The following is a 55,605-nucleotide window of genomic DNA, read 5'->3' on the forward strand; positions in this document are numbered from 1 at the left end:
AGTTTGCCTCCGGCTTCCTTCAGATTCTAGGTCACCCCAGACACCCTTGCCTTTGGCTAACGGCTACAACGACCTTCACCGTTCGGGACTTTAACCCTAAAGCATGCACCCATGCCAGGCACACTAAAAAAGGGCAGACGGATAGTGAGGTCACTAATCCATCGCCCTGCTTCTTCCAGCCACAATGCACTTGTTTAAGGCTTTATTATATAATTAACTTAATTATATTGAAGGCTTCTTACTTATAAATAAAAAGCGATAAAAAATTCTTACATTACAATATATGATCTAAATTTGACTCCAAGTAAGTTTGATAGTTCAGATTATAGTTCAGATAATGCATATCTCTCATGACGTAATTGTTCCTGAATAGAAAACTCATTTACTCCGTTTAAAAAGAGCAGTTGGGCCATCGTATGCCTTAGATCATGAACACGTACCTTCCTATCAATTCCAGCTTCATCGTAAATTAGTTGTAACATCGAAACCAATCTACTTCTATTCAAGGGTTTACCTTTATAAAAGAACACTTCCTTATCTTGTCCATTAGACCACTTCAACCACTCAGGGTGTTCAAAGTATTGTTCAAAAGCTTCTCTCAATTTATCTACTACTGAAACAACCCCTGCGGATGTTTTCTGACCACGGGTAATCTCTATGGTCTGGAACTCTAAGTTTACTTGAGACTTTTTCATCAAACACACCTCCTGTGAACGCAATCCACAAGTTAAAAACAATAGCATTAGCAGATAAAATTGTTTAAAGAATGGTTCTACCTTTATTGATGCTGATAATAACTTATCAGCATCTTTTTTGCTAAATGCACGATCTACTTTTTTTAGTTTATAATATGGATTCGGATAGTATGCTGTTGGATTAGATTTTATCAGTCCGACCATTTTTAAGAACTTAAAAAAGCATTTTAGCGCTTCAATGCTATTGTAAAGAGTAGCATGACTAACTCCATCTTCAATTAAGAACTCGAAGAAATTATCAATAAACTCTTCATTGATTGGATCATATATTGAATCTAATTCCCCATATTTAAACTTATCAAAGTTCAATTGTCTTACTGGGCCCAAAGACATCATGTATTCTCCAAACCTCTTAAGCACACTCTTATAGTTACCCTTAGTTGAATTAGCTACATGTGTGTGTTTGTACCATTGCTTAAAATAATGTGAATCCAATATGATATTGCTCTCTATAATAACCACCTCCATTTATATTAGTTTTGCAATTGGGTTCTTCTCCATATCTTCTTTGATCTGATCTCTACTTTGTTTTGCATATGGCTTCAATGATGTAACAGTGGAATGCCCCATAAGGTCCATCATGGCATACAGATTGATACCCGAGCGTATACCATAGATAGCGTAGCTATGCCTAAAGTTGTGCACGCTCAAATTTTCTGCTTCCTTATCACTAATAGACTCTGCCTTCTTTGCTAAACTTTTAACCATTCCTCTAACAGCGCGGTTAGTCATTGCAGTTTTTCCTCCATTTGTTGAAAAAACATATAAACCTTCATAATTAGCCTTAAGTTCTTTCCAATCTTCAGCAAGATGCCCATACATAAAATCAATATATTTCATTAATACATTTAAAGTATCACGTTGAATATATGCAGGAACAAGCTTTTCTTTCTTACGCTTTCTTCTCACAGTAATCATTTCTTCTTCCAAATCAATATCTGATAATTGGATACCAACAAGCTCACTTACTCTTAATGCGGACCCAAGAAATACACTTATGATCGTATAGTTTCGAAGCCCGAATGCTGTTTCTTTACTTAAAAGAAGTAATTCTTTTAATTGTTCTATTTTATAAAACCTCGGCAAGCCAACTTTATTCCAATCGACTTTCAAGGTACCGTCAAAGTCGTCCTTATTCATTAAGTAAAAATCCTGAACCACGGTTTTGATAAAGGTTCTTAAAAATGCTGCTTTTTTAGCACTTGTATTATTCGAAATTTCACTTATACCCAGGTAATCAAGCAATGTAGATGTTGGATATATTACTTCTGTTAAAGGTATATCGAGTGTTCCAAATCTTTTGCAAATATAATCACATAATAATTTTTCTTCATATTCATAGGTAACTTTTGAGGTATCGGCTAAGCTTTTAAATTTAGAGCTAGCTTTGAAGAATTGAAAGCTTTCCTCTACAGTTAATTTTGGAAGTGAATCTACTTGTTTTGATGCATCTGTGTCTCCAGTTATACCTAAAACATTTAATGCAGCCACTTGAATGTCTTCCATATTATGTGATTCTAATAGTTGCTGTATAACAACTTGAGCAGAACCCTGCTTAGAAACTTCTTGGTTATAAGTCATCTCTTCACCCGCCTATATAATCGAATTTTTCCCAACTCATTTCTGACAAATTTCCTTTCCAAATGAACATACTTAGCAACAGTGTCATCCGATATATGTCTTGTTAAGCTTTTTACAATTTGCGGTGGGCAATGCATTCCTACCTTGTCACAAATATATGTCTGTACAGATGCAGCCCTCCCCCATAATCCCAAGCAGCGATTAACTGATAAGAATCAAATCAGTTCAGGGATAAACGACTTAGGGTTATCACAAAAAATAAATTTTTTATCACAGGGTTTTCTCTGATAGAGAATTAACAAATCATATACTTTTGTTGGAATCGGCAGCACCGCATCCATACCTTTAGTATCCGTAATGGAGATAGACCTAGTACTTAAGTTAACATCCCCCCAACTTAAGCTAGCGACCTCACAACCTCGAAGTCCCATTAGAATCATTAATGAAAGAGCAAGTTTATCTCTTAGCGGATTACTAGAATATTGTTCAATAGCATTAATAAGTTCCTGTATTTCGTAATCTGATGGTAATCGTCTGTAGAAGTATTCATCAGCTTTAATATTTGTTAGGTTGTTCGTTACATCTCTCACTATTTTCTTTTTTCGAAATAATATCTGAAAAAACCCACGTACATACTGTAAGTTTCGCTTAGCCGTAATTTCCGTTAGTTCTTCTTCTTTAACTTGTTTAATAAGAAAAGATTTATAATGATCAAGTTCTTCACTAGTTACCATATTAAAAATAAAAGTGTTAATAGTCTGATTTTTATATTTAACTAATGAAGATATTGCCCAACTAATAAAGGCTCGCACAGGAGTGTAATAATTATTATAAAAACTCTGTGGTTTAATATTTCGTTCTTTCTTCAAAACACTTTCCACGACCCGAACAAGAGGATGGTCGAATTTGGTTTTATGATTTATTTTATCAACGTAATCATTAATTATTACTTTCTTAAAAGGCTTCAAAGAATTTAAGAAGCTTTGATAGTAAATAAGCTCAATTGAGTTTAATGGGGCAATAACCACTTTTATGACTTCAGGGTTTAAATAATCTTCTCTTTTAAACTCACTTAGCTTTTTTTTATTGAAACTCATCATTAGAGGTACAATCTTTTTAAACATTATAATCTTGGTTTTATAAACCCTAAGAGAGTCATGTAGTTTACTACGCATGTACTTTCTTATCGGTAGTGAATCGAATTGTTCATGTATCTCCTTGGTATAAAGCCAATCATTAATATTCCCTCTTGCGATAGGTTCATTATTAATATTGATCTCATACATTTTTTCAATCATGTCATCTATCCAATCTTTTCTATAATGGAAATGTGTCACATTTACATCATTTCCAAAGACCGGAATTTCTATTCTTAAATCGGAAGAGTTATTCCGAGAAATATCATTCTCATTCCAACCTTTCCGCCCTTTTCCGAAACGGCTCAAGTCGTTTTCTGTAAATAAATCGTCTATGGTTGTTGTGAAATCTTCATCAAAATCAAATGATAATTGTTCATCCTGATTAACAAACATGAAACCTCACTCCTTTTAAAGACAACAAAAAAGCACCGACAATATACCGGATATTTATCGCACTCTTTAAAAAAGTACAATATCCCAGTATATAGTCGGTGCTTCCGAACTATTAATTAGTTTATTTTGTTGTATGTTTTTTCTTCTGATCAATTTGAATCTTAAATTACTGTTAATATTAATCTATAACGATAAAACATATTTGTCAAATAGATTATCAGTTGTTTAGATTTTGTTTTGAGATGGTCATAAAAATAAACTTAAGTTTAAAACACCTATATAATCCTTATCTAATATGGTGGAATATCCAATAGTTTTCTAAATTTCTTCACCAGATGGACATAGATCTAAGCGTTCACTAACATAAAGAATTGATATCTTCTTTACCCTAAGCTATATGAGTTGAAAATTTTCACACTAAATCAAATAAACACTTGACAAAAGCAAACTTGCCAATTTAATAGTATGTAACATAAAGTAATATCCATGATTTTCACTTACTATTTTTTATCTGATTACCAAAAATAATATAAATCAAATGGGATTAACCCCACAGATTGAGCGAGGAAGAACCCGTCAATCCAAGCAATAAGACTTAAATTGGTCTTATTATCTTGGAAGCGGTGCGTCTTCCTTTCATTCTGTGGGGTTTTTCTTTTGGTTTAACAGGAGAGAACTATTATGAACATAACAGAAGAATTCACGACATGGGAATCATTTCCAGAAACATTGCAAGCAAAGCACATTTCCGCATACTTAGGGATATCTAGAAGAAGGGTATATGAGTTATTTCAAATCCATGTTAAGCACGGTGGTATTCCAAACTTTGAAATTGGAATTTCTATAAGAGTCGAATAAGCTGATTTAAAGCAGTGGATTAAACAACAGAAAGAGAAGAAAACTGAACAAAGGTAGACTAGGGTTAGTAACAACTAGAAAGGTCGGACAAGTAACCAGCCACTATTTGTTATTTTCGCTACCATAACTTTTCATAAAATTGATTCACCAAAATTCAACAGGAAGTTTTCCTAAAGAAAGGGATTTATAGAAGGGAAAGATACTGATTCAAGAAGAAAAAAGATTTATGCCATATTATTCATTATTTCCTATATAGGCATGCGTCCGAGTGAGGTTATATCCCTTCAAAAATCGAATTAAAGTGAAAAGAAAGGTTGTTTATAATGAAAGGATATTTCTATAGAAGAGATTGTGTATGTGGAAAGGAATCTAGGCGATGTACTTGCGGGGCTAAATATGCTTTTACCATTGATATTGGTACAGATCCAATGACTGGTAAGAGAAGGCAAAGACAAAGAAGTGGTTTTAGCACCCTTGCAGCAGCAGAAGCTGCCGCTAGGGAACTCCTTTATGAAGTAAAAAATGAAACATATATTGATGAAAGTAATAAATTGTTCAAGGACTTCGCACCAGAATGGCTATCTTTATATTGCGAAGAACGGGAAGTTAAGCCAGGCACTATACGTGTTAGACAACATGAAATTGAAAAGTTAATGCCCTATTTTGCTTATTTGAGAATTAAAAATATCAAATCAGACCAATATGAAGATGCAATAAAAGACCTAAAAAAACATTATGCTCCGAATACTGTAGATGGTATCCATCGCACCGGAAGAATGATTTTCAAGAAAGCTATTCAAAAGGAGTTAATAAAAAAAGACCCCACTCAGTTTGTTGTTTTACAAAAGAAAAAGAAGACCATCGAACAATTAAAGGAACAGGATATCCCAAAATACATGGAAAAAGAAGAACTCGCTTTATTCTTAAAAACAGCTGCTAAACAGGGGTTAGAGATGGACCTTCCTATTTTCCTCACACTTTCTTACACTGGGATGCGTGTAGGGGAACTGGTCGCACTACAATGGGACGATATTGACTTTGACAAACATACAATTCGAATTATAAAAACATACTACAACCCAAATAATAATACGGTTCAATTTACTTTAGGCACACCTAAAACAGTTACATCTGCACGAACGATTGCCGTTGAAGAGGATGTAATAAGTGCACTTGAAATCCTGAAATGTTCACAGGAAAAGGCCAAAAAGCGTTTAGGAGATCCTATGGCGATCAAAACTTTGTCTTTGCCAAACTAGAAAGACACCCTGGTTACCCTATCTTTACTAAAACAGTTGAAGACCGAATGGAGCGGTTATTAAAATTAGCAGGATTAAGTGACACCCTAACTCCGCATTCTTTGCGCCACACTCACACATCATTACTGGCAGAAGCAGAGGTTGTAATAGAGGATATTATGGAACGCTTGGGACACTCTGATGACGATACTACCAGACTTATATATCGTCATGTGACAAAGGAAATGAAGAAAAAGGCTTCTAACAAGTTTGGAAAACTCATGAGAAGTATAAGTTAAGCATGTTTAGCAGGATTCCATGAGTCTTTTCTCACTTAGTATATATTTTTGTTTTGCCATAACTAATATATATCAACATTCTAGATATTGTTTACATTTAACCCCCCTTTCATCATTAGGTGGGGTTATTTGATGCTTACATTATGTCAACGGTTCTGAGAAATGCGGATTAAGTTTTAATTGGAAGATTATTATAGAACATTTGGTATTGTATCGTATCGTTGTACTGTGCAATAAATCACTCTTTTATTAGTTGATCTTCTTTAACACTAGGGCGCTTATTGAATAGGATTGATTAAAAAAAAGCTACTTAACTGTTTTTTGATATGAATAACTCATTCCATACCTTCAATTTATAAAAGGACAAAAAATAAGCTCACCAAACCGATGAGCACTAAAATTCGTTCTAATATTAATCCATGTACCCCCACTTTTTATACACACTTGTTTTATAATAATGAAATGGGGATGTCAGTTGATTTTCTTTGTTATGAATACTAAATTGTGAAATGGCTTCAGATACCGTTTTTTTCCTAAAAGAAACATGGATACATTTTGCTGAACGATCCTTAATTCTGTCATGTAACGCTTTTGGCCATTTTGCTTCGTGTGATGTAGGATTAACAATATAATCGTATCCTGTGTAAGCAACAATAATAGGTAACTTATAATATTCGATAGCTTTTTCGATCTCAAAGTTCAACATGCCTCTGTCCCAATTGGTATCTTTTGATATGATTAAAAGCATGTTTTTTGAACTTCTCATTCGTTCTAAGAGCCGTGATTGTAAAGTTAGTTTCGAACTAGTATCCCTAACTTGATAAGTCTTCTTATGACTATCACTAAATTTTAAATCAAAGTTTTTTTCAGCATTCCATTTCTGCAACAACCCATAATACTTCATATCACCTTTGGTTGGATTAGTAGTAGCATTACCGTCGAATGCTACATAGGTACCATTTCTATACGCCATCAAATAACCTCCTTTAATTTATAAAAATTAATTTTATCTTTCTTTCCCTCGTGAATAATAATCGTCACTTTAGCTGGGTAGGTAAATTTTATACGACTAATCTTAAAGGACCATAATAATAATTCCAAGAGTTCTTGATCGGTTATATGATTATATTCCTTAAATCTAGTGATACCAGACCCCATCAGTGGGATAGTAACTGAATTGCCTGCATAAACAATATCTATTTCATTCCAAAAGTTTAGCAAGAAATTAATATAATCATTCATATGTAAGTATGCTCGGTTGTCATTGTCAAACTTTGATAATGCTGTTAATAGATAATCATTATCTTGAAAAATAGTACCTAGTCTATATCTATGCTTTTTTCCATGAGTTCTACTTTCATTTGTGTTTTTCATTTTCTCTTCTAAAGATCGATCTACTTCCATTCGAGCGTTTAACTCTTCAATATCAGACACATAATTATTTAGGTAAATTCCGTTAAGAGTGTTTTCTGAAATGACTTTGTTATCAACAATAGTGTCAAAATACTCGTTAAAAGCGATCACTTTAAAGCCCTGTTCTTCAAAAAGGTCACCTACTTTAATATTAACTTTGGAATTATCAACAGTAAGTTCTACGTTGATTAACTTGTTTGCTCTTACCCACATAAGTAAATATGTGCATATTAAAAATATTAATATTCCAACTCCCGCGTAAATTTTAGCCTTATCTGGAACATCTATTATTACAGAAAATAGAGAGAACAAAACACCAGCAACTGATAACACATAAATGAAGTCCTTTATGAGTATCCTGTCAAAAAGTTTAATTTTCACTTTCATGGAATCACCTCAATTTCTTTGTAGTATACTATCAACAATTTCTTGATAATTTGTTGATATCATTGTTTGCAGTGGTATTCCTCTTCTTACAGAAAGCATGGATGTAAATTCATCAATATCCATAAGAATCTTCCTGATTATTTTGAGTTCTTTTATTAGCTCTATTGTGTTGAGAGGATCACTGATTTCCTCTAATAGGTTTTTAAGCTTTGACTCTTCATTTGCCCAATAACCTGAATATGATACTCGCCCTGAAACATCATATATATCTGCCCCAACCTTTAATTTACTATTTATATTCTTATAGAACCCTCGATCATTTTCGGAAAGTACAATGAACAACATTTTGCTTGCATACTTTTTACTTCTCATTGTTTCAAGCACTTCATACATACAAGGTCTTGACTTAAGATACGAATCACTAATAATCATAACTACAAAGTCATGTTCCTCAATACTATCCATAAACATTCTAAAACTATCTCTATATAAAACATCTCGCTCGTCACGAGACATATAAACCCCATGTGGTGTTAGCAATTCTTGTAATTTTGAATCAACCATATCAGCAATTTCAATATCTTTGCTGCAGTAGGATAGAAATACTTTCGATTTATTTTCTTTAATGTCTACAGAATCCTGAGCATCAATAAGACACACTTCAAGATAGCTAATTAAATAGTTAATAAAAGGAGCTACCGTTTTTCTAGTAAATGCTTGATATTTCTCGCTGTAATTTCCAGTTGAATAGTAAAATACAGTACCATGAAATGTATTTGTATTTTCCATAAAATGGGATAGCAATTGATAAACAAAAGAAATAACTGGTTCTGCTCCAGGTGGCAAAGCTAAGGGTCTCCAGTTAGATTTCTCAGACAAACATTTCTCAATATCATAGACTTCTATTTTACACTTATTAACATAGTCTATTAGAATCGGATTATCGTCGATAAAATTAACCACATCAACAAGAAAGTTAAACTCTTCACTACTCTCCATTGACAAAATTTGTCCGGATATTCTTCGAAATTGTGATGATATCTTTCGCAATTCTTTTCTATTCATATATGACACCCTCCGCACTTAGGACAGTACACACCAATCTGATTGTCGACCTCTCTTACTTTCAATTTTAAGTCACAACAATTCACTGTAACCATGACATAACTATTTGAAGGTTCAAACAACTCTTTATTAGGATTTGCTTTAGGAACTTGCATTTTCATTTTACCGAATCTACCTCGGTTAATAGCCTTCATTGATGCATCTAGTGATTTCTGGAGGTAATCATATGCCCACTGTCTCGCAATTTCTCTACTTTTCTCAATCACCTCAGTGGTATAGAAAGTATTTAATTGATTGGGCAATCCGCAAATGGGACAAAACAAATGCATAAAATCCCCGTTTTGAAATTCCTCACCTGATATCATAAATCTATTTCTACAATATTCACATTCAAGTTCTATAAAACTATCTTTATCAAGAGGAATAGAAAGTTCAAATGAAATATTACTCATGGCATATCTCCGCCTTATTAATATATTAAATGCTTTTCAGATTCCAAATCCCACTACTAAATTTTACCACAAAGTTAAAAGGAATATTTCAAAATATCAGTTAATAAAATATCATTATTCTTGCTTTCACTAAAATACCGCCAATAAAAATATCCCAACAAGTATCCGTATAGAACCCTATACATCAACTCAGTGGGATTACTTTTTTATCTCTTTTTATATTGAGCCTTTACTGGAATTTCTTTCTACTCATACTCATTCAATATAATGTCAATTTCTAGTAATGTACTAACTTCAAATAAGAACCAAATTGTATAATATAAAGTTACAAAGAATGAAGCTCCACCAATTAACACTGAATTGCTGAACAAACTAGAGGAAAAGGGAAGGGCTACATGAATCATGAAATATAGAGAAAAAAATAACAGTATTCCAAAAACAATATTAATAAGTTAAAAGTACGCCATTTTGATAAATGTTCATTTAACTTTTTAAAATTTTCCTCTAAAATCTTTATTGCGCAATATGTCTCTACTACGCAATATAACAGTTATACGGAAGACCAGTAATATATATTTGTTTTTTGCTTAATATTATGGTAACCTTTTAGGCTAGAAGAGCAGCGGCTCCAATAGGATTAAAAAAATAACCCACACCAAATAGCCCGTCCCCTTGTAAGTTACAGAGGGGACGGGCTATTTATTATTACCAAACTTCTCTCTATAGACCTTCGAGATCCACTGTAACTTCCCCAGCTCCCCTTCCCCTATACCTCTAATAATTTTTCTTAAATTAATATAACGAATTTTTTAATTTACCTTTGGCAATAATGTAATTTTAGCAACAAAATAATTTTTAGAAAGTGAGGATGCGAATGAAAGGACATTTCTACAGAAGAGGCTGTAAATGCAAAAAGAAGAAATGCACCTGTGGATCAAAGTGGGCTTTCACCATTGATATTGGAATCAATCCAATCACCGGAAAGAGAAAGCAGAAGACAAAAAGTGGCTTTAATACGTAACAGGAAGCTGAAGCTGCTGCTGCCGCTCTAATTTATGAAGTAAATGAAGGAACTTATTTAGAGGAATCTGATAAAACCTTCAGCGAATTTACAAAAGAATGGCTTCCCATCTACAGCGATTCTAAAGATGTAAAGCCTGGAACCATTAGAGTCCGCCTTCATGAAATCGGAAAGTTGTTACCCCACTTTGCTCAATTAAAATTAAAAGACATCACACGAAAAATGTATCAGGATGCTCTAAATGACCTTAAAGATCAAGGTTTTTCTGACAGTACAAGGGAGGGCATCAACCGAACAGGCAGAATGATTTTTCGAAAGGCACTAGAACTGGAGCTAATTAAAAAGGATCCTATTAAGTTTTCTTATGTAAAAAAGGATAAGAAAACGATTGAACAACTGGAAGAGGAAGAAATTCCAAAGTATCTTGAAAAAGAAGAACTTGCCTTATTTTTAGAAACAGCAGTAACTAATGGACTTGAGCATGATGACTTGGTGTTTTTGATCCTCGCTTATACCGGAATAAGGGTTGGTGAGTTAGTTGCTCTCAAATGGAAAGATGTAGACTTCAAAAACCACACTATCAGTATTACCAAGACGTACTACAATCCAAATAATAATACTGTCGAATATCAATTACTCCCTCCGAAGACGCGCAAATCGAGGAGAAAAATTGTTGTCGATGAAGATGTCATTAATGCTTTGAAAGAACATAAGAAGCTTCAGAATAAAGTCATTGAGCAATTAGGAAATGATTACTATAACCAAGACTTTATCTTTGCAAAGATGGAGCGCCAGTTTGGTTATCCAATTGTAATCAAAAACGTTCGAGACCACATGAAAAGGCTCCTTAAAATGGCTGGTCTTAATGAAGAGTTAACACCACACTCCTTACGACACACTCATACATCACTCCTTGCCGAGGCAGGTGTATCGCTTGAACAAATCATGGACCGCCTTGGTCATACGGACGATCAAACAACGAAAAATGTGTACCTCCACGTCACGCAAGAAATGAAAAAAGAAGCTTCCCAAAAGTTCAGCGAACTAATGAGAAGCCTCCGTTAAAAACCTCAATGTTAGCAAAATGTTAGCATTTCACTCTCATCTCACTTAAAAACCCACTCATATCAAGGGTTTGGGGGCGATGTTACATCATGCCGCCCATCCTTCTGAAGATTATTTGTGCCTTTTGAGAGCTTTGTGTCATCTTTATGTATATTGTCAGCAAGGTAATTAAGTTTCATCTGTTCCGTGTAGTTTACCCTAGTTTTTTTATTTAGTTATTTTTATGTTATTTTTCAAAAAATAACTTCTTTGTCGTATAAGTTTTACTTTGAAAAATTACTGTTTTTTTAGAATCCCTTCCGATAATTTTTTATTTTTGTCTAGGAGATTAATTACTTCCCCAATTCCGATTAGTAAAAATCCAATAACAAATCCTGATATTGTATAAGTTAAAAATGTAGTCCAGGAATTCTTTATTATCGGATCTCCTAAACCGTTTCCTAAAGTACTATCCTCATATCCTACTACTTGTTCCAAGTTCAAAAATCCTAGTAATACCCCGCCAAAGATAGTTATTACTCCAATTATGAAAATCGTTTTTGCGATACTGTTCAAAATATCCCCCCTTTATTTTTTATTAATTATATCGGAACTTTCAAATATATGTAAAACCAATAAAATAAGCCCTTTCGTTAAGAAAGGGCCTCTAGTTTGCGAATTTTATTTTGGTGATTTAACGTAAGCAAAACACCTCCAAGGGTCATTAATCCCCCAGTACTATCTTCTCCAGTCCTTGCTCTTCAGTCCATTCACTAAACCCTTTAAAGAAGAAATCATACCCTCTCAAACCCTTCGTATGATTCCGACTGGGCTCGAACCAGCGACCTCTACCCTGTCAAGGTAGCTATCTTAGTATAAAAGAGGTTGGTGATATACTAAAAAAGCCTATTATAAAGGGTTTACCGAACTCTGTGTAGGATTGAATCTGACTAAAAACTATAGTTGTTGACGAGTTTGGTCAACAATTCGTCAACAATTTTAGCAAAAGCTAATTATTATTAAAACGGTACTCACTACAAATTGCTAAAAGAAAGTTAATATTAGAGTTCTATCTTAATATCTTAGCTAGGCCAAGGGCTAAATGCTCCCAAAGAATTTTTTCAATTTGTTCGCCTTTTGAAGAATCACATTCCACAATTAATATTACTTCAGATTGTTTTCCTTTTAACTTATATGTTTTTTTCTCAATTATAAAATATTGAATTAGCCTGATTGCTAAACCGATTAAAAATCCAAAAACTGCCCCAATTAACCCCCAATAGATGGGACCCCACTCTAATTCAAAACCTATACTAGCCAATACTACTGCAAAGGCCGTAGCTAGTGGCATTGCTATATCTATAACTGACTTTCCATCAGATCTATGCAAAGTATCAAAGATTTTACTTGCTTCAGGTCTGTTATCAAGGGGAATCGCAAAAATTTTATCCTTCTCTATCCCATTTTTCACAAGATTAGATATAGCAATTTCTAAATAGGAATGATCTTCAAATGTGCAGAATATTTGCATATTTTTCATTGTACTTTATTTCCTTTCAGAATCATAAAATTTTTTGATTGAAAGTTATTTTTTAAGTACCTTCTTTGTTCTTTCTCATAAAGTTTATTGTTTTCAACTGTATTAATGTAAGCGTCATAAATAACAAAACCATATATGGAAGGGAGCATCAATAACCATTCAGGTTTAAGGACTGAAGTTGCATTTTCTACTTCTCCTAGGAATAGAAGAGATATTGCTTCAAGAGCGTGTGAATAATAAAAGGTAGACACACTAAATACAATAATCACAAACGCGGTCACAATTCGATGGATATATAATTGCCCCAACCCCGGCATAGCTAGGGACCAAAAAGCTGCTAAAAAAGGAGATCTCTTATCTAAATAGTTTATTTCTAGTGCTCCTATACTAAACGTATTGATTTCATGATTTTCACTTTCTGCAAGTACATACACTTTATTCATATCAACAGTTGTTCGATAGGTATCCCATATGGTGAAGATATATACAGGGATATAGATAATAAGCCATCTGGTATTTAAAACTTCTGTTGCCATTTCAATTTTCCCTTGAAAAGAATAGACCATAGCTACGTTGACTTTAGCATTAATATTCACTATAAATTCCCAAAAAAGCAACAAAAAACCTCTGAGATATTTAGAAAGCAATAAATGGCCAAAACCAGGAAAAGCAACGGACCACCAAGCGATAATATACGGGTTCCTTAAATGAAATTGAGTAGTTCCTAGTGTGCTCACATAAGCCTTATACCTTCTAGCTGTATTATTATTCGTATAATTTTCCAAACATAACATCCTTTTGATAAAACAAATTAGTATTATGTTGTCCAACTATCCTTCTTTTAATTATTCTTATAATTTTAACTTGAGATACAATAGAATAATAGGTAATTTTCAATTATCAAAACAAATCAATAGCTCCCTCCCTAAAGGGAGGGGAGAGGTGAATATTAATAACCAAACTCTTTATAAATATTTTTGGCTGTACCCTCTGCAGAACTTCCTGAAAGGTCTACTACTTTACCCTTTTTAAGGTTAAGCCCATCAATTCCACCGCCACAGACATAAATATTTTCTTCTGCCTTAATATCCTCACGTTCAGCTGTGAATCTATACACCATATTACCACTATTTCGGATCATCGCTTTTTTAATTGCTGCACCATCAATAAATTCATTCACAATAAATACATTCTTAGGCATGTATTCATCCTCCTCCAAACCAACGTTTTTTGTTTTTTCTTTCACATAAGAATATTCATTATGAGCTGTCACCCATCGAACCGTACCAGCACTATTTGCTACTTTGTACATTTCGTATCCATCCACATCATACTTGCCATAGATAGTCTTAAAGCCATTTGACTCATTCCTAATGTAATGAGCTACTTTTTGACTCTCATTATCTAAATTAACTGGCTCTCCGTAGATTGCTAATCCTTCAGACGCGTACTTATCATGGATGACTAGCTCTTTATTTTCAAAGTCATTGCTAATTTTGATTACTTCCGGATCATCTGATGTGTCCCCTTGATAGGAAATACCAAAGAAACTTAAAATACATTTCGCATTAATGCGGGCCATCATCTTTCTATATTGTTTTTTGTTGCTTCCGAAAATGTTCTCAAAATCTTCATGATTGGTCATGAATCCATTTTCCGTTAATATGGCTGTCATGCTTGTCTCTCTATTAACATGCAACTCAGTCCATGTACCTGGAACTCCTGCATGCGTTCCATCTCCATGGGTGTCAACGCCAGCACCCCGACAATACTCCCCAAAGCGTTTCGCAAGCTTCTTTGCATCTCCAGCCGTGTACCAATAGAAAGCACATGCACCTTGAGCATCAGGAATACCAGCGTTATAGTGAAAAGACCAGTAAAGATCCACTCCCCTCCTATTTGCTTCATTGGTGCGACTTAATAAATCTCGGTCCCTCTCCCATGGTTCTTGTGGTAACCAAACTCGAACTCCATGAGCTTCTAGGATTTCTTTTACCATAAGTGCTGTCTCCGCATTTGCATCATGTTCCTCGTACACTTTTCCATCTACAACGACACCTTTTCCACCCCCATTTTCCCATGTATCACGTCCATGTCCGATATCCAGAGCTACATAAGGCTGAGAGAAGAACCGTAAACTCAAATCTAATAGGAACCCACTACCACTATATGTTGGTGTCATATCTTACTCACCACCCTTTCCTTTGTTCGTATAACCATCTTTCTTCTGCACCAATTCAAATAGGCCTGTGGCTGATAATCCTGCACCAGCTCCAGACCATAAACGTAATGCTAATCCCATATCCGTAAATGGGTATGCTACTGTTCCTAACGCTACTCCCATGACTACCGCAATCAATGGCATATAGTTCTTTGGAAGAACCGTTACCCTTTTGACAGCTTGTAATAATCCCGTTACAAACGGGGCTATGACCGAAGCAAAAATCAATACTTGCTGCATCATTTCATTCTCTATATTCATGTGGTTACCTCCTCTAATTCGTGGCCAAATAAGGCAATAATAAAGCGATAGCTGATAAAGCTACCGCAACCCAGGCTGGCATATTCCGTTTCCAATTATCCTTGTCTTTGACAATCCGTTCTACATCATCATTATCTGCTTTTCGCTTAACTTCCTTCTCCATCTTTTCTATTGCTTGTTGGTTATAAGCAGAGCGATTTGCTGCTTTATTAGCTGTGTCATATGTTTCATCTACTTTTTGTTTGATATCTAAAAGGTTGTCGAGCTTTTCATTTTGTCTCCCAAGAGACACCTTTACATCCATGAGTACTGTCATGAATTTTTCCATGTCCTCCACTTCCTTTTGTTGTTCAGGCATATTCGGCCCCCTATCGTACTCCCCTAAATTCAGACATAAAAAAAGACCGCCTTAGCGATTATTTTCAAGCTGTTCCTTCAATTCTTCTTTTTCTTTCTCTAGCTTATCTGCATACTCTACTACAGCTTGCTTCTCAGCTATTGCTAAAGCTAGGTTGTATTCTAACTGTGCTATTTTAGAAGTTAATTGTTGCGTAACTTTATTATAATCAAATTGAATTTCTTGCACTTTCTCACCCCCTTTATAGGATCATCAGTATAGGTGTTATAAGTTTTCTAGTTTTTGCAGAATTTCTTGAATAGCTTTAGTGTTATAGGCTGTTAAAGCGTTCATGTCAATACCTTCACCGCTCTGCAGTAAGTTGGGCATCTCATCTTTCATAAAGCCTAATTTATACCTTTCATCTAAATCTTCATATTGATAGGCGGTTCTTACGAATGTGTAAACATTCATTTTTTTTATTTGTTCTAAAACACTTTTTTCATAAGGTTTTATATTTTTCTTAGAAGACCTTTGAGATTTTGCTACAAACTCTGTTCCATGAACCTGTCCATATTCGGTATCATATCCATTACGAGACTGTATGGCTGGTGTTTTGCTTGATGAACCGTTTAATAATTTTATTAAGGTTCTGTTACCTCTTTGAATTATCCCATGATAGTTATCATCAGTAGCTACTTTATAGCGAAAAGCTAGTTCGTTATCAATATACATATCTTGAAGACCTGGTCCTACAGAGAAATAATTGTCAGCATCGTGCCTTGCCCGGAACGAGCCTCCAGCTGTATCAATATCGGCTCCCGAACCAAAGACAAATTTATCGTTGGAGGTACTAATGACTCCATTATGCTCCACCCTGAAACGCTCTGAATGCCCACTAGATTTAACTACCCATATCGGATCACCGTTTACAGGGTTATTTTTCGCACGGAATTGGACACCAGAACCATCATCATGTTTTTCAAAAAGGTGGTCCCACACTTCTAAGTCTCCATATAATACTTTAAAATCTCCCGATTCTATTCTCACTGTTCCCATTGAAATAGTCATGGTCCCTGGATCACTTAAACTAGCAGCCTCTACTTGGATAGTGCGCCCGATTATGGTGGGCTGCCCTAACGGATCAGGTTCATTCTCGTAAAAGAAGTTGATACGTTTTGTACCTGTATCCTGAGGCTCACCCATATATATATTGTTTCCCACACTTAGATTCGTACCTACATTAACAAATGTATCTGCGGTAATGTTTCCTGCTTTCACATCACCTAAATCAGAATGGATGGCACTCAGATTACTTACATTAATATTTTGAGCTTTAACGATATTCCCCTGTAGGGTACCTGAAAAAATAGCATTTCCGTTGCTATCAATAACAAATTGATTGTTAATATTAAGCCCATTCAAGCTTTTAATGTGGTCGGCTATTAGCCACTCAACACCAAAGGAAGTATTAGTATCAACTATATTTGGTCCTTGGGGTCCTTCTGGCCCTTGAGGTCCTTGGCTTCCAGTGTCTCCTTGAGGTCCCTGTGGTCCTACTGGTCCTAAAGATTTCATCCATGTATAATCTTCAGGATTATTACTCTCATTTGCTGTTAATTTGTTATAGGAAAATCCAACAAATTCTTTGCCTTGGGGGTAATCTGACATACCATTTCCTTGTTCGTCATTAGCATATTTCATCCATGTGTACCTTGGGTCGCCATCTTCACCTGGAACACCTTGGACACCTTGTGCCCCCTGTGGACCACGAGGTCCTTCTAAACCTTGAGGTCCTCTATCTCCTTTTTCCCCTTCAGGTCCTTTTGGTCCTTGCTCTCCTTGTTCGCCTTTTGCCCCCTTAATTTTAGACCATGTATAATCACTAGGATCATTGCTCTCTGTTTGATTGTGTTGATTATAGGCTATACCAATGTAATCTTTACCATCAGGAGTATTTGAAATTCCGTTGCCTGATTGATCGTCTGCATATTTAATCCAAGTATATGTCGGTTTTCCATCTTCTCCTGGTGGTCCTTGGATACCTTGGTCTCCTTTATTTCCTTTAGGGCCTTCCACCTTCGACCAACTGTAATCTGACGGGTCACTAGACTCAATACTTGTTAGTTGATTATACGATATCCCCAAGTAAGCTTTTCCTGTGGGGTTATTACTCATGTTATTCCCATTACTATCATCGGCGTATTTAATCCATGTGAATCTTGGCTCTCCATCTTCTCCCGGAGGCCCCTGAACACCTTGGGGACCCTGTGGTCCTTGAGGCCCTCCCGGTCCTTCTTTCCATTGCTGACTGTTTTCATCCCAGCTTTTCCAAACATCCTCATTACCGCTAGTATCAACCCATATAGTCTTTTTGTCCATCGGAGGTGATGGTGACCTCACCGTTCTGGTTTTGCTTTCAATAACCCCTTGTTTGCGCATTAATTCTGACTGAAGATCTTGTACTAGTTTATAGGTCGGTTTCTTTACTTCTCTATAATCACCTAGTACTGCTTTGTCTTGAGTGGGGGTAACATAAGACCTTTCCAACTCTATTATTCTAGCCTCAACAAGGATTTCAGGGACAAAATCTTTGTTTTTTACAATGTTATCGTCGCCAAGCCTTACTTTTTCATGAGCATAGCCAGTGAACCTCTCTAATAGAAGGACGTTTATATCATAGTTTAAAGTGCTGCCTATTTTTCTTCTCAATACTTCCCAGGTATGCTGCAATACAGACTCAGGGTCTTCTGATTGAGACTCATGTTTGCCTACTATGTGCTTGCGAGAGCCATCTGGTAAAAGTACCCCCCACTGTTGTAACGCTTGAGGATCACCGACCCAATCCTGACCTTTTGGTTTGTCTACTGGATCTCCATTGTCGGTGGACCATTCCGCATCTTTAAAAGTTAAGTGCTCTTCGTTCTCATCTGTTTTCCCTAATCCAATGAGAGCTGTCTTCATTTCTTTTGTGTTACTGTCTCTTTCCAGCCCCTTAATATCCTTGCCATAATTAAAGGAACGACCAGTTTGCTTTCCTCTACGTTTAACCCAATCAATATATCTTCCGACGATTCGAGAACCACTTCTGTTTAACCCTATTCTAAACCTAATCTCTAGACCAAACTCGTTTCGAACTTTGTGTATTGCTTCTAAAACAGAGGGATAATTCTTAATTTCCATAGTCCTGTAGTTGGATGATTCCACAAAACCTCTACTCCAACGTTGCCCAGCTAATAGTGCGTCTAAGTATTGTTTTGCGGTATACTTGTCGTAAGACATCGGTCTAACAATGTCATCTAATAATTCTATATGGGAGCTTTCAGCAAAGACGGTTGTCTTGTTTTTCCATGTCTTAATACTTTTAATTCGAAACTCCATGAAATGGCCATCTAGATTTTTTAAGATAACCAGACCATCGTCTTCGATATATACTCCTTTTGAATGCTTGGAACTGATGGTGAAGCTATATGTGCTTTGAGCATTCTCTATTTTCTCAATATGTTTATCTGACATAACTTCATCCAAAGGTATTTCTGCTTTTAGTACTTCGTCTTTTCCAAATATAAAGAGGCATTTAGGTCCATAGTATTCTTTTCTGTTTTTAATGTCTTGATCTGAGATACCAACGTACTTACTATCAATTTTGGATACAACCACTACCCCACCCCCTATCATAGTGTTTTAGGTTGGTAGAAAGTCTCAACCTTTGCTGCACTTTTAGGTAAAACACCTAACGAATTAATACCTGGATGCAATGAAAAGAAATCCGTGTACATATTTCGTAAACTAATAGCTTCTTCCCCATTGGGAAGGATATCGCGCCCATTAAAAAGAATGCTGTGATTCCTACAATCAATTAGTAGTTCATCCCCAGCATTCGCTATATATGGTATGTTATTTTCTTGTTCCTCTACTGCCAACTCATCTACGTATAAGTCTAAAATAAATGTTTGCGCAGGGAATTTGTGTCCAGATGCTTTTGCTGCATGAACCTGGACAGCTGCTAATCTTTTATCAAATATCTTATCGTTATCTTCGTGTTTACCATTCATTCTATTTACGTGTTCGTCTCGGTCTGTAATTTCCCCAAATTGTGCTTTATATTGAGTTCCCAACTTCCTCATCCAAAAGCGCATGATATTGTTGTTATAGCTTCCAGGTCTATATCCATTTCCCTTCACCAGCATTATGCCATTTTCTAAACCACCTAATCGTATTTCACCAATTGCATTATTGGAGTTGGCGAACACATCTTTAATGGCCATCTTTCCTAATGTAGAACCATCCTCAGCTATTAAGTATAATTCTACTCTCCCTATCTCTTCTTCTGACTCCAGGAATAGTTTAAAAGAAACATCTACCACCCAATTATCTAGTGCTCTTGGTAAATCTCTTCTTGCCGCTGGACCATGCCACCCATCACCAGATCCATAGGAAGTGACAAAGAACAGGCTTCCGTCTGTTTTGAAATAATTAGAAGCATTTCCTCCATCCACTGGCACCAAACCATTTTCTGTCCATTCTGTAACGTCTCCCATGTTGTCATATAATACAAGTGGAGATGGATCATATTGTGACTCATCAATGCTATATGGAGCTCCCAGCATGAATAAATCTTTTGGCGTGGCTATAGAGAAGAAGGTAGTGGGCTCTTTAAATGTTACTCTATAAACTGGTTCCACTTCCTCATCACTATCTAAATGTATTATAGAGTCTGCATCTTCTGGATGGTCGGGATCATGGATAACCTGTCTTTGTTCCTCACCATAGATAAATGGGTCAACCATGATTAAATCGAGCTCAAATTCCCCATCTTCACAAGTGATATAATCGATGTCGTATTCGCCTTCCTGTAATATCTTGATGTATTTATCAGGAGTTAAGTCACGAATGATTTTAAATTCTTTCTTGGTGAAAAAGGTTCTATATATCTCGTGTCTTTTAGCATCCATGTCCTTGATACTATTGGTTTCAACCTGGAAAGCAATATGAACTTTTCGCTCGCCTATTCTCGTGGAAGTTAAGTGTGCTCCTGACATTCCAGGCACTTCTTCTTTCTCTCTAATAGCGTTGGGAGAATACATATGAAAAGACTCTACCCATAACCCTATATCATGCATATCGAGAGAGGAACCATCCGCATATTCAATCTTGAAGTTTAGCTCACTTTTCATTTTACATCACCCTCCACCAAACCTGACGTCTTCCTCTTCTGCTTGATTGAGTTGTTCTTCAACAGTTTTCCACGTTATCAACCCAACTTCGTGACCATCCATCTCAATAGATGAGGCTTCTATATTTAGAGAAAGACTATTGTTTATATGGCTCTGTTGCCTTGCTGCTAGGTTAGTGCTTAATCGAGTAAGTCTGTTAGATAAGGACTTGCTAACACCAACACCACCAGCATAGGCTGGCATTCTATTTATTCCACTTAAGATCTGTTTTGTCTGTTCATGAGTAAAGACATCAGCACCAGTTTTCAGATTAGGTATCATTCCAAAATCATGTAGTGACCATTTATTTCCCTGTCTAATTAATTCTGGCCCTTCCTCACCAACAATGGCGGGACCTCCAGGGTGATAGTCTGTGCCTTCTGCATAACTACTATATGGCATACTGGCGCTATAACTCATGTAGGCATGCACTTTCTTTTCTACAGTTCCTCCAAGTTCTCTATTTATGGAGGCAGCGCTAGGACTAACATAGGCATTCACGTTTTTGCTAACGTCTTGCCCCAATTCATTTGTATAGTTTCTTGCGCTGTTTTCGCTCATGCTCAAGCGTGTATTAACATTCTTTGTAACATCCTTGCCTAGTTCACCTGTGTAATTGTAAGCTTCTTGACCAAGCTCTTGAATTTTCCCTTTTGCTGTTTGCATTTGCCCTATCTGTCCATTAATCTTGGAAATCTGGTTTTGATACTCATCCGTATTTCGTTTACTAGGAGGGTATTGTTCATTCAGCTTTTTCTTCTGTTGTTCCAATTTAGATATTTGTTCATCTAACGTAGCTGCTATGTTGCCTTCTTGGATGGCTTTCCTAGCCGTTTGCTCATTAATACCACCATTCTTAAGATACTGAAGTTGCAGTTTCCTATATACTTGATCTAATTTGGATATTTCTTGATCTGTTTTATTAAGTTTTTGTTGCTGTTCATTCTTCTGCTGTTTCACAGTAAGCAACTGCTCTGTAAGCCCTTGTTTTCCATCTTTTATTAATAGATATAACTGTCTTCTCTGGTGTGCTTGTTGAGTTAAATTGGCTCTCTCTTCACTACCTAAAGCTGCACTTGCGGCTTGGTTCTGAAGAGAATCCTTTTCTTTCTTAACTTTTTGAGCCAATGATTGAAGCTCTGATTGGGTATAATTTTGCAGGTAGTTATTAATTTCATTTTCTCGTAGCTTGAAAGCGTTCAAAGTTTTTTGTTGATTTGTTCTATTTTGAAGAAGCTGATTGTAATTTTCTGCAGCTTGATAGAATTGATCTTTCATTTCTAATATAGCTGCCTTCCTGGCTTCTTCGTTATATTTTTTTAACTCATCAGTTGTACCTACTATTTTATTACCTTGATCACTAATTTTTGATGTAGAACCTGGTAGTAACTCAGCTAAATCTTTATTTAATCCAATCATGGTATTTAGTTCATCATTAGATAGATTAGATTTATCTTGGAGTCTATTCATCTCGTCTTTAATCGCTTTAACAGCTTCTGCGCTTGATGCAGTTTTCAACTCGGCTTGCAAGTCAATATAACGAGCAAACTCATTACTTGAAAGCTTGGATTTATTCCGTAGTTGATCAAACTGACTAATCATCTTACCAGTATCCTCGTATTCTTTCATCATGCTGTTAGCTGTGTCTAAAGATACTTCATTTAATTTGTTCTTTTTATCTATCAATTGGCTAACTGCAAACCCTAATCCCCCGATGGCAGCTATACCTAATCCAACTGGTCCAGCTTTACTGACTAGCTTTAGTAGAATTCCTCCAAACCCCTTTTTTCCTACAGCTACTCCTGCCCCTCCAAAGCTTCCTATCAATCCACCTATGAGACCATCTAACTTGGAGAAAATTGTGATAGCAGGACCAGCAGCAGCCACTAGACCACCGATAGACAAAATAAACTTTTGTGTTTCCTCATCTACTTCAGCAAACCAATTAGCAAGGTCTTTAATGTGCGGGATAATATCTTGAGCTATATCCAGTAATTCTTCTCCAATAGGCTCTAATGCTTCCTGAAGTTCACGTAATGTACTCTTGAGTTCTCTACTGAACACCTCCTCTTGGGACTCTGCAAAACGATCCATAGAACCTTGAACATTGTCCATGGAGTCATTTACCTCTTTTAACGAATACACAGCTTCTGCGCCCATATCCTCAAATTTGGATCCAATCAATTCAGCACCTAATTCGTTTGCTTTAGTTTGATTCTCCATCTCTTGGAGACTCAAAAGGACAGCACCAAAAACTTCCTGGGTGCTGGAACCGCCATTTTGAAACTCTTGGAATAGTTCCTGGGTATCTTCATTTAAATGACTAAAAGCGTCTTTAACGGAATCGGAACCAGAGTTCAGGTTATCATCGAACGTCTTCACCGCATCGTTAATATAATCGAGGTTATAGGCCCCGTTTTTCGCCCCTTGTACTAGTAGTTGAAAGTATTCTTCAGCAGAGTACCCCATATCTTTAAACTTAGGAGCATATTCGGAAATATTGTCGAACATTTCTTGAGAATAGTTAAGCCCTTCCTCATGACCTTTCTTAAAGAGATTCATGGCCTCATCCGCAGTCTTACCGAAGTTATACATGATTTGATTGACACCACGGGTGGCTTCACCTAAATCGGCTTCCGTCGCATCTGCCAGAAGCAACATGTTCTTAGTGACATTCTGCAGCTGCTTTCCGTCATTTAACCCTTGAATATTCTGCTTCACCATCATCATGGATCTTGCCACTTGCTCCGGACTGTCTCCAAAACCTTCTGACCACACACTCCTCATGTCATCTTCTAACTGCTTAGCTTCTTGCCCGGTTGCACCTAGCGATCCAGTCATTAACGTTGCAGCATCTTTAATGTTTATAGCGCTTGCTCCAGCTGCAGCACCTGCACCAGCTAAAGGTAAGGTCACACCTGATGTCAGTTTTTCACCCATATCACCAGCTTCATCCAAAACTTTTTTCAAGGATTTCCTGTATTTTTCTGCGTCCTTACCTGTGTTCAAAAATACTTGTCCTTGTTTTGAAATCTCTTGTCTGGTTTGACTTATAGAGTTTTCTAACTTTTGTTCAGATATTTGCAAGTCAAGAAGCTTATTTGCTAATTTGTTAGCTTCGTTAGAATTCTCTCCATAGGTTTGTTTCGCCTTTTCTAATTGTTGCTCAGTAGCGCTAATTTTGCGTTTGACTACATCTTGTTGCTTTCCTAAATAGGTTATTGTAGTTTCTAGTTTTTCTGTAGCTGTTGCAGTATCTTTCATTTGCTCCGACTGTAGTTTAAATTCTTTTTTCAGTCGAGAGCTTTCTTCACCCATTTCTTTAAGCGCTTTATTAAATTCCTGGTTAAATACACTAAACTTAACTTTTGTTTCTGGATTCTTAGCCATGTTCTCACCTACCCTTCAGTTGTCGGATTACTAGCCCATGCATCATAAGCTTGTTTACTTTCGTATATACGTTCTACATCTGGTATAGGATGATGCCAAAAAATTTCATTATCTATGCCATAGACCAAACAATACAAAACATAACGATCTTCTACATTCTCCACATTTAATTGAGGAGGTTTTGCTTTCTTTTGGTCTTTATCTACTTTTTTTTAGTGCTTTTTTGTAACCCTTCAGCAAACTTATTCTGTTTGACGCTCAAACTAGCCATGACCAACCTTGTATAGGTTTGCATAATAGTGGGAGTAGTATCGTGATACTTTTCTGTGAATTCATCAAAGGATAACTGGAGATTTTTGTTTATCCCTATTAAAGCTATATAAATAACTTTTAAATACTTAACAATGTCTATCTCATCTGATGCTTCCATACTCTCTTCTGAAATGAAATTTCGACTGATATCACTCTGTAATTTTTCAAGATTAGCAAGTTTTAATAAATCAGTAAGATTAGATCCTTCCAACAAGCCCATTTTTTCTCCAATATTCAGACCATAGTTTGTAATAGCAGCTGGATAATGTCTTTCATTCAAAAATCTCTCTTCGAAATCACCTTCTTCTGTTTCTACAATTTCGCGGTCTTTCAAGGTAATCTTTTCGAATTTAGCCATGCTTTCCCTCCTAAAATAAAAAGAACAGGGAGGTTATCCCTGCTCATTAAGGTGTAGCTACTTCCACTAGTGATGTATTAAACTGAGTATGCCATGTATCTTTGATTGTGTCGTCATCTAGTTCAGGGATTAGAGCCTCATACATAAAGTTGCCCTTATCATCTGTATAAGCTGTAAATTCTAATTCCATAAGAGCAAGTTCATCTGCCCCATTTTCCACAGTGAATTTTAATCCTGTGGCACTTGTACAATTGCCAAAAGCAATTAACTTGGTAACATCTTCAAACTCATCAATAACATCAGCAGTTAAAATAAAATCTTTAGCATCCGCATCTTCAGAGTATTTATATATCCCTGGCTTCATACCCTGATTAGATAATCCGAATATCCCTCGTAGAACAGATTGTTTTACATGGGCTGATAAAGTTAGATTCATCTTAATTGGTTTTGTCTTCTTCTTTTTCTCGACACCTTCACAACGCTTAACAATTTCTTTTAGTTCTGTTTCTCCCCCGATGGTTCCAACACATCCAATTGGAGACCCATCTTGTTGTGTTCCATCTGAATCGATAAACTGAATGCTAGTGTTTTTGACAGAGACAGCATCAAACGTTTCTACTGCGGTTGCCATTAAAATTCCTCCCTTAATAAACGCTCAACTTCTTCGTTGATTTGCGCCATGATTAAATCAATACTTGCGTCATTCCCCTTGCTCATAAATTCTTCTGGAGAATTCCCTAGAGATGTACCAAGTGCTTGGTCTGGAAATACCAAATATCTATATTTGGGCTTAGGCTTAATAATAAAACCTAGATTAAAATCTTCATTTTTCAAAGATTTGTAGTTAGCTGCATGTCGCTTTTGCTTATCAGAAACAGGGATACGTTCCTTGATATTCTCTTTAACAGCTTCTACTCCAAATGAATGCAATACATCATTTAATACTTTCTCTACGTTGCCTGGTAACTGAGCAAATTTTTCTTGGAGTCGCTGTACCTCGGAATAATCAACTTCAAATCGGACACTCATATTTAATCCCTCGTTTGAAAATGAACGTTAACCGATCAACGTATTCCTCAGTGTCCTTTTTTTGCACCCTATCTCTATTTGAATCATGGAAATTAATTAAATTAATGCTAGAGATGGATGAGATAATATCTAATGCATCTGTTTCCAACGTTTCGCTATCCTCCGACAAATACGTCACGATAATATCTTGTGTGAGATACTGTTCGCTTTCCCCAGGACTCCAATCTCCGAATATAAGCAAAAATAGGTTTAGTTTATTAGGCCTTTCATCGTCTGCTACAGAATCTTGATAAACAGGTAGATTAAAGGTGTCTTTGAGAGTGTTATACAATCTCTCGTTTTGTTGCTCAATCATCTTTTTGGCTTTTTCATTCATCTGCGACACCTACTTCCTGAAGATAGAAAAATAAAAACCGGCGACCTCTATCAAAATCGACGGTTATCACGTGGTATTCTATATCTTCTATATAGACTTTCAGGTTTGTTTTAGGTACGTTATAAAAAGATGGAGGAAACGGTGTTTTCACCTTTAAATCAAGGCTGTTTCCTTGTGTGTTTGCCATCTCGTAATCTTCTTCTCTACCATCCATCAACTGATAAGCTAGCATACCGTTTTGGATGAACTTATCCCCTATACGCTTACCTGTACTATTACGTTGAGTTTCATCATGTCCATAATATAAAAAACCATCGTTAAATACTTGATGTATCGGTCGCTGAATGTTCCGCCGCACGTTTTTTCATCCCTTCATTCACTGAGAGGGTTAGTATCTCTCTACCAAAGTTTACTTCAAACAACTCAAAAGAGTGGTTATATACATAACGACAGTAGTCTTTTAGGAGTTGTTTCGCTTTGTAATGAGTAGAGAAGTGTAAATCAACTCCTGCTTTCTCATTCAGATAATATTGGCCGCCTTTGATAATGTCCTCTATTTCCTTATCTTCTTCATTCCATGTAACTTTAAGATAGCCTTTCACTTCTTCTAATAGTGCTTCTATTTCCACTGAATCACCTACTCCTCTTCGGAATACTCTCTCTCTTCCGACACTTCCTCAATGAAAGCTCTGCCGTATTCCTCGTTATAGAGTAATTCATCAATTCGTTCTTGAGACGGTCTCCAATTCCCATAAGGGTAAGCATCGCCAACACGATAGTGGCGATGCTTTTGTGTCTTATCCTGAAAAGGACTTACTACGACATAATCTTTCAACTATTTTACCTCCTTACGCTCCGCTGGTAGTGGTAACTTCTACTGGAGCACTTAGAGCAGATTTCACATTATTACTTCCTACTGTACGAACTTGGTAGCTAAACGTTGTGTCGGCTGTTAAGCCGCTATCAGCAAAGCTAGTTCCAACTCTAGTATCAACGAATGCTCCGTCTCTATATATTTCATAATGTTGGATTCCCTCATCATAGCTAACAGCATCCCACGTCAGATTAAGGCTGGTATCTGTCACATTTGATGCCGTTATATTTGAGGGAGCATTAGGGCGTTTCCGCCCCAATACCAGAGATGTCGAATAGTAAGAAAGATTCATTATCTTTCGGTGTTCCATTTGCGTACATTTTAGTCATGTACACTTTTTCATCATCTAAAAAACGATACTCATTAGATGTTTCTACTTCACGACTTGAACCAGCTCCCATGAAATAGTCTTTGGCTAACCCTACAGACATTTTACCTTCCGGCATTGCTACAGATTGAATAATGGTAGCTGGTATTGGTAGACCTGTATTCACATAAGTACCATTTTGATTTAAAATGACTTGCTCCCCAAAGATTTTGTTCCAGTAATCTAAAGGGTTTACAACCATAATAACGTTGCTTACGGAACGTTTTCCGCCTTTTGTTAAGGGAGCCATGACTTTTTGACCAAGTGTTTTTGCCTTAAGGTCAGCGAGGATAGTTGCTGTTTTATCTGGGTAAACACCATCCGTTACAGCCCCTTTTAAGTCTTTAATTATGCCAATCGGCTGCTCTTTACCTGAACCTTTAACAATTGCTTCCTCAAGAGCAATGGACATAGCTTCCGCAAGAACGGTTCTTACGTATCGATCTAACCATTGTGGCCCAAGATTAAGCATAGCCTTTGCAACTGGAATAAATGCAGAAAGCTTGTAGAGATCCATTTTCTTTTTCTCGAATCCATCATCCAGCAATTCTTTAATTTTACTGGTTAACTTACCCCAGAAAGCTGGGTTTACGTCACCTTTACGAACTACCCACTCTGTAATACCAGTTGTGTTCACAAAATCTATTGTATTTAACAACGGATGTCGCTGTTTTAAATCTTCAAATACTCGGTCAATGACAGTAGCTGGAACAAGTGTTTCTACACCGTCAAAACCTTCGCCATCAATGACTTCGTTATAAAATTTCGTTTCCTCATTGGTGAGAGAGTGGATACCTCGTTGTTCCATGATTTTAGCATCGGTAATATCACTATCAATATAAGACTGTGCTTCTTGTAATACGCTTTGTTGAATATTTTCTGCCATTGCGAAAAGAGCATCATTTACTGCATCTTGGTCACCACTGTTCATAGCATCAGAAATCTGTTGTTTCAGTTCATTTTGTTTGTTCTCATCACGATCAAGATTATTCATCCCTTTTGCAAAGTGCTGTAGATTTAACTTCAACGGTTTAATTTTATAACTCATACATAGATCCCCCTCTAATTTAAAGCAAAATAAAAACGCTTTTATCGATTAAAAGCGTCAAAAAAGTTCTGAAATATTTTAGCTACGTTCGTTTGCTTGTCAGTATGTTTACCTTCTGACTGCGGGTTATTTTGAAGTTGCTGATTCCCGTTCGCTTTATCCTGCTGAGCTGCATATTTAGCTAGTATGTTTTCTTTGGCCCCTTCAGGTTCTGAAGTTTCTTCAAGTTCTATTTCTTCAGCAACTTCATCAGCAAAGCCTAATGAATAACATTCATCTGCTGTTAAAAATGTCTCATCATCGAGTAGATTTTGAAGCTCACCCTGTTCACCAACAAACCGACTAGTGTAACTTTGCAATACTGGCCCAGAGTCTACCTTTTCTAAATCATTTGCGAGTTTCTTAAATGCTTTTGCATTTCCAAAACCAAACGTCGATGCGTTGTGAATCATCATCATTGTGTTTCTTGGCATGATGATTTTATCCCCTGCCATTGCAATAACAGATGCAGCACTTGCCGCAATCCCGTCTACATAAACAATAATTTCGGCCTTATGATTTTTCAGTAAATTATGAATTGCTACTCCATCAAAAACATCACCTCCAGGAGAGTTGATATGAACATTAATTTGATCCTTCTCAATTGAGTTAACTTGTCGCCGAATTTCTACGGCACTAGCACTGCTGAAAATTCCACCAATAGCGCCTTCAATATATATAGAAGCAGCACCATCTTGTGCTTCATTCTTAACTTCGAATTTACTCTCTAAGTTGTTAGAATACTTCTTCATAACATCCCCTAAGTTCATTCTCCCTCACCCCCTTTCAAATACTCTTTAATGCCTTCATAGTTTTTCGTAACATAATGTTCATCTGCCCAATCCTCCTCTAATGGTTCAAGACCTACCATGCTTCTGTTCTCATTAACAGAATGCGTTCCGCTGGATAGGTATTTATCCAATGCAGTAGCTAGTTTCACGGGGTCAATATATTTGATGAGTGAGGTATCCACTTTAAAGTATGTCCGATTTAAGAATTCATCTTTGGAGTAATACTTCCTGTTCACCTCATCTTCAATCTGCTCTGCAATCGGCGCTACACAGAACATGAGAAAGTTATCTGTTTGTCCTTCAACATCTGCTAAATCTCCTTTCAAGAGTCCCTTTGGTATGTGGAAAGACATACTTACAAAATCAAAAATATCATCCACTATAGCCCTTATGTCTCTTGTAGTAGTTCCTTTACTGTTTTGAAACATCTCTTCTATGCTCATACCGGACTGTTCTGGAAAAGCAGCAGCATCCTCAGCTTTCAAAAAGCGTTCCATCTGTTCATTAAACATATCTTCCATGGATTCTTGGCTCTCATCTGTTTGTGCAAAGTTACCATCTATTTTCAGCTTAACTCTTAGTGCGTTTGATCGTTTGTAGTAATTCATTGCTGCAGAAAGCAACTTTCCATAGCTAGCGTATAAGCTATCAAGAACGTTTTTCATACGCTCATTATTTAATTTAAAGTAAAAAACCTCTGACTCAGAGAAAGTTTTATCTAACTTATAATCATTGATAACTACGCTTGTATAAAGATTTTCTTTAAGTGCAAACTCTTTAATTTCAAAACTCTCAGCAACATATAACCCTTTGTTTTGCATAACTACCAAGCATTCATTATCATAAACTAGCTTGGATACAAACTCATGAAAAAACTGACTGCTGTTTTGATTCACATTAGGTTGGACATTAAACAAATAATAGTTATGGCTTTTCTTTTCCTTGCCTTTTTCATATGTCCTAAATGTAGACCGCACAAGGGAATTAGCTATTAAATTGATACAGGTTTGTATGGCTAGATTCTTGTAATGGTATTCCACTCCAAGGTCTATAAATGTACCTTTTAAATCAACATATTTACTTCCTCCGAATAATCCCCCAAACAACTCTTTTAGTCCCAATTGGTCACCCCCTTAGAAAACCATGGTTTTGAATGGTTTAATATTCACTTGCTTAGGAAGTTGTTCTTCAAATTGCAAAGCGTGTAATAACGCAAAAAAGCCATCTGTCTTTCGAAGACGTGGCTCAATTTTTTCGTAAGTGATATTCTCTTTGGCATCTCTCTTTATATACACATTGTTTGTGTACCATCGCATCATTAAATCGTCTCCATAGATGATATTTTCATAAGCGAATAGATCTTCAATGATTGGTCTAAGCATGGTGTGAGTTTTGGTTCCACTTCTAGCAATCTCCAATTTATTAAAACCCATTTTGTCAAATTCTTCTCTCAAATAGTTAATCCTATATAAGTCACTTGTGATTAATTTGATGTGATAATACTTAGCTTGTTCTGCAAACCAATCAGCTATATGTTCAGGCCTATTTGTTTCGTCCTTAATTATAGTTACTAACCCTTCACTTTTTGCTCTCTCTAAATCAACCTTGAAATTATTAGCATCAAGAGACTTTTGATTTATAAATGTATGATGCTTCCAATATCGTTTATTACCTTGTTTGAATAACAACCCTACTGCCGCAAAGTCTTTAGTATCCGAATAGTCTATTGCACCAATGCAAGTTACCCCTTTTAAGTCGGGCATGGTCTGATTGGTTGCTTTTATTTTTTCCCATTCCGCAACTAAGTCATAAGCATCTTGTGAAGGGACATTCATACGTTTAGTCATAAATTCAATTTTTGCTGACTTACGATGCTCAAGATTGTGATATTCGGTCTCCATTTCTTCTTTCAAATCAGGAAAATGATTTATGGAGGGGTTGGCTTTTTCCCATTTTCTAAAATCATGGACTTCTTCTTTATCATCTAATTTACATATAAAAGGGAATAGTTTACTCTTCTTGATTTCCCCTTTGAGAAGCATACTAGATTCTTCTTTCATTTGGTCCAAAAATCCATCTCGAATATAGCCATCTGTAGTAATATAAAAACGCCTTGGGCGTTGTACCTTACCCAAAGCTGATGTAAATACTTTTATATTATCTTCACTTTCGTAAGCGTGAACCTCATCAAATATTATTGCTCCTGGTCTTAATCCATCTTTGGTACGAGCATTGTTCGTATAGTACTTTAATTTCGATTTCGTCTTATAGAAACCAATAATTTCTAACGTTTTCTTAAAGAACTTATGGAGTTTTTTCCAGTTATCATCGAGGACATTCCAAACATCCATAAAAGAGGTTTTCGCCTGTGATTCGCTTGTAGCAACAATACCAACATCATAGTTTTTTATTTTTTGTTTGGAAATAAGGTAAAAGGACAAAGCAGCTATAAAACCATTTTTCCCGGCCCCTCTTCCCATCATGATAAAAAACTCATTGAAAACTAAAGAACCATCTTCGTAAAAGACACCCACAACAAATGCTGTTATGAACTTTTGCCAATCCAAAAGCTTAAAAGGAAAATATTTTTCGATATTATCAATAGCCTCGTTTATTTCTTCCCCGTCAATATATACATCATCACGATCAAGCTTTAGTTGGACATAATCAATAAGTAATCGTACTTCTTGGGAGACGATAATCTCGCCAGATTTAACTTTATTAATGTATCGATCAATATGCTCATTGTATTTTATCTTAGAACTCATCGTCATCATCCTTCGGTTCATTAGGAGATGCGTTTAATCCTAGCTCTGATAAAATCTTTAGCATTTGTGCATTTGTCTTGTGTAAATCATTAATTGCTGGATTTGACTTAGGACCATGCATGCCAGCTATTTTAGTTCCGTATTTTCTAATGTCATTAATCAAATCACATTTTAAATCCCACAACGAAAGATAATCTTGAATCATATCGGAATAATGATTTCCGACAATCCATTTATCTTTCAACTGATTTTTTAAATCTTTTTCAATTCTTTTCCTTAAATTTTCACGCTTTATCGCAGCCATAGATTCTTCCTCCTTTCTTCCATTTTTACCCAATATCCTTTCACGCGAGAAATGCCATCTATCTTTTTAGTCGCCACCCCTCCCCCGTTTCAAAGGGTTCCCAAAAAAGGGCGGAAATTTTTAAGGGGGGGTTATTTACTTACTTTGTTAGAGTTATTAATCATAAAATAATTACAGTTACTACAATGTGGATTTTCTCCAACAACTCTATTGTTCCAAGAATCAAAACCTCTTAATAGGTTCATTCTTCTATTGCATTTGATACATCTAACCCTTTTTATACCTGGCAAACTACCACCTCTCCTCATTTATAAATTTAGGTTGTGGCTTTTGATAATCATACAGACGGTCGTGCTCTTCATTGTGACAAGGAATACAGATAGCCTCACAATTGCTTTTTACCAAAGCTAATTCTGGATACTGTTTCACTTCCTTGATGTGGTGAACGTTCTGCCCTGGTCCAACTTTTCCTTTTCGCATGCAAGTTTGACACTCGTAGTTATCTCGTTTTAGAACAAATAGACGTAGTTCTCTCCATTCTAGACACTGATAGAATTTCACTAGCTTATTGTGAGAAATAAGCTCTTTTATCTTTACTAAATTCATTACTCCTCCCCCTAATAGGTATTTATAATAAAAAAGCACTCAAATTGAGTGCTTTTTATTTAATCTATTATTTTATTTTTCTTGGGTCCATACATCATTAAGTTCCGGTTTTTGGACTTGCTTTCTTTTTGATTGTTTCTCATTCAAAACATTTCTTAGTATGCTTATTGAAATAAAATAAATTCTAAAAGATGCTGAAACAAAATAACTTAATAGAAATATGAATAAAAGGAAAAAGAATTCAGAAAGTTTATCATTTGATGTATCTCCCCAAACATATAAAGATAAGCAATAGATGGATAATAATAGACCACAGATTATAGGTCTACTTATAAAACTAGATAGTTTGTTCCCTTCCTGATAGTCTTTTATAGCTTGCATAACACTAGTATTCATCAAAGTAATTAAGATGGAAACCATAGTTCCCATAAAAGCTATAATTATTGAGCTAATTGTAATAACACCGTTTAAGACAGAATCAAATTTTTCTATTTCTTTTATAGTTATATTTTGAAAGTAGAATACTATTGTGAACAATGTAGCAATTACTAAGGGATAAAATTTCTCAACAGTGCGCATGAACACCTCTCCCCTTATACATATGTATTTTTTATTTCGTCTACCCTCGTTCTATATAACTGTTGCATTTTTGCTATTACAGTTTCATGGACAATATTTCTAAAATTATTATCAAAATCCCTGTCTGTGAAAACATTAAAATCAGTGAGTCTATGTTTAACTAAATCTACATACTCTACCTTAGCGTCCTCATTTGCTTTTGTTCTAACTTCTATGCTTTCTACATTAGCATCCTCTTCTAATTCTTGGAGCTCCTCATAGATTGGGATATTACTATTTTTCTTAGAACCTTTCTGGTTTAAGCTTATTTTTATTGAATAGTTTACAGATTCATTAATATCTTCAGTCTTATTAGTTAGCCTTCCTAATGAAAATTTGGTGCGAGATTTTGCATTTTTCACATCAGAAACATATACAGTTGCTCCACGTATAAGGTGATCGTTCTGTATTAATTCCATAGCTCGTGGATGTACTAATGGTTTAAAATATATGCTAAAACCTGGCCCACCAACAATTGTAGTAAAGAAATTAGCTATAGCAGAAGGAGATAGACTGAACATATTACGTCTAATCATAATTACATGGGTCTGGGGATCATATAATGCCGATACCTCCTCACCTAGACCTTCATCATCTTCCATATCGTCAAAGAAGTTTACAGTTCCATCATCCTTAGTTCTTACAGGAAAACCTTGTTTTCTTATCCTCATAAAATGTAGTTCCCACTTGTTGTTATTGAATTTTATATTTTGCAATCTAGCTACATCATCACCGACTACAAGAATTCTCCGAGATACGTCAATGCTCTGTGCAGCTTTAATTGCTTCAGTCAGGTCAGTCAAGCTTTGTTCCATCATATTCGTAGTTTCATTAAAATAATCCGACCAAACCTTAAAATAATCAAATCTAACATTCTTTTTTGGCATAATTTCTACCCCCTATTAAAATCCCTATTTCTACTAAATTATACAATATTCCTCCTAATTAGGAAGGATTTACTTACTATTTAGTATAAAAACGTATACACGAAGGAGGTGATTTTAATGGGTAAAAACTATTATACTGTTAAATATGGCGATAAATGGGCTTCTAGAAAAGAAGGGTCCTCAAGAGTTTCTAAAGTCAGTGACACTCAAAAAGAAGCAATGGAATACTCTAGAAAACAAGCAAAAAAAAATCATTCGGAACACAGAATACAAGGTAAAGACGGTAGATTTCGTGATAGTGATTCTTATGGGAAAGATCCCTTCCCACCTAAGGGTTAATTATTGGGTCAAGGTCATATAGCCTTGACCCAATTTCCACTAGAAACAAAAATCTATAATACAATTGTAACTTGCAAAAAGCATAATGCTCTTGTTATATTCTTTGGATTTCCTCCGCAAAAACTCCATGATTTTTCACAACCACTTCACCTTGCATGTCTTTTACTAGATTTGAACCACTTCTGTGCGTTCTCATGTATTGGATCCATAGGTACGCCCATAATAATATTTGTCACATCTTTTCCACGTAGTTTCCGCTTCCCAATTCGATAACCTTTCTGGTTCATCTCATCAGCAACCTTATTTACGCTTTCCCTCAATACATAAAGAAGTATCGCTTCTTTCTCCATACTATCTACATCATAATGTTCAACCATATGAATGAAGTTTTCTAACTCTTGGATTCTATCCCTGGCTTGTTCTATTTCCATAAGCCCTTCCTCCTATTCCGAAATGAGTTCAACATATTTTATGGAGTGATGCACTCGCCTTTATCGTATAACCCCCTGTGTACAAGGCTTGAGAGCACTTCTATATATGAGTGCACGTTAGTCTTTTTTGTGTTGCTCTCCTAGTTAAAAATAAAAGATGGATGCTATTAATAGATTCTTGTATCCATTGCATCATCTAATAAGTCTTGGTTTATACCTATATAGCGTAAGGTATCCTGTTGATTGGTATGATTAAATAAATTCTGAAGCAATCCAATATTCTTTGTCTTTTTGTAATAATGATAGCCAAACGTCTTTCTTAAAGTATGGGTTCCAATTTCTTCGAGATTCACATAATCCGCAGCTTTTCTCAGGATACGATATGCTGTAGAGCGATCAATCGGTTGATTGCCCCCTTGTCTACTTCGAATCACGTATTCACCGTCTTGTAGATGCTTGGCATAAGGGACAATTTCTTTCTTAATATATCCTGGTATCTTAACGCGTTTTGCTTTGGTGGTTTTCTTCTCTTTAAGATAAATATGTGACTTGAGTAAGTCTTCCTTACGTAACATCAAGATATCTGAAATCCGTAATCCTGTCGAAATACCCAGAAGAAACATCATGTAATTTCGTTCACTTGTCGCTCTTAGATAGTTCTTCATCTTAACTAGTTTCTGAGTATCTCGAATTGGTTGTACGATATTCATTCCTTACTTCCCTCCACTTCTTTATATACAACTATTTTGAGAATGAACACTAGCTTGTAGGAGGTATCTTTTTTGATTTTATAGTTTATGCTCTCTGATATCCCCATTTAGTTATAGACTTGATAATTGAACATCCCTTCTTCCGATAGACCATCTCTACACCAGTGTTCGAAGTCTTCCCAATAGGATTGAAGAAGAGTATGATATTTATTTTTCCTCCCCGTCATTACATATCACCTACCCCAAAATGTTTCGTTAGCAAATTAAAAAAGCACCCCTGATGGGATGCATGTTTCTCTTTTAACTCCAAGGGCCGATTGTAAATGCACCTATAAGCCCGATAAATGCTCCGATTGAGAAGCTTTCTTTTTTCTTAAATACTAATCCAGTTACTATTCCGGGAAATACTATCCATACTAATAGCGGCGTTAAAAACATCATAAAAACTGGAATACCCCCCCTCTATAAATGCATTCAATATTACATCGTTCAACATATTCCCCCTCCCTTCATAATATAACTTCTATTTCTAGGAAGGAATTACCTATTAAATGACGAATATTGTCAATAGGAAGAAAGGAGGTGTCAGTGTATGAGACGTCATCAACACCCATTTAATGGAAAAAGGTTCATTGGGAATAACAACACTAATGAGGTTCATGATTTGGACAATGAGAAAACCAGATGTGAAATTGACAAAATCTTATTGAATCATGTAAAAACTTTTATTCCTGATACACACTCAGAAGCAAAAAGGCAAAACTTTGACAACTGCGCTCATTGTATAGGGAATTCCCATTATTAAGCCAATTTAAAGAAGAGAAGATATCTTCTCTTCTTTAAATAAACCCTATGTTTTCTTTATAAGGTACATGATTTAATTTATGCCATTGTTCACACTCCTCCTTTGTTACACACCCCGTTTTTAAAGACATTTGCCAAGTTTCTTTGGTTGTGCCATCAGCATAAAAATAAGGATAAGGCTTATAACCAAAATATTTCGCCAATTCCACACTCTTTATACTAATTAAAACTGATGGTGGCTGTTTGAATTCTTTAAATAAACCAAATTGATTTTCAATTACTTCTAATTTCCCTGCCTCTCCGTGCCCGCAACAGCAACCTAACGTAATAATACCTTGATTATTTAACTTCTGAACTTCCTCTGAAATGCAGGCATCTACGGATACTATATTGTTTTTTTGATTTGGATTAATTACTTTCACTTCTTTATAATTACCGTACAAACACACACAATCACCTCTATAATTCTAATTAATACCAAATAGTTTATGCATAAGAAGATAAAAAAGACATGCGTTTAGTTGTCTTTTTTATCTTCTCTATTGAAATTAATGAACAACCCTTGAAGTGTTTCTAGTAGAAAAGTTTCTGAAAATGTCTATTCTATAATTTGTCAGCTTGCTTCTTAAACTTATATATCCTCTTATTTATAGGTGGCATAAGTACCACAAAAATAGGATTATTGACAAAATGAACTTCTAAATATGGAGACACTGCTGTAATGGAATGCATGACGGGTACGCTAACTCAGCAGAAAGCTCATTCCGCTAGACAGAATAAGCTTTCCGCCATACGCTTTTGAATTTTTTTCTCCCCACGCTCATAATGGGTTTGCACCGTCGTCTTCTTAATATTCAATAATGCGCCGATTTCTTCGTAAGTCATTAGATGTGCATGGTGCAACATATAGATATCCCCCTCTCTCTCGGTCAGTACCGATAATGCATCATCCATGCGCTGTCTATCCCATTCATCTATAGTGGTGATGTGCTTACTTATTACATCATTATCATAATGCACTGCATCCATTTCCCTAGGGTCCTTAGGTATCATGCGCTTATATACTTCTCTACGATCATATCCTCTTTTGGCATAAGGTTGTCTCCCTGTATCAATCCATTCAATAACAAATTGAAGATGACTGATTATACTGTTGAATTGTTTAATATCTTCGTTATGTGCAATCGTGCGCTCTTCCTCAGAAATGGCTTCGACCTCAGCTTTAAGTTTCTTGGTTTCCCTCAGGGATTGTTTGTATTCAAATAATAAATCTAACAACATAATCAGCACCTTTAGCTATTTTTTGTTTAGAGATCCACCACGTCCGCGTTTATATGTTGGTCTGTACTCACCCATTAATTCTCATAAATCTTCGTCAGTAAGTATTTTAGGCTTTCAGGCTTTCTCTTGGTTTATTTGATTATGATTGGGGCAGAAATAAGCTTACTCTTATAAGCCTTCAAATGCTCACTCCCACCAATATCCTCTCCTCACAAACAATGTAGCCACATAAAATGGCCAAAGAAACAACAAAGCAACCAGCAATAACACTTGAATCGTTTCGTCTTCTTTGCTCATTTGCTCTGGATTATCATGGAACACACACACCAGCATGCCTACAACGATATAAATAGAAATTCCAATCACCTTGTCCACTCCCTATAAAAATAAAAAGAGCACTAACTACAGAGTTGCTTCTACACAACTTGTAATCAGCGCTCTCGGTTTTTCCGATAAGCATATTTAGTTAGAATTTAAAACTCTGTTCTATTTTTCCATGACATGGTTTACCACCTTGCCAGTTAATAATTTGTGTACCATGACCACTTTCTGGGTCAGGTAACTTATGCAATGCTCCATTCTTTACGACGTATGTTGCATTTTCACTCAAATCTATTTGTTCTATCATTACATTGTAATTTTCGGCTGCTTCACTCACTAGGAATCCCCCAATATGGTAAAATAGTAGTTAGCCAATACTATTCCAGAAGTCAGGGAGTACCCTTCCTGGCTTTTTTTATCTAAATTTAAGTAACAATTTCTCTCTTTATAAATAGCTCCTTCAAATATCACGAATAGTTATTCCCTTTTTAACCATTAATTGGTATTATTTATAATGTTGTAATCCATAATACCTAAATTCATTTCTGAAATATAAAATTCCAAATTAATGTTTTATAAAAAGGTCACTGAAGGAGACATGTCATTTGTTATCTGAATCAGAAATTCTAATGTTCACTAAGCATCTAAAGCAACTTTTTTATGATTATATAAAATGTAAGGACCCAATTATAAAGAATCAGCTAAAAGATGAACTTTTGTTATTAACCGAGATGGTTGGAAGCTTATAACGTAAAATTGCTTACTCATGATAGAAGTATTACTATCCACTTCTATCTTTATGTTTCGTTCGCAGACTCTAAAGCTTTATGCGCAAACCTCTTTTCTTTCCAAATCCCTTCCCAAGGGCAGGCTCAATATTTGCTTTAGCCCTTCTTCTATTTCGGGAATTTTACATAATTCTCAACATTTTCTAAGAAAGCTTTCACCTCTTCATTCATAATAGGATGTGTTTTGATTGGTTCATGCTACCCCTTCAATAAATTCATGATTTTGAACTTTTTCCTTTTTCTAGTCCCTCTGAAATTAAAATACCTCTCGTGCAATGGTAATGACATACTTTCATGGTATAATGTGTCTAATTTAAAAGAAGGAGTTCTAGATCATGAACCTTGATTTTTTAAGTGCTTTTATTTCTATAGTAGCTAGCATTTTGACAATTTTATTAGCGATAAAACAGTTTTTCTCCAAAGATAAGACACCAAGAATTAAACAAGATAACAAATTCGGTATTAATACATACACTGATGCATCCACGACAGTAAATAACTCTTTTAAGAAAAATATTACATACAATGAAACAGTCAATAATAATGGAGTTAAAAATACCCAAAATGATGATCAATTAGAAAAAGCAATAGCCCTTTTTACTCTCGGGACTATTATCTTAGGTATTATATTATCGGTGTTTTCACAAACGTATAAAATAGTACCTGCAGTTTGTCTTTTATTACTTGTAATTGTGTTATACAAAGACAGTAAATTACCCTTTAAAAACAAGGCTGCTAAAATTCAATGGGGTATTGAAAGAATTTTGACCTTTGCGTTAATAATCACATTGCACTTTATCCCACAGCCAATTATGAATATCATTAATCAAATCCCCCCCATGAAAGTCAGTTCATTTTCTGTCTTATTAGATTGGTTGGGCCATAATATCAAAATAATTTTTGATTTACGACATTCTCCAGTTATATTGTTGAATTTTGTGGGAATTATAGTTGCTATATTTATTGTAGTAACTTTACTAATAGATGAGATAAGAAAGCACAAGAATACTCATGAATACAATGGGAAAAGTAAGATAATATCATTTATAATTCTAATTGGATTTGGTTTATCCTTCTCCAACCTGGATTACGTATGGTACACCATTGAACCTGTTAGAGAAAGTGTTAACTCATGGTTTTCTTCCTATCCCCAATAACGATGTTTATTCACATGCCCACTAATTCCCAAATACCACCAAACGTCTAATTTTGGTGGTATTTGCATTTCATCTAGCTCCTTTACTAATTATACTTAATCGCTACTTAGTTAATTTCAATACACATTGAAAATTCACATAATATCACCTTTTCTTCCTTAAAATGGTTGACAATCAGTAATGTAACGCTTAGCTTACTACTAGACTTCCAAAGAAAGGAGGAAATCCCATGAGTATTTCTACAAAGTTACACAATGGAAAAGTTGAGTTTTCACTCGTAAAAGTAGATGAAAAGGATATTCTTGTATGCACAAAAAGTGTTGGATCCAATAAAGTTTTATACGTAGAAAACATTTCAACTGGAAACAGAGTCGTAGCACCAAGCTCACAAGATATTTATAAAGGTAAAGATTTAGATGATGTCGTTCAATCATTAGCCAAAGACGCATAAACTGTAGGATGGGGAGTAATATTCCTCCCCTTTTAACGTGAATGAAACAAAATGCTTATTTTGTTTAATAACTCAAATATTGATATATACTAATATTATGCTTGTAGAAATACATCTTCTTAACTTGCGCATTGCTTTTAGCTGTGCGCCTTTTTTATGTTTCCTTTATACAATTAACAATCAAAGTTGCTTCTTCCGGTCTTACTCTTCTAACAGTAAGTATATGACCTCCAAGGTTATAGGACATTTCTTCACCAGGCTCAAGACTTTTCATATGCTGGATAATTTGCTCAGCAGTCATGATGCTTTCACCTTCCATCCTTTACGTTTACGAGCTTGTAATTCATATTTGTGTAAAGGTTCATAACGATGAACTGGATAGTTTCCCTCATTCCTAAAGAGTAAATACCACTTTCGCTGACGTTTTTGCTTTGGCATTAATAAACACTCTCTTCTCGTTAAGGATTAACAATATTTTAATCAGATTAGCTTGTTTAAATTTCTCTAACTTAAAACTATTAAATTACAAGTATCCATTACGATGTCTTACATTCATTAACGTTTGTTCAAGCTCCACTAGGTTTAAATTGTGAATATTAATTCCGTCAGGTGTTCTCTCATATCCAAGAGTGTTTAGTTCATTAATGTATTTTTGCTTTTGTTGATAGAGTTCAACTGCTCTTCTTAAATGATTTACTCGCCCACTCATTCCCAAATATACCTCCATACCTTACACTAATTTGATCTTCTAATGATTGGTCTAAAATTATTGCAGCAATATCTTTTTGAGGGCGTTTCAACATTCTAGATATTTGTTGGATGCTATATCCCTGCTCCCAATACTCTCTAAATCGATGTAGCTCATGGGGTTTCCAATCTAAATCTACGTTCTCTAATGCAAAATATAGGCTCATGCAGTCTTCTCCTTTTTATATAATGCTTCAGCTTCATCCAGCTTTTTGTAAAGTTCCGCAAACTCTCTATCATGCTCTTCTTTCGTTTGAGGACCACATACTGGACAAGGTTCAAATGTATATCCGCTATCCACGATTTCGTGTTTGACGTTTGTCCCCTTGCAGATGCCGCACATAACTTTACCCCCTAATCTTTGAATCCTTTTAACCGATAGTTTTCACCTGGCATCTTTACTGGATGGCAATTCTCAATCATTCTAGAGAATTCGCGTTCCCCATATAGTTCTAGTAATCCATTGAAATCATAGTTGGAAGTAAAAACATTATGCTTCCCAGCTCGTCCATCTATAATTTCGAACATTTTTCTTTTGGCCCAGGAGAACTCACCATCATCCTTTTTAGTTTTTTCTGCTCCTAAGTCGTCCAAGACTAATAACTCAGATTCAAATAATCCATTAAGTAGATCTTCTTCGTTTGTTGCACTTTGTTTGTTGTATGAATTCTGTATTTTGGTCATCAGCTTAGGTACTGAGATAAATAATGCGCTATGTCCTTTTTGTAGTACTGCTTTTGTAATACTTACTGCCAAATGGCTTTTCCCTGTACCATAAGGGCCTGTTACTAATAACCCTACCTTGTTATTCGAATCAAAGTTATTTGCATATCTTTCACATATCGCCTTAGCTCTTTTAAGTTCGTTTGAATCAGGATGGTAGTTATCGAATATTGCACCTTTTAACCGGTCGTTGATTAAACTCGATTGCTCAAACAACTTGTCCAACTTAGCTTTTTTCATTTGCTCATCAGCTGCTTTTGCTAAAGCTTTATTCTCTTGCTTATTTCTGCAGTAAATACACTTCTCTATATCACCTTCAAATATCATAGGACGTTTGCAATGCTCACAACTGTTATCAGAAAGTGATATTCCCATTGCCTTTGGAGAAGTCATATCCAGAGAGTTGATTAGACCCTTTGTAGTTTCCATTTCCTTCTCCCCCTTCTTGATTTAGATATCCTTCAAATTTAGGACTGAACAATGTTTCAGGTCTTAAATATTTCTTCATATTGCTGTCGTTTATCCATTCATTAACTTTAGTGTTAATGACGTTTGTAAAATCATCCAAACCGAAACCTTCATTCCATCTAGCTTTGATTAGAGCTTGAGTTTTCTTGGTAGTGTGTTTGTATTTGGTTCCAGCTGTATGGTTGAGATAGTTTACTATCTCAGCGTATGGTATTTCTGTTGTTATCTCTGTTGTAGTCTCTGTCGTAGTCTCTGTTAATGTTTGTGACATATTGTCAGAATGGAATCCTACATTTTGTTCTAATGGAATCTGACAAAATGTCAGAATGGAATCTAACAATTTGTCATAATCGAGCTTGTAGTGAACAGTAGGAGCACCATTAGCTTTTTTTATAGAAGTTTCTAAGAATCCCATGTTTTTTAATTTTTTTACCGAGTACCTAACTTGACGTTCTGAAAGACATATCTCTTCTTCCCATTCTTGATAGCTCTTATAAAAGAACCCATCAGATCTCTTAGATTTATCTGATAAGAAAACTACCTGATTTAGAAGAATAGCAGTAGTTAGATCCCCTGTGTACTCAACGTATATCTTAGGAACTGTGAAAGTGTTATATTGACCACTCATTCGATTCAGTACTTCTCTTATAGCAGTGTAATTACTCATTTAATCACCTTCTTCTTCAATTCTTTTGCATACAGCCTTCATTCCTTGGATTTTCATCAACTTCCAACCAGGATTCGTTTTCTTAATGTAAGCACTAACGTACTTGTAAGATTGTAATTCACGGTTCGTAGCATCAGCCGTCATCCAGGTGTAGCAAAAAGGGATAGGAAATGTTCTGATTTTGGTTATATCTATGGTCCATACACCCTTTCTATTGTTGAATATGATAGGCTATGAGATAATGAATTTAAGGTTCTTGTACAAAGACCTTACAATTCGATAAACCTATTTGAGCCGCAATTTCATTTGCTATTTCTTTACACTGAGTAACGCCATTTGCCAAAATGAGCTCGGTGTGACAGCAAATAAAATTGTGGTCTTCTTTCATGCAAAATTCTACATAGTACATATGGTCTAGCCAGCTAGAAGTGACTGTGATACTCCTCAAGGAGTGGAGACTGACTTCTAACTGTCTTTGCCTCCTTTCTGGTGTCAGTCGCACCCTCATGCTCCAGGGAAATGTACCGTAACATTTAGGGGGATATAACAAGTTTCCCCTGAAGCATGAGGGCAAGACTGCCTTGCCCTTCTATTTATCTAGTCGCCTCTTTTAACACCTATTGGTAGAATGTGGTTTGGAAATGAGGTGTTTATAGTGAAAAACGCTAGAATTACATTTAGTAATAATGAAACTCTAACTATCAATGAAGGATAATACTTAGTTCCTGTATCTGAAATCCAGGTGAACGGTGGAATTTCTTCGAGTATGAAAGAACCAATGGATGTTTGGAATCATACACATGATGGGTTAATTCCTTCACTGACTGAGATATTCTTAAATGGACAGTATTTTTTTCATGTTGATAATAAAGAAACTGTTTATTCTACCTCTTCTATAGTTAAAATAGAGAACTTATAATTTTGTCTCGGCTTACTTTATTAGTAATCCGTTTTTTTCTTTATCAAAAAACTCTTCTACATCTTTTATCACTTTTATCAAAGCTTCATCTCCTGACCAAATCGCTTCTTTTTCCATCTTTGCTAACCTTTGTCTTACATCCTCGTATGTTAAGTAATAATCTTTAAGCATGTTAATCAGATCGTGCTTCATACCTCGAAATTGACACTGAAAATCTTCAAATAACTTCTCTTCCTTTGGAGTAAAGTCATCTGCTTTGTTCAAGTTAAACTCTCCTTCCCAACCTGTCTCATCAGTCCAAGGAGGTAATCCCTTGGAGACAGCCAGCAACTGCTGACTGTTTCGACTTGTACCCATATGTCGATAATGGTAGAATAATAGATAGATATCCTATCACTGACTGCCTAATGAGTGGCTGCTCATGGCAGTCTTTTTTATTGCCTAATATAATTTGATAGCTTTCTGAATAATAGGTGCTTGCTTTGTATTGGCTGTAGCATGCAAAGCCTCCAGTTGCTCTATAAGTTCAGCTTGATTACTATTTCCGTTATGCTTTCGTAAAATAATGTTATTGCCCTCGACAAAGATTTCCACTGGTTGACGTTCACCCCAACTTTGCATTCTTCTTAGCTCTGCTGGGATAACAATCCGTCCTAGCTCATCCATTTTTCTAACAATCCCTGTTGTTTTCATTAATCTCTCTCCTTTGTTAACTAGTCACTAATGCGTAATAACCAAATCCAAGGGCTCCAATAAAAGCTATCCAAATTTGTACTTTGTTGTTGTTTAATACCTTAAAGATTTTCATATTCTTGAGCTACCAGCTTGAGAAAAACCTTTTGATACAAGCTCTCTATGGTGAGACTCCCATATGTCATTCCAACTAATGTCGTATTCCTTTAAAGCTGATAGAAAGTAAAATCCGGCTGTCATAGACTCAGCAACTTCTTGTGCAGCTGTTACTATTTCTTGTTTTTCATAATCTCTAATTGCAGATGGTTGTTTTGTTAAGAACTTCTTGATTTGCTTTAGAGCATTGAATGCTTCTTCGAATTCTTCTTCACTTTTCATCGTCACAGCACACCGATGTAAATCCACATTTTTGCCATTGAGATTTGGAATAAAATAAGTACCGTAATAGTTAGATGCCGCTTCTCTTGCTAGCGCAGGGTCTTTATATCGCCCCATCGCAAACCTGAATATGTCTGCAGGAGTGTTTGCCCTTCCAGTTTCATATGCTGAGATAGACTCTCGTGCGCAATTCGCTTCCATACTTACAACTGTTTGACTCTCTCCGGCCTGTTGACGTGCTTTTTTTAATGCTTTACCAATGCTCAATTAATTCGCCTCCTATAGTTACCAAACATTTACTGTAAGTTTGGTATGATTAAATTAGATAAAGACTAGGAAATAAGGTTCCAGGACTGCCATTGCTTCACTTCTACTGAGTTAGTGTGATATTCCATCCATTCAAATAACTTTTCTGTTATGACTCTTGGGTAACCAAATTCACGTATAACAGGGAAATCCTCTCTGTTGAAAAGTTCAGCACACTTGCTATCGCCAATACCTGTGAGCTCCATAAACTGCTTCCTGGTTAATACAGGGGGTAACTTATCTTTTAGACCATGACGCTCAATTGCTTTATCTACAGCGTCATTGATGAGACTTTGAAGCTCTTCGATGTCTAACTCAACCTTTAGCACTTATATCACCTCCTGGTATTCTGCTAGGAGTTTTTCAGCTAGTTTGACCTGGCCTTTTCCGGTTACAAGAGTAGTCACGCTTTCAACATCGCCATGAGTACGGCTTACTAATGTAATAGATGTATCGAAAAGACCTTGTTCGATATACCGTTGTTTAGGGTTGTTTTTCTCTCGTCCGGATTGGATAAGATAGCCTTTATCACGCAACCACTGGAACATCTTGTTCCTTCCAATTTTTAATCCGTGTTGGTCATACATCATTTTGGCAAAAGAGCCAATATTAATAGAACCACTTGAGTTTGAAATAACTCTTCCAAAATCCGTGTAAGGTTTATCCAACTGCTGTTGTTCAATAATTTGATCGCGCTGGGCTTCGGCTTGCTCGCGCTTTGTTCGTTCATCCTTCAAGTTTGTTAAAAGCTGAATACCAAACTCTGGGTCGTTCATGATGTTTTCGATTGTTTGTTCGGTTGCGTACGCACCGTGCTTCCTAATGGATGGAATAACTTCAGAGGTAATCCATTTTCTGAACTTCTTCGCTTCTGGCTTTCGACTATCGAGAATGACATCGTAGAGACCATCTTCATTTACGAATGTTGCTTGTTGGGTCCTTCCGAGCGAATCTTGGATGGGGTGGTTTGAAACCACATCATCTTCTAATCTCTTTTTAACAGTTGCCACATGACCTACTTCTAAAATTTCACATACATCTTTTAGCAAGAACAAAGGCTCATCATTTTGTTGAATAATTCTAAGCCGTTGACCTTCAAACATTTCAGTGAGTTGGTTCATTTAAATCACCTCTTCCCTTTGGTTTTTACACATTTCGTGTATATTTTCTTCAAAAAAAATAGTCCAATGAAAACCTAATACTTGAGCTATTTTTTTTGCGTTCTTAACAGTGGCCCCTCGTTCACCATTTTCAATCATGCTATACGTTGTCCTTGCTATTCCTACTCTTTCAGCAACCTCCGCTTGAGTTAGCTGCTGTTTTTTTCGGAACGCGAGAAGCCAATCTCTCATGTGAACACCTCCTCTACACATATTGTGTATATCTTGTTTAAGAGTATATGACACTTAAAGTGTATAGTCAATAGAAAAAACGAACAAATTACTCTTTTTGTGTAGTTGTTTTACTGACACGTTTCGTGACCTTATAATAGATAGTATAACGAAGGTGAGTGGGGATGTTATGTTAAATAAGAGACTTCGCGAGTTAAGGAAAGGTACTGGACTTAATCAAGAAGAGATTTCTAAAAGATTTGGTGTTGCTCGAACTACTTATGCAATGTACGAACAAGGGCAACGTACTCCTGACTATGAAACTTTACAGAAGATGGCTGATTACTTCGAAGTAACCACAGACTACCTTTTGGGTAGATCGGATAAGCCTTCTTACACAGCAGCAGAAGAAAAATCAGAAGAAGATAAAGAGTTAGAAAAATTGCTAGATGATCCCAACTTTTCAATCGCCTTCAAGGAATTTAGTGAATCTCCAGAAGAAAACAGGGAGAAAGCACTGGAGTTTTTGAGGTATTTAAATAGTCAAAAGAAAAAAGACCAGGAATAAAACTCCTGATCTAATAGGTATAACCAATCATATTATATTTAATGATTTCTTAAACACGCCCATGCATTTTTCAGTGGCGTGTCTCTTTTCACGCATAAATGTAAAAATAAGTATCAATTTCTTATAAAATACAATACAGATGCATATAAAATAAAATACCTTTACTATCTTTTATTGATATTCAAAACAACAAATCTGACCACAATTTTTATGTACTAGCAAATGATAATGATAAAAGCATCTCAGACAATATTATAGATGCATTCTCAAACTATAATATTACCGTCCTCCCATGTTCTAAACGAGAAGAACGGGTAGATACAATTAAAACTGGTTAATACCTTCAATTGTAATATTATCTATTATTTTTGAGGGTGTTTTTATAACACAAAAACGAACATACGTTCTATTTTTTGTAAAGGTGGCTAAAGTTATGAAGTACCAAATGACAACACTAGAGATGTATGTAAAAGAACTATATGAATATATCGGAATCAATCAACCTTATCAGATTGATATTAGCTATATATCTAAAAAAATGATGATCGATTTAAGGCATTCACACTACGACAGTCAATACACTGAATTTCCTGGTAATAAGGTAATAAATATTTGCACTGATAAGTCTAAAGCTAGACAATGGGAAGAATTTTGTCATGAACTGGGACATGCACTTATGCACTTTGGTAATCAAATAATCATGCCTTCTACTTTTCGAAACAAGCAAGAGTGGCAAGCACATAACTTTGCCCTTCATTTCTCCATGCCAACATTTATGCTATTTGAGTTAGAGCTTCCTAAGTACCGTAATCAAGCTGTAGGTTATATCTCCATGCTTTTCGGAGTGACCAGTGAATTTGCTAGCGAAAGATTAAAACATTATGAAAACCAGGTATATGGCGAACTCTTTTCTCAAGCTATTATGGAGCAAAGACAGGACTATCCACCCCCTTTCTCAAGCTCCATAGACTTACATGATGATCTCCCCATTGAAGAGAAACCATCATTCAAAGCTTTTTTAGATGAATTAAGACAACATGGCGCTACTGAAGAAGATATCAGAAAAGTCATTGAGGATATAAACTACCAAGAACAAAGGAAATTTTCACAACTTATACCAACAGATACTTTTTAAGAGACTTATTGTAGTTTTGAGGAGGTGTGTAAGATGCATTGCTACACAATCGAGACGAAAAAAGGAAAAGAGAAATGGGTTTGCGTAGAAGAAGGACCCAAAGACCCGGTTACTGGTAAGAGGAAGCAGATTGCAAGACGTGCTGATACAAAAAAAGAAGCGAAGAAGCGAGTAAATGATGCATTAAGAACACTTGAGGATGATGGTATTAATGAGAATGCCGGAAAGAAAATAACTTTTGATGCTGTAGGTGCTGATTGGTTAGAAGTATATAGTAAAACTGGAGTGAAAAATAGCACAATTCGGATCCGCAAAAAAGAAATAAATATATTAAACCGGTTCATGGCAAAAGCACCTATCAATCAAATTTCACATGCTGCCTATCAAAAAATTATCAATCAATTAGGTCCGGATTATGCTAGAACTACAGTACAAGGTGTAAACACCACTGCTAATATGATTTTTAAGCATGCTATAAAAAATAAGTTAATTAGAGATAACCCAGGCAGGGATGTAATTGTACCTAAGAAAAGAAGGACCGTTGAAGAAATTGAAAAAGAAGAAATTGAAGAAAAGTACCTAGAACGAAGTGAGTTAGAAGAGTTTTTACAAGAGGTGAATAAATATGGTCTAGAATTGGACAAGGAACGCTTCTATTTATTAGCCTTTTCCGGCATGCGTTCTGGGGAGTTGTGTGCTCTCAAATGGTCTGATATTACATTCAGCAAAAACCAAGTCAGAATAACCAAAACACTCTATAACGAAAATAACAACATGAAGTCTTATGAACTAACTCCACCTAAGACAGAAGGATCTATTAGAACTATCGAGTTGGAAGATGAGGTTATTAAGCTACTCCAGGAGCATAAGAAGAGACAACAGAAGCTTAAGATGAAATACCGCCATACTTTAGAAGAATACCATGATGAGAATTTTGTATTCTGTCGCCCTAACGGTTATCCGTTCGCCCCAAAAAATATAGTGGTAAGGATGGAAAGGTTACTGGAGAAAACATCTATAGAAAAACATGCTACTCCTCATATTTTCCGCCATACTCATATTAGTATGATGGCTGAGGCTGGCATTGATCTTGCTACAGTAATGAAACGAGTTGGGCATGAAGATACCAAAACAACAATGAAAATTTACACGCATGTGACCAATAAAATGAAAGAGGACGCCTCCGATAAAGTGCGAAATTTATACGGAAACGTCCTCGAAAACATAAATACGAACTAAAATGTTATTTTTTCGTTATTTTTTAGGTGAATACGAAAAGCTAAAACCCTTGCGAACGCTGAATTCACAAGGGATTTTGGCGTATGATTACATCATGCCGCCCATACCACCCATGCCACCCATGTCTGGCATGCCGCCGCCAGCGTTGTCTTCGTCTGGCTGGTCTGCTACTACCGCTTCGGTAGTGAGGAACATGGCAGCTACGGATGCTGCGTTTTGTAGGGCGGAGCGGCTTACTTTGGTTGGGTCGACGATTCCTGCTTCGATCATGTTAACCCATTCGCCTGTTGCGGCGTTGAAGCCGATGCCTACTTGTTCGCCTTTGAGGCGCTCGATGATGACGGAGCCTTCCATGCCGGCGTTGTGTGCGATTTGGCGTACTGGCTCTTCTAGGGAGCGTAGTAGGATTTTCGCGCCGGTTTCTTCGTCGCCAGTTAGGTCTAGCTCTGCTACTTTGTTGTAGATGTTCACAAGAGCTGTACCACCACCTGCTACGATGCCTTCTTCTACTGCTGCGCGAGTAGAGTTTAGGGCGTCTTCGATGCGTAGTTTACGTTCTTTCAATTCTGTTTCGGTTGCTGCGCCAACCTTGATAACTGCTACGCCGCCTGCTAGCTTCGCTAGACGTTCTTGTAGTTTTTCTTTGTCGAACTCAGAAGTTGTTTCTTCTAGCTGAGCACGTAGTTGGTTCACGCGGCTGCCGATTTGTTGTGCGTCGCCAGCGCCTTCTACGATAGTAGTGTTCTCTTTCGTAACAACTACTTTGTTGGCACGGCCTAGCTGATCCATTGTTGCACTCTTCAGCTCAAGACCTAGGTCTTCTGTGATTACTTGACCGCCTGTTAGGGTAGCGATGTCTTCTAGCATTGCTTTACGGCGATCGCCAAAGCCTGGTGCTTTAACGGATACAGCGTTGAATGTACCGCGTAGTTTGTTGACAACTAGTGTTGCTAGTGCTTCGCCTTCTACGTCTTCAGAGATCATAAGTAGAGGACGGCTTTGCTGTACAACTTGCTCTAGTACAGGAAGTACTTCCTGGATATTGGTGATTTTCTTATCTGTGATTAGGATGTACGGATTCTCAAGAACCGCTTCCATCTTATCCTGGTCAGATACCATGTATGGAGAAGCGTATCCGCGATCGAATTGCATACCTTCTACAACTTCCATCTCGGTGTTAAAGCCTTTGGATTCTTCGATGGTGATAACGCCGTCGTTTCCAACGCGCTCCATTGCTTCTGCGATTAGCTGGCCTACTTCTTCGTCAGCGGAAGAAATAGCGGCAACCTGAGCGATAGATTCTTTGCCTTCGATTGGCTTAGATACTTTCTTCAGCTCTTCGATCGCTACTTCTGTTGCTTTTTCGATACCGCGGCGAACGCCTACTGGGTTTGCGCCAGATGCAACGTTTTTCAAGCCTTCGCGGATCATTGCTTGTGCTAGCACGGTTGCAGTTGTTGTACCGTCACCAGCGATTTCGTTTGTTTTTTGAGCCACCTCGGAAACAAGCTGTGCGCCCATGTTTTCGAAATGGTCCTCTAGCTCGATTTCTTTAGCGATGGTCACACCATCGTTTGTGATAAGTGGAGATCCAAATTTCTTCTCAAGAACCACGTTACGTCCTTTTGGTCCAAGTGTTACTTTAACAGCATCAGCTAGACGGTCCACACCACGTAGCATGGCACGGCGAGCGTCTTCACTAAATTTAATATCTTTAGCCATGAAAAATGCCTCCCTGATTTAAGGTATATATGCTTACTTTCGTTAATAATCTAGCTTATTCGGAACGTGTCCTGTTCCACTGCGACTCTTAGTTAATTACAGCCAGGATGTCGCTTTCCCGTAGAATTAAGTATTCGGAGCCTCCGTATTTCACTTCAGTTCCTGCATATTTGGAAAAAATGATTTGGTCATTCTCAGAAACCTCTAGTGCAACTTTCTCACCGTTTTCTGTTACACGACCAGATCCTACTGCAACTACTTTACCTTCTTGTGGCTTTTCCTTTGCGGAATCCGGCAGTACAATACCGCTTGCCGTTTTTTCTTCTTGCTCAACAATCTCAATTACAACTCGATCACCTAATGGCTTTAACAAATCAGACACCCTCCTCAATTAATCTTAAATGATATTTGTCATCTGATTTATTAGCACTCTCATATCGTGAGTGCTAACACAATTCTTATAATAATGAATTCGCTTTAATTATGCAAGTGAAAAGATGCAATTTTTTCTACTTCGTATTCCCTATTTTTGTGAAGCTGGTGAGGAAATAGTACAGACATGTGTTTCGTTTCTTTATCCGTCTAAAAATGTGTTACAATACGTAGAATGAAAGAAATGTGTGTAAAGGAGTCGTTGAGCTTTGCCAAAACGATACTGGTATACCATAGTAGTATATGTACTCATGCAATTCTCTGGAGCAATCGGCATGCCATTACTTGCCTTTTTGTTTGGATATGATGTCGATTTTAGCGGTATAGAGCCTTTCCTACAAAGTCTCCGCGAGCTTCCGGGCAACCAGTCGACAACGTTGATTGTAACATGGAATTTGATTAGTTTTTCAGTGGCATTAATTGTCATCCTCTTACTACTTCGACCTGATATGAGAGATACCTCCCTCAAGCGGGATGAAATATCTTTAGGGAAAATAGTACTATGGAGTGTTATTGGAATCTTCCTTTCCTATTCAGCACAAATTGTGGCGTCACTGATTGAGCTAGCGCTCGGCATTCCGCAGGCTTCGGCCAATACGCAGAACTTAATGAACATAGCCAAGTCCGCTCCTATTTTCATCATTATTATTACGATTATTGCGCCAATTCTAGAAGAGTTGATTTTCCGCAAGATTATTTTTGGATCTATTTATAAACGGACGAACTTCTTCGTTGGAGCGCTCATATCATCACTCATCTTCGCAGTGGTTCACCAGGACCTTACGCATACACTGAAATATGCGGCGATGGGCTTTGTGTTTGCGTTCCTTTATGTCAAGACGAAGCGTATTATCGTACCGATTATTGCGCACATGGCAATGAATTTAATTGTTGTGCTGATACAATTTATGATATCTCCTGAGCAGTTAGAGCAAATGGAGAAACAGCTTGAGAATGCTCAAGCTATCATTTTGGGAGGCTAACCTACTATGCGATTGTCACCCCTATTCATGGCCTTTCTTTACTTTATTGTGGGGATCGTCTTCACCTATGTAGCCATACAAGGAGCAGCGATGAATGATTCGGTATGGAATCTATTCACCGTATTCATGGCGTTACTTGCCACCTTTGACTTCGCTGTATGTATACGATTATTTATGGTGCACTTCCGCACTCGCAAACAAAATAAATAACGACATCACAGAAAAGACAGATTCGCTTCGTTGGAGTCTGTCTTTTTTTATGCCTTAGGAGGATTTTATGCCATTAACGGGAGAACATGTTCAACTGACGGCTTTTGAAAAAGAAGATCTGCAAACGATAATACAATGGCATCAGGATGCACGGTTCCTTCGCCAATTCGATGCGGCGATTGCCAAACCGAAAACGATGCAGGAGATGGAAAAGTGGTATGAGGAGGCAGCCTCCTCCAACGATGGATTTCTGTTTGCCATCCGGACAAAGGAAACAAATACGCTCATCGGCTATATGGAGCTCGACAGTATTCTTTGGAACCAGCGAAATGCCTGGGTGTCTATCGCCATTGGAGACGATGCGTATCGTGGAAAAGGGTATGGAACGGAGGCGATGCAGCTGCTTATGGCGTTTGCCTTTGAGGAATGTAATTTACACCGATTGCAATTAACGGTATTCGAGAACAACGAGCGTGCCCTTCGTATGTATGAGCGTCTTGGCTTTACGAGAGAGGGAGCCTTTCGAGAATATGTGTACCGCGATGATCGGCCTGTGGATATGGTGCTGTATGGTTTATTGAAAAGAGAATGGAAGGAAGGCTCCGCTTCCTGAATATAAAGAAAGAAGCAGTGGATTTAGCTATCCGCTGCTTCTTTTTCTTCATCGTCCTGTACGCCCTTCATAAAGAAGGCAAACGGAACGGCAATTAACACGAGAACTGTGGATACGAGAAATGCTTCATTTAAGGTTTGCAGTGTCGCTTCGGTCATATTAGACTGTCCTGCTGCAATTTGGGCTCGTCTCGTTTCGTAGTACACGGAGAAGAACACGATGCCAAAGGAGGACGAAATCTGGCGTAGTACGTTGTTCATCGCCGATCCTTGTGCGACCTGCTCCTCTGGTATGCTGTTCATCCCTGCTGTTGTCGCTGGCATGTTACTAAGACCAAGTCCGACACCTCGTACCATATTTAAGGCTAGAATGACCCAATAGGACGTTGATAATCCAACCATGCCGAGCCCTGTTGTAGAGGCCGCAAGCACGAACAACCCAATGGGGATGACCCATTTTGGCCCTTTCTTATCAAGGATGCGCCCACCTATCGACATGAAAATTCCGCTTGCTGCAGCTGCTGGCAAGAAGAGCAGACCCGTTTTAATTTCTCCTAGTCCATATACGTTTTGAATAAGCAATGGTAATAGAAAGATACCCGAGAACAGCCCAATGGATGCGGATCCTGTTACAATCGTCGAGATTGCATAGGTCGGGATTTTGAATATGGATAAATTTAATAACGGCTGCTCCTGCTTGTTTTCATAGCGTACGAACAATACGAGAGCAAGAACACCGACTGCGATAAGAGCAATGTTGCTAAGCTGCGTTAGAGCCTCGAGCGTTTTCCCACGTCCTAAGGCATAGAGGATGCCCCCTACTCCGAGGGTAACGAGCACAAATCCGACTGCATCGAACTTAAGATCCGTTTGTTTGTCTGTTTCCTTCAAGTACCTTGTGGATAGGATAATTCCGATTAGGCCGAATGGAATGTTAAATAGGAATAGAAACGGCCAGGCAAAGTACTGGATAATGACTCCCCCAACAGTCGGTCCAATAGCAGGGGCAACCATGGCCGCAATCCCGTAAATTCCAACGGCTAGTCCGCGTTCGTTTTTCGGAAAGGCGTTGAAGATGAGTGCCATCGCTATCGGCATCATCAGCCCTCCGGCAATCCCTTGTACGAACCGCGACAGGATAACCATACCCAAGGTTGGAGAAAGGGAGCCGCTTATGGAGCCGATGATAAAAATGACCAGCCC

69 protein-coding genes, 1 other RNA gene and 1 pseudogene (1 of these 71 only partly in view) are annotated in these 55,605 nt (G+C 36.7%); 15 read left to right on the top strand and 56 right to left on the bottom strand.

Annotated features, from left to right (window positions below):
* Positions 1-323: 323 nt before the first annotated feature.
* From ACFFGV_RS19345 to ACFFGV_RS19355, 3 genes are all read right to left on the bottom strand, one after another.
* Positions 324-1,223, bottom strand: a complete 900-nt coding sequence (locus tag ACFFGV_RS19345; RefSeq protein WP_377351425.1) for a tyrosine-type recombinase/integrase — start codon at positions 1,221-1,223, stop codon at positions 324-326.
* Complete coding sequence (locus tag ACFFGV_RS19350; RefSeq protein WP_377351427.1) at positions 1,224-2,336, bottom strand: tyrosine-type recombinase/integrase; 1,113 nt, start codon at positions 2,334-2,336, stop codon at positions 1,224-1,226.
* A 215-nt stretch (positions 2,337-2,551) separates the two neighbouring features.
* Complete coding sequence (locus ACFFGV_RS19355) at positions 2,552-3,868, bottom strand: tyrosine-type recombinase/integrase (RefSeq protein ID WP_377351429.1); 1,317 nt, start codon at positions 3,866-3,868, stop codon at positions 2,552-2,554.
* A gap of 681 nt (positions 3,869-4,549) precedes the next feature.
* Between ACFFGV_RS19355 and ACFFGV_RS19360 the strand changes: the two genes are divergently transcribed.
* The 3 genes from ACFFGV_RS19360 (at position 4,550) to ACFFGV_RS19370 (ending at position 6,263) form a co-directional block, all read left to right on the top strand.
* The gene (locus ACFFGV_RS19360) at positions 4,550-4,726 is read left to right on the top strand and encodes a DNA-binding protein (RefSeq protein ID WP_377351431.1); all 177 of its coding nucleotides are present in this window, start codon (positions 4,550-4,552) and stop codon (positions 4,724-4,726) included.
* 323 nt (positions 4,727-5,049) lie between these two features.
* Complete coding sequence (locus ACFFGV_RS19365) at positions 5,050-5,985, top strand: tyrosine-type recombinase/integrase (protein WP_377351433.1); 936 nt, start codon at positions 5,050-5,052, stop codon at positions 5,983-5,985.
* Positions 5,913-6,263 (top strand): tyrosine-type recombinase/integrase, encoded by a 351-nt coding sequence (locus ACFFGV_RS19370; protein WP_377351435.1) that lies wholly within the window; start codon positions 5,913-5,915, stop codon positions 6,261-6,263. The genes ACFFGV_RS19365 and ACFFGV_RS19370 overlap by 73 nt, the downstream gene beginning before the upstream one ends.
* A 412-nt stretch (positions 6,264-6,675) precedes the next feature.
* Here the strand turns inward: ACFFGV_RS19370 and ACFFGV_RS19375 are convergent, their stop codons facing one another.
* The 4 genes from ACFFGV_RS19375 to ACFFGV_RS19390 are packed head-to-tail and all read right to left on the bottom strand — an operon-like array spanning position 6,676 to position 9,580.
* Positions 6,676-7,236: a TIR domain-containing protein gene (locus ACFFGV_RS19375; RefSeq protein ID WP_377351437.1), complete on the bottom strand. Its 561-nt coding sequence runs from the start codon at positions 7,234-7,236 to the stop codon at positions 6,676-6,678.
* A complete protein-coding gene (locus ACFFGV_RS19380; RefSeq protein ID WP_377351439.1) occupies positions 7,236-8,063 on the bottom strand; it encodes a macro domain-containing protein in 828 nt (275 codons plus the stop codon). Before ACFFGV_RS19380 ends, ACFFGV_RS19375 begins: the two co-directional genes overlap by 1 nt.
* Before the next feature lie 9 nt (positions 8,064-8,072).
* A complete protein-coding gene (locus ACFFGV_RS19385) occupies positions 8,073-9,128 on the bottom strand; it encodes a toll/interleukin-1 receptor domain-containing protein (RefSeq protein ID WP_377351442.1) in 1,056 nt (351 codons plus the stop codon).
* Positions 9,125-9,580, bottom strand: coding sequence for a hypothetical protein (locus ACFFGV_RS19390; protein ID WP_377351444.1), 456 nt, complete (start codon positions 9,578-9,580; stop codon positions 9,125-9,127). Before ACFFGV_RS19390 ends, ACFFGV_RS19385 begins: the two co-directional genes overlap by 4 nt.
* Before the next feature lie 874 nt (positions 9,581-10,454).
* On the opposite strand from ACFFGV_RS19390, the pseudogene ACFFGV_RS19395 reads away from it, so the two are divergent.
* A pseudogene (locus ACFFGV_RS19395) lies at positions 10,455-11,666 on the top strand (site-specific integrase).
* 276 nt (positions 11,667-11,942) lie between these two features.
* On the opposite strand, the gene ACFFGV_RS19400 reads toward ACFFGV_RS19395, so the two are convergent.
* The 26 genes from ACFFGV_RS19400 to ACFFGV_RS19525 all read right to left on the bottom strand — a co-directional run bounded on the left by ACFFGV_RS19400 (position 11,943) and on the right by ACFFGV_RS19525 (position 34,987).
* Positions 11,943-12,221, bottom strand: coding sequence for a hypothetical protein (locus tag ACFFGV_RS19400; RefSeq protein WP_377351446.1), 279 nt, complete (start codon positions 12,219-12,221; stop codon positions 11,943-11,945).
* A 493-nt stretch (positions 12,222-12,714) separates the two neighbouring features.
* A complete protein-coding gene (locus ACFFGV_RS19405; RefSeq protein WP_377351448.1) occupies positions 12,715-13,185 on the bottom strand; it encodes a hypothetical protein in 471 nt (156 codons plus the stop codon).
* Positions 13,182-13,970, bottom strand: a complete 789-nt coding sequence (locus tag ACFFGV_RS19410; protein ID WP_377351450.1) for a hypothetical protein — start codon at positions 13,968-13,970, stop codon at positions 13,182-13,184. Before ACFFGV_RS19410 ends, ACFFGV_RS19405 begins: the two co-directional genes overlap by 4 nt.
* A 164-nt stretch (positions 13,971-14,134) precedes the next feature.
* Positions 14,135-15,367, bottom strand: coding sequence for an N-acetylmuramoyl-L-alanine amidase family protein (locus ACFFGV_RS19415; RefSeq protein WP_377351452.1), 1,233 nt, complete (start codon positions 15,365-15,367; stop codon positions 14,135-14,137).
* Between the two features lie 3 nt (positions 15,368-15,370).
* A complete protein-coding gene (locus ACFFGV_RS19420; protein ID WP_377351574.1) occupies positions 15,371-15,646 on the bottom strand; it encodes a holin in 276 nt (91 codons plus the stop codon).
* Positions 15,647-15,680: 34 nt separating this feature from the next.
* The gene (locus ACFFGV_RS19425; RefSeq protein ID WP_377351454.1) at positions 15,681-16,025 is read right to left on the bottom strand and encodes a hypothetical protein; all 345 of its coding nucleotides are present in this window, start codon (positions 16,023-16,025) and stop codon (positions 15,681-15,683) included.
* A 51-nt stretch (positions 16,026-16,076) separates the two neighbouring features.
* Positions 16,077-16,253 (bottom strand): hypothetical protein, encoded by a 177-nt coding sequence (locus tag ACFFGV_RS19430; protein WP_377351456.1) that lies wholly within the window; start codon positions 16,251-16,253, stop codon positions 16,077-16,079.
* 36 nt (positions 16,254-16,289) lie between these two features.
* On the bottom strand, positions 16,290-19,664 hold the full coding sequence (locus tag ACFFGV_RS19435; RefSeq protein ID WP_377351458.1) for a phage tail spike protein: 3,375 nt from the start codon (positions 19,662-19,664) through the stop codon (positions 16,290-16,292).
* Between the two features lie 14 nt (positions 19,665-19,678).
* On the bottom strand, positions 19,679-21,181 hold the full coding sequence (locus ACFFGV_RS19440; RefSeq protein WP_377351460.1) for a phage tail domain-containing protein: 1,503 nt from the start codon (positions 21,179-21,181) through the stop codon (positions 19,679-19,681).
* Between the two features lie 6 nt (positions 21,182-21,187).
* Complete coding sequence (locus ACFFGV_RS19445; protein ID WP_377351462.1) at positions 21,188-24,610, bottom strand: phage tail tape measure protein; 3,423 nt, start codon at positions 24,608-24,610, stop codon at positions 21,188-21,190.
* Positions 24,611-24,812: 202 nt separating this feature from the next.
* Complete coding sequence (locus ACFFGV_RS19450) at positions 24,813-25,280, bottom strand: hypothetical protein (RefSeq protein WP_377351464.1); 468 nt, start codon at positions 25,278-25,280, stop codon at positions 24,813-24,815.
* Positions 25,281-25,326: 46 nt separating this feature from the next.
* On the bottom strand, positions 25,327-25,911 hold the full coding sequence (locus ACFFGV_RS19455; protein ID WP_377351466.1) for a phage tail protein: 585 nt from the start codon (positions 25,909-25,911) through the stop codon (positions 25,327-25,329).
* The gene (locus ACFFGV_RS19460; protein WP_377351468.1) at positions 25,911-26,309 is read right to left on the bottom strand and encodes a hypothetical protein; all 399 of its coding nucleotides are present in this window, start codon (positions 26,307-26,309) and stop codon (positions 25,911-25,913) included. Before ACFFGV_RS19460 ends, ACFFGV_RS19455 begins: the two co-directional genes overlap by 1 nt.
* Positions 26,293-26,685 carry a hypothetical protein gene (locus ACFFGV_RS19465; protein WP_377351470.1) on the bottom strand — a complete coding sequence of 131 codons (393 nt, stop codon included), beginning with the start codon at positions 26,683-26,685 and terminating at the stop codon, positions 26,293-26,295. Before ACFFGV_RS19465 ends, ACFFGV_RS19460 begins: the two co-directional genes overlap by 17 nt.
* Positions 26,678-27,043, bottom strand: a complete 366-nt coding sequence (locus tag ACFFGV_RS19470) for a phage head-tail adapter protein (RefSeq protein WP_377351472.1) — start codon at positions 27,041-27,043, stop codon at positions 26,678-26,680. The genes ACFFGV_RS19465 and ACFFGV_RS19470 overlap by 8 nt, the downstream gene beginning before the upstream one ends.
* Positions 27,003-27,314 carry a hypothetical protein gene (locus ACFFGV_RS19475; RefSeq protein WP_377351474.1) on the bottom strand — a complete coding sequence of 104 codons (312 nt, stop codon included), beginning with the start codon at positions 27,312-27,314 and terminating at the stop codon, positions 27,003-27,005. The genes ACFFGV_RS19470 and ACFFGV_RS19475 overlap by 41 nt, the downstream gene beginning before the upstream one ends.
* Positions 27,315-27,322: 8 nt before the next feature.
* The gene (locus ACFFGV_RS19480) at positions 27,323-27,520 is read right to left on the bottom strand and encodes a hypothetical protein (RefSeq protein ID WP_377351476.1); all 198 of its coding nucleotides are present in this window, start codon (positions 27,518-27,520) and stop codon (positions 27,323-27,325) included.
* Between the two features lie 13 nt (positions 27,521-27,533).
* Positions 27,534-27,869: a fibronectin type III domain-containing protein gene (locus ACFFGV_RS19485; RefSeq protein ID WP_377351478.1), complete on the bottom strand. Its 336-nt coding sequence runs from the start codon at positions 27,867-27,869 to the stop codon at positions 27,534-27,536.
* A complete protein-coding gene (locus tag ACFFGV_RS19490) occupies positions 27,799-28,974 on the bottom strand; it encodes a phage major capsid protein (protein ID WP_377351480.1) in 1,176 nt (391 codons plus the stop codon). The genes ACFFGV_RS19485 and ACFFGV_RS19490 overlap by 71 nt, the downstream gene beginning before the upstream one ends.
* Before the next feature lie 41 nt (positions 28,975-29,015).
* On the bottom strand, positions 29,016-29,783 hold the full coding sequence (locus tag ACFFGV_RS19495; RefSeq protein WP_377351482.1) for a head maturation protease, ClpP-related: 768 nt from the start codon (positions 29,781-29,783) through the stop codon (positions 29,016-29,018).
* Positions 29,780-30,925, bottom strand: coding sequence for a phage portal protein (locus tag ACFFGV_RS19500; protein WP_377351484.1), 1,146 nt, complete (start codon positions 30,923-30,925; stop codon positions 29,780-29,782). The genes ACFFGV_RS19495 and ACFFGV_RS19500 overlap by 4 nt, the downstream gene beginning before the upstream one ends.
* 12 nt (positions 30,926-30,937) lie before the next feature.
* Positions 30,938-32,572: a terminase TerL endonuclease subunit gene (locus tag ACFFGV_RS19505; protein WP_377351486.1), complete on the bottom strand. Its 1,635-nt coding sequence runs from the start codon at positions 32,570-32,572 to the stop codon at positions 30,938-30,940.
* Positions 32,562-32,876: a P27 family phage terminase small subunit gene (locus ACFFGV_RS19510; protein WP_377351488.1), complete on the bottom strand. Its 315-nt coding sequence runs from the start codon at positions 32,874-32,876 to the stop codon at positions 32,562-32,564. Before ACFFGV_RS19510 ends, ACFFGV_RS19505 begins: the two co-directional genes overlap by 11 nt.
* Positions 32,877-33,167: 291 nt before the next feature.
* Entirely contained in the window at positions 33,168-33,482 is a 315-nt protein-coding gene (locus tag ACFFGV_RS19515; protein ID WP_377351490.1) for an HNH endonuclease signature motif containing protein, read from the bottom strand.
* A gap of 72 nt (positions 33,483-33,554) precedes the next feature.
* Entirely contained in the window at positions 33,555-34,061 is a 507-nt protein-coding gene (locus ACFFGV_RS19520; protein ID WP_377351492.1) for a hypothetical protein, read from the bottom strand.
* Positions 34,062-34,075: 14 nt separating this feature from the next.
* Positions 34,076-34,987 carry a DUF6731 family protein gene (locus ACFFGV_RS19525; protein WP_377351494.1) on the bottom strand — a complete coding sequence of 304 codons (912 nt, stop codon included), beginning with the start codon at positions 34,985-34,987 and terminating at the stop codon, positions 34,076-34,078.
* 117 nt (positions 34,988-35,104) lie between these two features.
* Here ACFFGV_RS19525 and ACFFGV_RS19530 point away from each other — a divergent pair, with 117 nt between their 5' ends.
* Positions 35,105-35,326, top strand: a complete 222-nt coding sequence (locus tag ACFFGV_RS19530) for a DUF2188 domain-containing protein (RefSeq protein ID WP_377351496.1) — start codon at positions 35,105-35,107, stop codon at positions 35,324-35,326.
* Positions 35,327-35,472: 146 nt separating this feature from the next.
* Here the strand turns inward: ACFFGV_RS19530 and ACFFGV_RS19535 are convergent, their stop codons facing one another.
* From ACFFGV_RS19535 to ACFFGV_RS19545, 3 genes are all read right to left on the bottom strand, one after another.
* Positions 35,473-35,757: a hypothetical protein gene (locus tag ACFFGV_RS19535; protein WP_377351498.1), complete on the bottom strand. Its 285-nt coding sequence runs from the start codon at positions 35,755-35,757 to the stop codon at positions 35,473-35,475.
* Positions 35,758-35,924: 167 nt separating this feature from the next.
* Positions 35,925-36,467 (bottom strand): tyrosine-type recombinase/integrase, encoded by a 543-nt coding sequence (locus tag ACFFGV_RS19540; protein ID WP_377351500.1) that lies wholly within the window; start codon positions 36,465-36,467, stop codon positions 35,925-35,927.
* A gap of 373 nt (positions 36,468-36,840) precedes the next feature.
* Complete coding sequence (locus tag ACFFGV_RS19545; protein WP_377351502.1) at positions 36,841-36,963, bottom strand: hypothetical protein; 123 nt, start codon at positions 36,961-36,963, stop codon at positions 36,841-36,843.
* Positions 36,964-37,059: 96 nt separating this feature from the next.
* Between ACFFGV_RS19545 and ACFFGV_RS19550 the strand changes: the two genes are divergently transcribed.
* Positions 37,060-37,272, top strand: a complete 213-nt coding sequence (locus ACFFGV_RS19550) for a hypothetical protein (RefSeq protein ID WP_377351504.1) — start codon at positions 37,060-37,062, stop codon at positions 37,270-37,272.
* Positions 37,273-37,306: 34 nt separating this feature from the next.
* Here ACFFGV_RS19550 and ACFFGV_RS19555 read toward each other — a convergent pair whose 3' ends face one another.
* From ACFFGV_RS19555 to ACFFGV_RS19570, 4 genes are all read right to left on the bottom strand, one after another.
* On the bottom strand, positions 37,307-37,714 hold the full coding sequence (locus ACFFGV_RS19555; protein WP_377351506.1) for a hypothetical protein: 408 nt from the start codon (positions 37,712-37,714) through the stop codon (positions 37,307-37,309).
* Positions 37,715-38,030: 316 nt separating this feature from the next.
* A complete protein-coding gene (locus ACFFGV_RS19560; protein WP_377351508.1) occupies positions 38,031-38,552 on the bottom strand; it encodes a sigma-70 family RNA polymerase sigma factor in 522 nt (173 codons plus the stop codon).
* Between the two features lie 186 nt (positions 38,553-38,738).
* A complete protein-coding gene (locus tag ACFFGV_RS19565) occupies positions 38,739-38,918 on the bottom strand; it encodes a hypothetical protein (RefSeq protein WP_377351510.1) in 180 nt (59 codons plus the stop codon).
* Positions 38,919-39,018: 100 nt separating this feature from the next.
* Positions 39,019-39,210: a DUF3954 domain-containing protein gene (locus tag ACFFGV_RS19570; protein ID WP_377351512.1), complete on the bottom strand. Its 192-nt coding sequence runs from the start codon at positions 39,208-39,210 to the stop codon at positions 39,019-39,021.
* 786 nt (positions 39,211-39,996) lie between these two features.
* Between ACFFGV_RS19570 and ACFFGV_RS19575 the strand changes: the two genes are divergently transcribed.
* The gene (locus ACFFGV_RS19575) at positions 39,997-40,818 is read left to right on the top strand and encodes a hypothetical protein (RefSeq protein ID WP_377351514.1); all 822 of its coding nucleotides are present in this window, start codon (positions 39,997-39,999) and stop codon (positions 40,816-40,818) included.
* Between the two features lie 229 nt (positions 40,819-41,047).
* Positions 41,048-41,269, top strand: a complete 222-nt coding sequence (locus tag ACFFGV_RS19580) for a hypothetical protein (protein ID WP_377351516.1) — start codon at positions 41,048-41,050, stop codon at positions 41,267-41,269.
* Between the two features lie 154 nt (positions 41,270-41,423).
* On the opposite strand, the gene ACFFGV_RS19585 is transcribed toward ACFFGV_RS19580, so the two are convergent.
* The 13 genes from ACFFGV_RS19585 to ACFFGV_RS19645 all read right to left on the bottom strand — a co-directional run bounded on the left by ACFFGV_RS19585 (position 41,424) and on the right by ACFFGV_RS19645 (position 47,522).
* Positions 41,424-41,570 (bottom strand): hypothetical protein, encoded by a 147-nt coding sequence (locus ACFFGV_RS19585; RefSeq protein WP_377351517.1) that lies wholly within the window; start codon positions 41,568-41,570, stop codon positions 41,424-41,426.
* Positions 41,571-41,792: 222 nt separating this feature from the next.
* Positions 41,793-41,978 (bottom strand): hypothetical protein, encoded by a 186-nt coding sequence (locus tag ACFFGV_RS19590; RefSeq protein WP_377351519.1) that lies wholly within the window; start codon positions 41,976-41,978, stop codon positions 41,793-41,795.
* Positions 41,941-42,183, bottom strand: a complete 243-nt coding sequence (locus ACFFGV_RS19595; protein ID WP_377351521.1) for a hypothetical protein — start codon at positions 42,181-42,183, stop codon at positions 41,941-41,943. Before ACFFGV_RS19595 ends, ACFFGV_RS19590 begins: the two co-directional genes overlap by 38 nt.
* Positions 42,180-42,359, bottom strand: a complete 180-nt coding sequence (locus ACFFGV_RS19600) for a hypothetical protein (RefSeq protein WP_377351523.1) — start codon at positions 42,357-42,359, stop codon at positions 42,180-42,182. The genes ACFFGV_RS19595 and ACFFGV_RS19600 overlap by 4 nt, the downstream gene beginning before the upstream one ends.
* Before the next feature lie 11 nt (positions 42,360-42,370).
* Complete coding sequence (locus ACFFGV_RS19605; RefSeq protein WP_377351525.1) at positions 42,371-43,168, bottom strand: ATP-binding protein; 798 nt, start codon at positions 43,166-43,168, stop codon at positions 42,371-42,373.
* Positions 43,095-43,874 carry a conserved phage C-terminal domain-containing protein gene (locus ACFFGV_RS19610; RefSeq protein ID WP_377351527.1) on the bottom strand — a complete coding sequence of 260 codons (780 nt, stop codon included), beginning with the start codon at positions 43,872-43,874 and terminating at the stop codon, positions 43,095-43,097. Before ACFFGV_RS19610 ends, ACFFGV_RS19605 begins: the two co-directional genes overlap by 74 nt.
* A gap of 931 nt (positions 43,875-44,805) precedes the next feature.
* A complete protein-coding gene (locus ACFFGV_RS19615) occupies positions 44,806-45,057 on the bottom strand; it encodes a hypothetical protein (protein WP_377351529.1) in 252 nt (83 codons plus the stop codon).
* A gap of 14 nt (positions 45,058-45,071) precedes the next feature.
* Positions 45,072-45,141, bottom strand: an RNA gene (locus ACFFGV_RS19620) — hammerhead ribozyme type II.
* Between the two features lie 93 nt (positions 45,142-45,234).
* A complete protein-coding gene (locus ACFFGV_RS19625; RefSeq protein ID WP_377351531.1) occupies positions 45,235-45,486 on the bottom strand; it encodes an AbrB/MazE/SpoVT family DNA-binding domain-containing protein in 252 nt (83 codons plus the stop codon).
* A 111-nt stretch (positions 45,487-45,597) separates the two neighbouring features.
* Complete coding sequence (locus ACFFGV_RS19630) at positions 45,598-46,131, bottom strand: helix-turn-helix domain-containing protein (RefSeq protein ID WP_377351533.1); 534 nt, start codon at positions 46,129-46,131, stop codon at positions 45,598-45,600.
* 65 nt (positions 46,132-46,196) lie between these two features.
* On the bottom strand, positions 46,197-46,499 hold the full coding sequence (locus ACFFGV_RS19635; RefSeq protein ID WP_377351535.1) for a DNA-binding protein: 303 nt from the start codon (positions 46,497-46,499) through the stop codon (positions 46,197-46,199).
* On the bottom strand, positions 46,500-47,291 hold the full coding sequence (locus ACFFGV_RS19640; RefSeq protein WP_377351537.1) for a phage antirepressor: 792 nt from the start codon (positions 47,289-47,291) through the stop codon (positions 46,500-46,502).
* Positions 47,292-47,522 (bottom strand): helix-turn-helix transcriptional regulator, encoded by a 231-nt coding sequence (locus tag ACFFGV_RS19645; RefSeq protein WP_377351539.1) that lies wholly within the window; start codon positions 47,520-47,522, stop codon positions 47,292-47,294.
* A gap of 169 nt (positions 47,523-47,691) precedes the next feature.
* Here ACFFGV_RS19645 and ACFFGV_RS19650 point away from each other — a divergent pair, with 169 nt between their 5' ends.
* From ACFFGV_RS19650 to ACFFGV_RS19665, 4 genes are all read left to right on the top strand, one after another.
* Complete coding sequence (locus tag ACFFGV_RS19650; RefSeq protein WP_377351541.1) at positions 47,692-48,069, top strand: helix-turn-helix domain-containing protein; 378 nt, start codon at positions 47,692-47,694, stop codon at positions 48,067-48,069.
* 173 nt (positions 48,070-48,242) lie between these two features.
* Positions 48,243-48,407, top strand: a complete 165-nt coding sequence (locus ACFFGV_RS19655) for a DUF1829 domain-containing protein (protein ID WP_377351576.1) — start codon at positions 48,243-48,245, stop codon at positions 48,405-48,407.
* A 95-nt stretch (positions 48,408-48,502) separates the two neighbouring features.
* Positions 48,503-49,204: an ImmA/IrrE family metallo-endopeptidase gene (locus ACFFGV_RS19660; protein ID WP_377351543.1), complete on the top strand. Its 702-nt coding sequence runs from the start codon at positions 48,503-48,505 to the stop codon at positions 49,202-49,204.
* A gap of 33 nt (positions 49,205-49,237) precedes the next feature.
* Positions 49,238-50,443 carry a tyrosine-type recombinase/integrase gene (locus tag ACFFGV_RS19665; RefSeq protein ID WP_377351545.1) on the top strand — a complete coding sequence of 402 codons (1,206 nt, stop codon included), beginning with the start codon at positions 49,238-49,240 and terminating at the stop codon, positions 50,441-50,443.
* 87 nt (positions 50,444-50,530) lie between these two features.
* Here the strand turns inward: ACFFGV_RS19665 and groL are convergent, their stop codons facing one another.
* Together groL and groES are read right to left on the bottom strand one after the other, a co-directional pair.
* Positions 50,531-52,165, bottom strand: a complete 1,635-nt coding sequence (gene groL, locus ACFFGV_RS19670; protein ID WP_377351548.1) for a chaperonin GroEL — start codon at positions 52,163-52,165, stop codon at positions 50,531-50,533.
* Between the two features lie 88 nt (positions 52,166-52,253).
* A complete protein-coding gene (groES, locus tag ACFFGV_RS19675; protein WP_377351550.1) occupies positions 52,254-52,538 on the bottom strand; it encodes a co-chaperone GroES in 285 nt (94 codons plus the stop codon).
* Positions 52,539-52,806: 268 nt separating this feature from the next.
* On the opposite strand from groES, the gene ACFFGV_RS19680 reads away from it, so the two are divergent.
* The 3 genes from ACFFGV_RS19680 to ACFFGV_RS19690 all read left to right on the top strand — a co-directional run bounded on the left by ACFFGV_RS19680 (position 52,807) and on the right by ACFFGV_RS19690 (position 54,403).
* Positions 52,807-53,580: a CPBP family intramembrane glutamic endopeptidase gene (locus tag ACFFGV_RS19680; RefSeq protein ID WP_377351552.1), complete on the top strand. Its 774-nt coding sequence runs from the start codon at positions 52,807-52,809 to the stop codon at positions 53,578-53,580.
* A 6-nt stretch (positions 53,581-53,586) separates the two neighbouring features.
* Positions 53,587-53,790, top strand: a complete 204-nt coding sequence (locus ACFFGV_RS19685; protein ID WP_377351554.1) for a DUF4305 domain-containing protein — start codon at positions 53,587-53,589, stop codon at positions 53,788-53,790.
* Between the two features lie 67 nt (positions 53,791-53,857).
* A complete protein-coding gene (locus ACFFGV_RS19690; protein ID WP_377351556.1) occupies positions 53,858-54,403 on the top strand; it encodes a GNAT family N-acetyltransferase in 546 nt (181 codons plus the stop codon).
* Between the two features lie 23 nt (positions 54,404-54,426).
* Here the strand turns inward: ACFFGV_RS19690 and ACFFGV_RS19695 are convergent, their stop codons facing one another.
* Positions 54,427-55,605, bottom strand: partial view of an MDR family MFS transporter gene (locus ACFFGV_RS19695; protein ID WP_377351559.1) — the 3' portion only. The gene runs 237 nt beyond the window's last position; the window shows 1,179 of its 1,416 coding nt (coding positions 238-1,416); its start codon lies off the right edge, out of view — the gene reads right to left on this strand; it ends in the stop codon at positions 54,427-54,429.

It is taken from the genome of Pontibacillus salicampi (assembly GCF_042434395.1).
Taxonomy (GTDB): Bacteria; Bacillota; Bacilli; order Bacillales; family BH030062; genus Pontibacillus; species Pontibacillus salicampi.

What these genes read in the sequence shown, in the direction of transcription:
- ACFFGV_RS19365 (WP_377351433.1), top strand. Translation starts at nt 5,050, where the DNA reads ATGAAAGGATATTTCTATAGAAGAGATTGTGTATGTGGAAAGGAATCT.
- ACFFGV_RS19685 (WP_377351554.1), top strand. Translation starts at nt 53,587, where the DNA reads ATGCGATTGTCACCCCTATTCATGGCCTTTCTTTACTTTATTGTGGGG.
- ACFFGV_RS19485 (WP_377351478.1), bottom strand. Translation starts at nt 27,869, where the DNA reads ATGGAACACCGAAAGATAATGAATCTTTCTTACTATTCGACATCTCTG.
- ACFFGV_RS19600 (WP_377351523.1), bottom strand. Translation starts at nt 42,359, where the DNA reads ATGTGCGGCATCTGCAAGGGGACAAACGTCAAACACGAAATCGTGGAT.
- ACFFGV_RS19345 (WP_377351425.1), bottom strand. Translation starts at nt 1,223, where the DNA reads ATGGAGGTGGTTATTATAGAGAGCAATATCATATTGGATTCACATTAT.
- ACFFGV_RS19445 (WP_377351462.1), bottom strand. Translation starts at nt 24,610, where the DNA reads ATGGCTAAGAATCCAGAAACAAAAGTTAAGTTTAGTGTATTTAACCAG.
- ACFFGV_RS19490 (WP_377351480.1), bottom strand. Translation starts at nt 28,974, where the DNA reads ATGAGTTATAAAATTAAACCGTTGAAGTTAAATCTACAGCACTTTGCA.
- ACFFGV_RS19690 (WP_377351556.1), top strand. Translation starts at nt 53,858, where the DNA reads ATGCCATTAACGGGAGAACATGTTCAACTGACGGCTTTTGAAAAAGAA.
- ACFFGV_RS19375 (WP_377351437.1), bottom strand. Translation starts at nt 7,236, where the DNA reads ATGGCGTATAGAAATGGTACCTATGTAGCATTCGACGGTAATGCTACT.
- ACFFGV_RS19525 (WP_377351494.1), bottom strand. Translation starts at nt 34,987, where the DNA reads ATGCCAAAAAAGAATGTTAGATTTGATTATTTTAAGGTTTGGTCGGAT.
- ACFFGV_RS19595 (WP_377351521.1), bottom strand. Translation starts at nt 42,183, where the DNA reads ATGAGCCTATATTTTGCATTAGAGAACGTAGATTTAGATTGGAAACCC.
- ACFFGV_RS19405 (WP_377351448.1), bottom strand. Translation starts at nt 13,185, where the DNA reads ATGAAAAATATGCAAATATTCTGCACATTTGAAGATCATTCCTATTTA.
- ACFFGV_RS19535 (WP_377351498.1), bottom strand. Translation starts at nt 35,757, where the DNA reads ATGGAAATAGAACAAGCCAGGGATAGAATCCAAGAGTTAGAAAACTTC.
- ACFFGV_RS19495 (WP_377351482.1), bottom strand. Translation starts at nt 29,783, where the DNA reads ATGAACTTAGGGGATGTTATGAAGAAGTATTCTAACAACTTAGAGAGT.
- ACFFGV_RS19665 (WP_377351545.1), top strand. Translation starts at nt 49,238, where the DNA reads ATGCATTGCTACACAATCGAGACGAAAAAAGGAAAAGAGAAATGGGTT.
- ACFFGV_RS19660 (WP_377351543.1), top strand. Translation starts at nt 48,503, where the DNA reads ATGAAGTACCAAATGACAACACTAGAGATGTATGTAAAAGAACTATAT.
- ACFFGV_RS19370 (WP_377351435.1), top strand. Translation starts at nt 5,913, where the DNA reads ATGTTCACAGGAAAAGGCCAAAAAGCGTTTAGGAGATCCTATGGCGAT.
- ACFFGV_RS19540 (WP_377351500.1), bottom strand. Translation starts at nt 36,467, where the DNA reads ATGAATATCGTACAACCAATTCGAGATACTCAGAAACTAGTTAAGATG.
- ACFFGV_RS19585 (WP_377351517.1), bottom strand. Translation starts at nt 41,570, where the DNA reads ATGACTGCTGAGCAAATTATCCAGCATATGAAAAGTCTTGAGCCTGGT.
- ACFFGV_RS19385 (WP_377351442.1), bottom strand. Translation starts at nt 9,128, where the DNA reads ATGAATAGAAAAGAATTGCGAAAGATATCATCACAATTTCGAAGAATA.
- ACFFGV_RS19390 (WP_377351444.1), bottom strand. Translation starts at nt 9,580, where the DNA reads ATGAGTAATATTTCATTTGAACTTTCTATTCCTCTTGATAAAGATAGT.
- ACFFGV_RS19505 (WP_377351486.1), bottom strand. Translation starts at nt 32,572, where the DNA reads ATGAGTTCTAAGATAAAATACAATGAGCATATTGATCGATACATTAAT.
- ACFFGV_RS19545 (WP_377351502.1), bottom strand. Translation starts at nt 36,963, where the DNA reads ATGTTGAACGATGTAATATTGAATGCATTTATAGAGGGGGGGTATTCC.
- ACFFGV_RS19425 (WP_377351454.1), bottom strand. Translation starts at nt 16,025, where the DNA reads ATGCCTGAACAACAAAAGGAAGTGGAGGACATGGAAAAATTCATGACA.
- ACFFGV_RS19460 (WP_377351468.1), bottom strand. Translation starts at nt 26,309, where the DNA reads ATGAGTGTCCGATTTGAAGTTGATTATTCCGAGGTACAGCGACTCCAA.
- groL (WP_377351548.1), bottom strand. Translation starts at nt 52,165, where the DNA reads ATGGCTAAAGATATTAAATTTAGTGAAGACGCTCGCCGTGCCATGCTA.
- ACFFGV_RS19455 (WP_377351466.1), bottom strand. Translation starts at nt 25,911, where the DNA reads ATGGCAACCGCAGTAGAAACGTTTGATGCTGTCTCTGTCAAAAACACT.
- ACFFGV_RS19520 (WP_377351492.1), bottom strand. Translation starts at nt 34,061, where the DNA reads ATGCGCACTGTTGAGAAATTTTATCCCTTAGTAATTGCTACATTGTTC.
- ACFFGV_RS19650 (WP_377351541.1), top strand. Translation starts at nt 47,692, where the DNA reads ATGTTAAATAAGAGACTTCGCGAGTTAAGGAAAGGTACTGGACTTAAT.
- ACFFGV_RS19450 (WP_377351464.1), bottom strand. Translation starts at nt 25,280, where the DNA reads ATGGCTAAATTCGAAAAGATTACCTTGAAAGACCGCGAAATTGTAGAA.
- ACFFGV_RS19610 (WP_377351527.1), bottom strand. Translation starts at nt 43,874, where the DNA reads ATGAGTAATTACACTGCTATAAGAGAAGTACTGAATCGAATGAGTGGT.
- ACFFGV_RS19415 (WP_377351452.1), bottom strand. Translation starts at nt 15,367, where the DNA reads ATGACACCAACATATAGTGGTAGTGGGTTCCTATTAGATTTGAGTTTA.
- ACFFGV_RS19380 (WP_377351439.1), bottom strand. Translation starts at nt 8,063, where the DNA reads ATGAAAGTGAAAATTAAACTTTTTGACAGGATACTCATAAAGGACTTC.
- ACFFGV_RS19440 (WP_377351460.1), bottom strand. Translation starts at nt 21,181, where the DNA reads ATGAAAAGTGAGCTAAACTTCAAGATTGAATATGCGGATGGTTCCTCT.
- ACFFGV_RS19530 (WP_377351496.1), top strand. Translation starts at nt 35,105, where the DNA reads ATGGGTAAAAACTATTATACTGTTAAATATGGCGATAAATGGGCTTCT.
- ACFFGV_RS19645 (WP_377351539.1), bottom strand. Translation starts at nt 47,522, where the DNA reads ATGAGAGATTGGCTTCTCGCGTTCCGAAAAAAACAGCAGCTAACTCAA.
- ACFFGV_RS19465 (WP_377351470.1), bottom strand. Translation starts at nt 26,685, where the DNA reads ATGAATGAAAAAGCCAAAAAGATGATTGAGCAACAAAACGAGAGATTG.
- ACFFGV_RS19515 (WP_377351490.1), bottom strand. Translation starts at nt 33,482, where the DNA reads ATGAATTTAGTAAAGATAAAAGAGCTTATTTCTCACAATAAGCTAGTG.
- ACFFGV_RS19640 (WP_377351537.1), bottom strand. Translation starts at nt 47,291, where the DNA reads ATGAACCAACTCACTGAAATGTTTGAAGGTCAACGGCTTAGAATTATT.
- ACFFGV_RS19605 (WP_377351525.1), bottom strand. Translation starts at nt 43,168, where the DNA reads ATGGAAACTACAAAGGGTCTAATCAACTCTCTGGATATGACTTCTCCA.
- ACFFGV_RS19580 (WP_377351516.1), top strand. Translation starts at nt 41,048, where the DNA reads ATGAGTATTTCTACAAAGTTACACAATGGAAAAGTTGAGTTTTCACTC.
- ACFFGV_RS19360 (WP_377351431.1), top strand. Translation starts at nt 4,550, where the DNA reads ATGAACATAACAGAAGAATTCACGACATGGGAATCATTTCCAGAAACA.
- ACFFGV_RS19550 (WP_377351504.1), top strand. Translation starts at nt 37,060, where the DNA reads ATGAGACGTCATCAACACCCATTTAATGGAAAAAGGTTCATTGGGAAT.
- ACFFGV_RS19560 (WP_377351508.1), bottom strand. Translation starts at nt 38,552, where the DNA reads ATGTTGTTAGATTTATTATTTGAATACAAACAATCCCTGAGGGAAACC.
- ACFFGV_RS19590 (WP_377351519.1), bottom strand. Translation starts at nt 41,978, where the DNA reads ATGAGTGGGCGAGTAAATCATTTAAGAAGAGCAGTTGAACTCTATCAA.
- ACFFGV_RS19625 (WP_377351531.1), bottom strand. Translation starts at nt 45,486, where the DNA reads ATGAAAACAACAGGGATTGTTAGAAAAATGGATGAGCTAGGACGGATT.
- ACFFGV_RS19575 (WP_377351514.1), top strand. Translation starts at nt 39,997, where the DNA reads ATGAACCTTGATTTTTTAAGTGCTTTTATTTCTATAGTAGCTAGCATT.
- ACFFGV_RS19350 (WP_377351427.1), bottom strand. Translation starts at nt 2,336, where the DNA reads ATGACTTATAACCAAGAAGTTTCTAAGCAGGGTTCTGCTCAAGTTGTT.
- ACFFGV_RS19355 (WP_377351429.1), bottom strand. Translation starts at nt 3,868, where the DNA reads ATGTTTGTTAATCAGGATGAACAATTATCATTTGATTTTGATGAAGAT.
- ACFFGV_RS19420 (WP_377351574.1), bottom strand. Translation starts at nt 15,646, where the DNA reads ATGCAGCAAGTATTGATTTTTGCTTCGGTCATAGCCCCGTTTGTAACG.
- ACFFGV_RS19510 (WP_377351488.1), bottom strand. Translation starts at nt 32,876, where the DNA reads ATGGCTGCGATAAAGCGTGAAAATTTAAGGAAAAGAATTGAAAAAGAT.